The sequence below is a fragment of the Micromonospora sp. ANENR4 genome, assembly GCF_015354395.1.
GTDB lineage: Bacteria > Actinomycetota > Actinomycetes > Mycobacteriales > Micromonosporaceae > Micromonospora > Micromonospora aurantiaca.
Genome location: NZ_JADKYQ010000022.1, coordinates 1 through 56,773, shown reverse-complemented (window position 1 = coordinate 56,773; position 56,773 = coordinate 1). Strand labels below are relative to the sequence as shown.

The 56,773-nt window shown below is 73.7% G+C and carries 51 protein-coding genes and 5 tRNA genes (1 of these 56 cut by a window edge); 29 read left to right on the top strand and 27 right to left on the bottom strand.

From position 1 onward, the window contains the following. A protein-coding gene (locus IRY44_RS28670) for an ABC transporter ATP-binding protein (protein WP_194803280.1) crosses the window boundary here: on the top strand, positions 1 to 377 show its 3' portion. It extends 349 nt beyond the left edge of the window; the window shows 377 of its 726 coding nt (coding positions 350–726); its start codon lies beyond the left edge, outside the window; its stop codon occupies positions 375 to 377. A gap of 67 nt (positions 378 to 444) precedes the next feature. On the opposite strand, the gene IRY44_RS28665 is transcribed toward IRY44_RS28670, so the two are convergent. Both IRY44_RS28665 and IRY44_RS28660 read right to left on the bottom strand, forming a co-directional pair. After that, positions 445 to 897, bottom strand: coding sequence for a GNAT family N-acetyltransferase (locus tag IRY44_RS28665; protein WP_194803279.1), 453 nt, complete (start codon positions 895 to 897; stop codon positions 445 to 447). A gap of 93 nt (positions 898 to 990) precedes the next feature. Then, positions 991 to 2,139: a helix-turn-helix domain-containing protein gene (locus tag IRY44_RS28660; protein WP_194803278.1), complete on the bottom strand. Its 1,149-nt coding sequence runs from the start codon at positions 2,137 to 2,139 to the stop codon at positions 991 to 993. Between the two features lie 172 nt (positions 2,140 to 2,311). On the opposite strand from IRY44_RS28660, the gene IRY44_RS28655 reads away from it, so the two are divergent. Then, positions 2,312 to 3,586: a YncE family protein gene (locus tag IRY44_RS28655; RefSeq protein WP_194803277.1), complete on the top strand. Its 1,275-nt coding sequence runs from the start codon at positions 2,312 to 2,314 to the stop codon at positions 3,584 to 3,586. A 99-nt stretch (positions 3,587 to 3,685) separates the two neighbouring features. Here IRY44_RS28655 and IRY44_RS28650 read toward each other — a convergent pair whose 3' ends face one another. Both IRY44_RS28650 and IRY44_RS28645 read right to left on the bottom strand, forming a co-directional pair. Further along, complete coding sequence (locus IRY44_RS28650; RefSeq protein ID WP_194803276.1) at positions 3,686 to 5,290, bottom strand: alpha/beta hydrolase; 1,605 nt, start codon at positions 5,288 to 5,290, stop codon at positions 3,686 to 3,688. 19 nt (positions 5,291 to 5,309) lie between these two features. Then, positions 5,310 to 6,419, bottom strand: coding sequence for an ATP-dependent DNA ligase (locus IRY44_RS28645; RefSeq protein WP_194803275.1), 1,110 nt, complete (start codon positions 6,417 to 6,419; stop codon positions 5,310 to 5,312). Between the two features lie 136 nt (positions 6,420 to 6,555). On the opposite strand from IRY44_RS28645, the gene IRY44_RS28640 reads away from it, so the two are divergent. After that, entirely contained in the window at positions 6,556 to 6,768 is a 213-nt protein-coding gene (locus tag IRY44_RS28640) for a hypothetical protein (RefSeq protein WP_194803274.1), read from the top strand. Positions 6,769 to 6,961: 193 nt separating this feature from the next. Further along, positions 6,962 to 7,384, top strand: coding sequence for an SRPBCC family protein (locus IRY44_RS28635; protein ID WP_194803273.1), 423 nt, complete (start codon positions 6,962 to 6,964; stop codon positions 7,382 to 7,384). Here IRY44_RS28635 and IRY44_RS28630 read toward each other — a convergent pair. After that, positions 7,359 to 7,904: a GNAT family N-acetyltransferase gene (locus IRY44_RS28630; RefSeq protein WP_228533003.1), complete on the bottom strand. Its 546-nt coding sequence runs from the start codon at positions 7,902 to 7,904 to the stop codon at positions 7,359 to 7,361. The two genes, IRY44_RS28635 and IRY44_RS28630, sit on opposite strands and share 26 nt — an antisense overlap. Between IRY44_RS28630 and IRY44_RS28625 the strand changes: the two genes are divergently transcribed. Continuing rightward, positions 7,903 to 8,424 (top strand): DUF1990 family protein, encoded by a 522-nt coding sequence (locus tag IRY44_RS28625; RefSeq protein ID WP_194803271.1) that lies wholly within the window; start codon positions 7,903 to 7,905, stop codon positions 8,422 to 8,424. The genes IRY44_RS28630 and IRY44_RS28625 overlap by 2 nt on opposite strands. 4 nt (positions 8,425 to 8,428) lie before the next feature. Here IRY44_RS28625 and IRY44_RS28620 read toward each other — a convergent pair whose 3' ends face one another. From IRY44_RS28620 to IRY44_RS28575, 10 genes are all read right to left on the bottom strand, one after another. Continuing rightward, positions 8,429 to 9,343, bottom strand: a complete 915-nt coding sequence (locus IRY44_RS28620) for a DNA-3-methyladenine glycosylase (protein ID WP_194803270.1) — start codon at positions 9,341 to 9,343, stop codon at positions 8,429 to 8,431. 148 nt (positions 9,344 to 9,491) lie between these two features. Continuing rightward, entirely contained in the window at positions 9,492 to 10,145 is a 654-nt protein-coding gene (locus tag IRY44_RS28615; RefSeq protein ID WP_047893130.1) for a lipoprotein, read from the bottom strand. 203 nt (positions 10,146 to 10,348) lie between these two features. Further along, entirely contained in the window at positions 10,349 to 11,125 is a 777-nt protein-coding gene (locus tag IRY44_RS28610; protein ID WP_194803269.1) for an anti-sigma factor, read from the bottom strand. Next, entirely contained in the window at positions 11,122 to 11,820 is a 699-nt protein-coding gene (locus tag IRY44_RS28605) for a sigma-70 family RNA polymerase sigma factor (RefSeq protein WP_047893132.1), read from the bottom strand. The genes IRY44_RS28610 and IRY44_RS28605 overlap by 4 nt, the downstream gene beginning before the upstream one ends. Positions 11,821 to 11,902: 82 nt before the next feature. Continuing rightward, positions 11,903 to 12,760 (bottom strand): spermidine synthase, encoded by an 858-nt coding sequence (locus IRY44_RS28600; RefSeq protein WP_194803268.1) that lies wholly within the window; start codon positions 12,758 to 12,760, stop codon positions 11,903 to 11,905. After that, positions 12,760 to 13,731 (bottom strand): hypothetical protein, encoded by a 972-nt coding sequence (locus tag IRY44_RS28595; RefSeq protein WP_194803267.1) that lies wholly within the window; start codon positions 13,729 to 13,731, stop codon positions 12,760 to 12,762. The genes IRY44_RS28600 and IRY44_RS28595 overlap by 1 nt, the downstream gene beginning before the upstream one ends. A 25-nt stretch (positions 13,732 to 13,756) precedes the next feature. Next, entirely contained in the window at positions 13,757 to 16,231 is a 2,475-nt protein-coding gene (locus IRY44_RS28590) for an AAA family ATPase (RefSeq protein WP_194803266.1), read from the bottom strand. Further along, on the bottom strand, positions 16,231 to 17,379 hold the full coding sequence (locus IRY44_RS28585) for an exonuclease SbcCD subunit D (RefSeq protein WP_194803265.1): 1,149 nt from the start codon (positions 17,377 to 17,379) through the stop codon (positions 16,231 to 16,233). Before IRY44_RS28585 ends, IRY44_RS28590 begins: the two co-directional genes overlap by 1 nt. 11 nt (positions 17,380 to 17,390) lie before the next feature. Then, a complete protein-coding gene (locus IRY44_RS28580) occupies positions 17,391 to 19,139 on the bottom strand; it encodes an ATP-binding protein (RefSeq protein ID WP_043325613.1) in 1,749 nt (582 codons plus the stop codon). Positions 19,140 to 19,498: 359 nt separating this feature from the next. After that, positions 19,499 to 20,302, bottom strand: coding sequence for a pyrimidine reductase family protein (locus IRY44_RS28575; RefSeq protein ID WP_194803264.1), 804 nt, complete (start codon positions 20,300 to 20,302; stop codon positions 19,499 to 19,501). A 150-nt stretch (positions 20,303 to 20,452) separates the two neighbouring features. On the opposite strand from IRY44_RS28575, the gene IRY44_RS28570 reads away from it, so the two are divergent. The 6 genes from IRY44_RS28570 to IRY44_RS28545 all read left to right on the top strand — a co-directional run bounded on the left by IRY44_RS28570 (position 20,453) and on the right by IRY44_RS28545 (position 27,092). Next, on the top strand, positions 20,453 to 20,998 hold the full coding sequence (locus tag IRY44_RS28570) for a plasmid pRiA4b ORF-3 family protein (RefSeq protein ID WP_194803263.1): 546 nt from the start codon (positions 20,453 to 20,455) through the stop codon (positions 20,996 to 20,998). 210 nt (positions 20,999 to 21,208) lie between these two features. Then, positions 21,209 to 22,528: an ABC transporter substrate-binding protein gene (locus tag IRY44_RS28565; RefSeq protein ID WP_194803262.1), complete on the top strand. Its 1,320-nt coding sequence runs from the start codon at positions 21,209 to 21,211 to the stop codon at positions 22,526 to 22,528. 118 nt (positions 22,529 to 22,646) lie between these two features. After that, a complete protein-coding gene (locus IRY44_RS28560) occupies positions 22,647 to 23,627 on the top strand; it encodes a carbohydrate ABC transporter permease (RefSeq protein WP_194803261.1) in 981 nt (326 codons plus the stop codon). Positions 23,628 to 23,732: 105 nt separating this feature from the next. After that, positions 23,733 to 24,533 (top strand): carbohydrate ABC transporter permease, encoded by an 801-nt coding sequence (locus IRY44_RS28555; RefSeq protein ID WP_030274682.1) that lies wholly within the window; start codon positions 23,733 to 23,735, stop codon positions 24,531 to 24,533. Then, entirely contained in the window at positions 24,530 to 25,963 is a 1,434-nt protein-coding gene (locus tag IRY44_RS28550) for a GH1 family beta-glucosidase (RefSeq protein ID WP_194803260.1), read from the top strand. The genes IRY44_RS28555 and IRY44_RS28550 overlap by 4 nt, the downstream gene beginning before the upstream one ends. An 82-nt stretch (positions 25,964 to 26,045) precedes the next feature. Beyond that, a complete protein-coding gene (locus IRY44_RS28545) occupies positions 26,046 to 27,092 on the top strand; it encodes a LacI family DNA-binding transcriptional regulator (RefSeq protein ID WP_135238999.1) in 1,047 nt (348 codons plus the stop codon). 22 nt (positions 27,093 to 27,114) lie between these two features. Here IRY44_RS28545 and IRY44_RS28540 read toward each other — a convergent pair whose 3' ends face one another. Together IRY44_RS28540 and IRY44_RS28535 are read right to left on the bottom strand one after the other, a co-directional pair. Beyond that, positions 27,115 to 28,326, bottom strand: coding sequence for an acyl-CoA dehydrogenase family protein (locus tag IRY44_RS28540; RefSeq protein WP_194803259.1), 1,212 nt, complete (start codon positions 28,324 to 28,326; stop codon positions 27,115 to 27,117). After that, the gene (locus IRY44_RS28535) at positions 28,327 to 29,400 is read right to left on the bottom strand and encodes a phosphotransferase family protein (protein ID WP_194803258.1); all 1,074 of its coding nucleotides are present in this window, start codon (positions 29,398 to 29,400) and stop codon (positions 28,327 to 28,329) included. Positions 29,401 to 29,550: 150 nt separating this feature from the next. Here IRY44_RS28535 and IRY44_RS28530 point away from each other — a divergent pair, with 150 nt between their 5' ends. After that, positions 29,551 to 30,255 (top strand): amino acid-binding protein, encoded by a 705-nt coding sequence (locus IRY44_RS28530; protein ID WP_194803257.1) that lies wholly within the window; start codon positions 29,551 to 29,553, stop codon positions 30,253 to 30,255. Positions 30,256 to 30,335: 80 nt separating this feature from the next. Beyond that, positions 30,336 to 31,424: a GNAT family N-acetyltransferase gene (locus IRY44_RS28525; protein WP_194803256.1), complete on the top strand. Its 1,089-nt coding sequence runs from the start codon at positions 30,336 to 30,338 to the stop codon at positions 31,422 to 31,424. A 176-nt stretch (positions 31,425 to 31,600) separates the two neighbouring features. On the opposite strand, the gene IRY44_RS28520 is transcribed toward IRY44_RS28525, so the two are convergent. After that, on the bottom strand, positions 31,601 to 33,166 hold the full coding sequence (locus IRY44_RS28520) for an aldehyde dehydrogenase family protein (protein ID WP_194803255.1): 1,566 nt from the start codon (positions 33,164 to 33,166) through the stop codon (positions 31,601 to 31,603). A 430-nt stretch (positions 33,167 to 33,596) separates the two neighbouring features. Here IRY44_RS28520 and IRY44_RS28515 point away from each other — a divergent pair, with 430 nt between their 5' ends. Continuing rightward, positions 33,597 to 36,464 (top strand): glycoside hydrolase family 9 protein, encoded by a 2,868-nt coding sequence (locus IRY44_RS28515; RefSeq protein WP_194803254.1) that lies wholly within the window; start codon positions 33,597 to 33,599, stop codon positions 36,462 to 36,464. Between the two features lie 207 nt (positions 36,465 to 36,671). Continuing rightward, on the top strand, positions 36,672 to 39,110 hold the full coding sequence (locus IRY44_RS28510; protein WP_194803253.1) for a non-reducing end alpha-L-arabinofuranosidase family hydrolase: 2,439 nt from the start codon (positions 36,672 to 36,674) through the stop codon (positions 39,108 to 39,110). Between the two features lie 61 nt (positions 39,111 to 39,171). Here IRY44_RS28510 and IRY44_RS28505 read toward each other — a convergent pair whose 3' ends face one another. From IRY44_RS28505 to bioB, 3 genes are read right to left on the bottom strand one after another with little or no spacing between them, the layout of a single operon-like run. After that, the gene (locus tag IRY44_RS28505; RefSeq protein ID WP_194803252.1) at positions 39,172 to 39,678 is read right to left on the bottom strand and encodes a GNAT family N-acetyltransferase; all 507 of its coding nucleotides are present in this window, start codon (positions 39,676 to 39,678) and stop codon (positions 39,172 to 39,174) included. Positions 39,679 to 39,681: 3 nt separating this feature from the next. After that, positions 39,682 to 39,897, bottom strand: coding sequence for a hypothetical protein (locus IRY44_RS28500; protein ID WP_194803251.1), 216 nt, complete (start codon positions 39,895 to 39,897; stop codon positions 39,682 to 39,684). Between the two features lie 7 nt (positions 39,898 to 39,904). Next, positions 39,905 to 40,900, bottom strand: coding sequence for a biotin synthase BioB (gene bioB / locus IRY44_RS28495; protein WP_194803250.1), 996 nt, complete (start codon positions 40,898 to 40,900; stop codon positions 39,905 to 39,907). 160 nt (positions 40,901 to 41,060) lie between these two features. Between bioB and IRY44_RS28490 the strand changes: the two genes are divergently transcribed. From IRY44_RS28490 to IRY44_RS28475, 4 genes are read left to right on the top strand one after another with little or no spacing between them, the layout of a single operon-like run. Continuing rightward, complete coding sequence (locus IRY44_RS28490) at positions 41,061 to 42,197, top strand: 8-amino-7-oxononanoate synthase (protein ID WP_194803249.1); 1,137 nt, start codon at positions 41,061 to 41,063, stop codon at positions 42,195 to 42,197. Next, positions 42,194 to 42,925 carry a dethiobiotin synthase gene (gene bioD, locus IRY44_RS28485; protein WP_135243865.1) on the top strand — a complete coding sequence of 244 codons (732 nt, stop codon included), beginning with the start codon at positions 42,194 to 42,196 and terminating at the stop codon, positions 42,923 to 42,925. The genes IRY44_RS28490 and bioD overlap by 4 nt, the downstream gene beginning before the upstream one ends. Before the next feature lie 46 nt (positions 42,926 to 42,971). Next, complete coding sequence (locus IRY44_RS28480; protein ID WP_370585033.1) at positions 42,972 to 44,480, top strand: sensor histidine kinase; 1,509 nt, start codon at positions 42,972 to 42,974, stop codon at positions 44,478 to 44,480. Continuing rightward, positions 44,477 to 45,154, top strand: a complete 678-nt coding sequence (locus tag IRY44_RS28475; RefSeq protein WP_194803247.1) for a response regulator transcription factor — start codon at positions 44,477 to 44,479, stop codon at positions 45,152 to 45,154. Before IRY44_RS28480 ends, IRY44_RS28475 begins: the two co-directional genes overlap by 4 nt. A 16-nt stretch (positions 45,155 to 45,170) precedes the next feature. Here the strand turns inward: IRY44_RS28475 and IRY44_RS28470 are convergent, their stop codons facing one another. From IRY44_RS28470 to IRY44_RS28455, 4 genes are all read right to left on the bottom strand, one after another. Continuing rightward, positions 45,171 to 45,992, bottom strand: coding sequence for an ABC transporter permease (locus IRY44_RS28470; protein WP_194803246.1), 822 nt, complete (start codon positions 45,990 to 45,992; stop codon positions 45,171 to 45,173). Further along, positions 45,989 to 46,921, bottom strand: a complete 933-nt coding sequence (locus IRY44_RS28465; protein WP_194803245.1) for an ABC transporter ATP-binding protein — start codon at positions 46,919 to 46,921, stop codon at positions 45,989 to 45,991. The genes IRY44_RS28470 and IRY44_RS28465 overlap by 4 nt, the downstream gene beginning before the upstream one ends. 69 nt (positions 46,922 to 46,990) lie before the next feature. Further along, positions 46,991 to 48,154, bottom strand: coding sequence for a cytochrome P450 (locus IRY44_RS28460; RefSeq protein WP_194803244.1), 1,164 nt, complete (start codon positions 48,152 to 48,154; stop codon positions 46,991 to 46,993). Positions 48,155 to 48,163: 9 nt separating this feature from the next. After that, positions 48,164 to 48,832 (bottom strand): methyltransferase, encoded by a 669-nt coding sequence (locus tag IRY44_RS28455; protein ID WP_194803243.1) that lies wholly within the window; start codon positions 48,830 to 48,832, stop codon positions 48,164 to 48,166. A gap of 189 nt (positions 48,833 to 49,021) precedes the next feature. Here IRY44_RS28455 and IRY44_RS28450 point away from each other — a divergent pair, with 189 nt between their 5' ends. Beyond that, positions 49,022 to 49,855 carry a hypothetical protein gene (locus IRY44_RS28450; protein WP_194803242.1) on the top strand — a complete coding sequence of 278 codons (834 nt, stop codon included), beginning with the start codon at positions 49,022 to 49,024 and terminating at the stop codon, positions 49,853 to 49,855. 17 nt (positions 49,856 to 49,872) lie between these two features. Here IRY44_RS28450 and IRY44_RS28445 read toward each other — a convergent pair whose 3' ends face one another. Further along, positions 49,873 to 50,475 (bottom strand): TetR/AcrR family transcriptional regulator, encoded by a 603-nt coding sequence (locus IRY44_RS28445; protein ID WP_194803241.1) that lies wholly within the window; start codon positions 50,473 to 50,475, stop codon positions 49,873 to 49,875. 274 nt (positions 50,476 to 50,749) lie between these two features. Between IRY44_RS28445 and IRY44_RS28440 the strand changes: the two genes are divergently transcribed. The 6 genes from IRY44_RS28440 (at position 50,750) to IRY44_RS28415 (ending at position 54,258) form a co-directional block, all read left to right on the top strand. Next, positions 50,750 to 50,822 (top strand) — tRNA-Gly (locus IRY44_RS28440). A 34-nt stretch (positions 50,823 to 50,856) separates the two neighbouring features. Further along, positions 50,857 to 50,927: transfer RNA gene (locus IRY44_RS28435), tRNA-Cys, on the top strand. Positions 50,928 to 50,939: 12 nt separating this feature from the next. After that, positions 50,940 to 51,014 (top strand) — tRNA-Val (locus IRY44_RS28430). Positions 51,015 to 51,124: 110 nt separating this feature from the next. Continuing rightward, the gene (locus IRY44_RS28425; RefSeq protein ID WP_194803240.1) at positions 51,125 to 51,943 is read left to right on the top strand and encodes an isocitrate lyase/phosphoenolpyruvate mutase family protein; all 819 of its coding nucleotides are present in this window, start codon (positions 51,125 to 51,127) and stop codon (positions 51,941 to 51,943) included. A gap of 176 nt (positions 51,944 to 52,119) precedes the next feature. Then, positions 52,120 to 53,463, top strand: a complete 1,344-nt coding sequence (locus IRY44_RS30940) for a response regulator transcription factor (RefSeq protein ID WP_370585032.1) — start codon at positions 52,120 to 52,122, stop codon at positions 53,461 to 53,463. Positions 53,464 to 53,559: 96 nt separating this feature from the next. Beyond that, positions 53,560 to 54,258 (top strand): hypothetical protein, encoded by a 699-nt coding sequence (locus IRY44_RS28415; protein WP_194803239.1) that lies wholly within the window; start codon positions 53,560 to 53,562, stop codon positions 54,256 to 54,258. Between the two features lie 76 nt (positions 54,259 to 54,334). On the opposite strand, the gene IRY44_RS31420 is transcribed toward IRY44_RS28415, so the two are convergent. After that, on the bottom strand, positions 54,335 to 54,580 hold the full coding sequence (locus IRY44_RS31420) for a DUF6458 family protein (RefSeq protein WP_013284878.1): 246 nt from the start codon (positions 54,578 to 54,580) through the stop codon (positions 54,335 to 54,337). 159 nt (positions 54,581 to 54,739) lie between these two features. Between IRY44_RS31420 and IRY44_RS28405 the strand changes: the two genes are divergently transcribed. From IRY44_RS28405 to IRY44_RS28395, 3 genes are all read left to right on the top strand, one after another. After that, positions 54,740 to 54,812 (top strand) — tRNA-Gly (locus tag IRY44_RS28405). A gap of 11 nt (positions 54,813 to 54,823) precedes the next feature. After that, positions 54,824 to 54,895: transfer RNA gene (locus tag IRY44_RS28400), tRNA-Val, on the top strand. 167 nt (positions 54,896 to 55,062) lie between these two features. Beyond that, on the top strand, positions 55,063 to 56,712 hold the full coding sequence (locus IRY44_RS28395) for a PKD domain-containing protein (protein ID WP_194803238.1): 1,650 nt from the start codon (positions 55,063 to 55,065) through the stop codon (positions 56,710 to 56,712). The last annotated feature ends 61 nt before the right edge of the window (positions 56,713 to 56,773 follow it).

Sequence of the window (56,773 nt, the reverse complement as noted above, 5' to 3'; positions counted from 1 at the left end):
CCGCGGCGGAGAACGTCGGGGTGCCGCTGCGGCTGGCGAAGGTGCCGGCGGCCGAGCGGGAGCAGCGGGTGGCGGTGCTGCTGGAACTCGTCGGGCTGGGTGGGCACGCGGCGCAGCGCCCGTACGAGCTGTCCGGCGGCCAGCAGCAGCGGGTGGCGGTGGCCCGGGCGCTGGCGAACGAGCCGGACCTGCTGATCGCCGACGAGCCGACCGGTCAGCTCGACTCCGAGACCGGGCGGTCGATCATGGACCTGCTGCGCGCTGTGGTGCACGCCCGGGGCATGACCGCACTGGTCGCCACGCACGACCCGGCGCTGATCGAGCTGGCCGACCGTACGCTCACACTGCGCGACGGCCGGCTGATGTCGGAGGACTGATCCGGGTGCCGGGCCGCGCGCCTTCGGGCGGCGGCCCGGTGCCGGGTTGCGGCGGGTCGCGCCCGGGTCAGAGCGCCAGCTTCATGCCCTCGTGGCTGGCCACGAAGCCCAGGTCACGGTAGAACCGGTGCGCGTCGGCGCGCTGCTTGTCGGTGGTGAGCTGCACCAGCGCGCAGCCGTGCTCCCGGGCCCGGTCGATCGCCCAGCGCATCATCGTCCCGCCGAGCCCTCGGCCGCGCCGGTCGGAGCGCACCCGCACCGACTCGATCAGGCAGCGTTCGGCGCCGTGCCGGCCCAGTCCGGGGATGTACGTGAGCTGGAAACAGCCCACCAGTTCCCCGCCGTCGTCGGCCACGATCAGATGGTTTCGCGGGTCCGCGTCGAGGTCGGCGAAGGCCCGCTCGTACGCCTCGTCCACCTCGGGCAGGTCGCGGGTGCGGCCCAGCACGTCGTCGGCGAGCAGCGCGAGCACGGCGGGCAGGTCGGCGCGAACCGCCTCCCGGAAGATCACCTCGGTCACCGGGCCAGCCTGGCACATCGCCGCGCGCCGGTGCGGCCCGGGCGGCGTCCCGACGCCTCGCCCGGTCGTGCCGTCCGGTTGCGCCGTCCGTGGTCAGCGGTCGTCCAGCCAGCTGCGCAGCGCCCACCACCAGTGCACGGTCTCCGGCACCGTGCACCGCGCCCCCTCCTCGACCGGCGGCCCGCCGGTCAGCTCCCGCAGCCGCCGCAGCCGGTAGCGCACCGTGTTCGGGTGGACGTGCAGCTCGGCGGCCGTCTGGTCCAGCCGCTGGCCGTGGTGCAGCCAGGCGAGCGCGGTGCCCGCCAGCTCCCGGTGGAACTCGTCGGCCGGGTCGAGCGCGCCGAGCAGCGTGCCGCGCAGCAGCTCGGCCAGCAGCGGCTGGGCGGCGAGCGCGGTCTCCCCGGCCAGGTCGGTGACCTGACGCAGCCCGCGCAGCCGCCGGTTCGCCGCCGTGGCGAGGGCCGCCACGCAGAGCGCGTACATGTCCGGGGCCCGCGCCAGTGGCTGCGCGGGCGCCACAAGCGTCAGCAGGTCGGCCGGTACGGCGTCGGGCGGTCGCGGCAGCAGCCCGGCCAGCCGGTCCCCGACCGTGCCGAGCAGGCCGCCCCGCGCGGTGAGCTGCCGGTGCAGCGCGTACGCCCGGACCGGGTCCGGTGGCGCGGCAACCAGGCAGTGATAGCGCCCGTCCGGCCGCAGCCCGAACCGGGTCAGCTCGGCCGGGGACAGGCCCGCGGGGCCGTCGCGCAGCAACCGCCGCAGCAGGTGCGCCCGAGCCGCCGCGCCGGTACCGGCCAGCTCCCGCTCAGCGCCGCGGTGCCCGTCGACCACCGCCCGCTCCACCGCTGCGGCATACCGGCCGATGGTGAGCAGCCCTTCCAGCAGCACCTCGTCCGGGATGCCGGCGGCCCGCCCGTGCCGGACCACCAGCTCCACCGCGCGGTCCCGCCCGGCCTGCACCCCGCGCAGCAGCCCGGCCACCGAGACGCCCTGCGCGGCCCGGTCCGCGCCCAGCCGGCGGGCCTCGGCGAAGTCGCGTCCGGCCGGGTCCTCACGGCGTTCCAGCGCGCCCAGGCCGCTCGTCAGCAGCAGCACGACCTGGCGGCGTACCTCGTCGGCCGGCAGCCGGGCCACCTCGGGGGAGTCCGCGCGGGCCGCCCGCGCCACCTCGTCGACGGCGGCCGGATCGGCGGACAGGTCGCGCAGCAGCGCGCCGAACGTCGGGGCCTGTCCGATCCGGGTCATCGGCGTCCGCCGCCCTCCGGTTGTCGACGCGGCACAACCGGGCCGCGCGGGCGTTGGCGTCGGGTCCCTAGCCCGGGCGGGCGGCCGGTTGCTCTCCTGGTTGTTACCGCAAGGTAACACCGCTCGCGCCACTGAGAAACGTCGATGTCGTACCGGCTGCCAGGAGGCATCCATGACACCCGTGCCACAGCACCCGTCCCGTACCCGCCGCCGTGCCGGCCTGGCCGTGCTGGCCGCGCTCGCCCTGGTCGCGCCGACGCCGCTCGTGACCGCGCCCGCGCCGGCCGCCGCCGCCGCAGCGCTCCAGGAGGTGATGTTCGTCGGCAACAACTGGGACGGCACCGCCGACGTGATCCGGTCCCGCGGCGACTACGCCAGGCTCGGCCGGATCAACGTGATCCCGGACCGCGCCGCGCGGCTGCGCGAGATCTACCTCAACCCGATCAAGCTGGCGTTCTTCCTCGGCATCCGGCAGGGCCCGGGGGAGGGCCACGACCAGCTCATCGACGACATGTACACCACGCCGGACGGCACCGCGCTCGTGGTGTCCCGGCCCAGCTTCGCCGACGTCGTCTCGATCGACCTGGCCACCGGCGCGCTGCGCTGGCGGTTCCCGGTCTCCGGCTACCGCGCCGACCACATGGCCGTCTCGCCGGACGGCACCCGCGTCGCGGTCTCCGCCTCCACCTCCAACACGGTGCACGTGCTGGACATCCGCACCGGTGCGCAACTCGGCTCGTTCGGTGCCGGTGACAAGCCGCACGAGAACATCTACACCGACGGCGGCACCCGGCTGTGGAACATGTCCATCGGCGAGGTGAACACCGACCTGGACGCGCCGTGGCTCGACTGGACCAAGGGCGACCGGCGGATCACCGTCGCCGACACCAGCACGTACCAGGTGGTCAAGGTGATCGACATGCGGGACCGGCTGGACGCCGCCGGCCGCCGGGACCTCTCCGACGCGGTCCGTCCCGCCGTGTTCACCCCCGACGGCAGCCGGCTCTACTTCCAGGTGTCCTTCTTCAACGGCGTCGTCGAGTACGACGTGGCCACCGACCGGGTCACCCGCGTCGCCACGCTGCCGAAGAACCCGGCCACCAGCGAGGACCGCACCACCTGGGTCAACGACTCCCGCCACCACGGCCTGTCGATGAGCCCCGACGGCACCCGGATCTGCGTCGCCGGCACCGTGGACGACTACGCCACGGTGCTGGACCGGGCCACGCTGCGCGAGGGGCCGCTGGTGCCGGCGAGCAAGCCGTACTGGGCCACCGTCAGCGGGGACGGCCGGGACTGCGTGATCTCCGAATCCGGCGCGGACCAGGTCACCGCGATCAACTTCGCGACCGGCCAGAAGGTCGCGAGCGTCCCGGTCGGCGACCACCCCCAGCGGGTGCGCATCGGGCACATCCCGGAGGGCTGGACGCCCCCGGCCGCCGGCTGACCGGGCCGCCGGTCTGCGGCACCCCGGGCGCCGTCGATCGGCGGCGCCCGGCGGGCCTGGGCCGCAGCCGACATCCGGACCCCTTCGCCGGACGGACCGTCACCGGGCGGGGCAGCGCAGCCCCTCCCGGGGGACGGTGAGCGAGATCAGGTACGCGTCGACCGCCGAGGTCACGCACGACGTCTGCGGGTAGGCGGTGTGCCCCTCGCCCTCCCAGGTCAGCACCCGCCCCACACCGAGCATCGACGCGAGCGCCGGCGTCTGCTCGTACGGCGTGGCCGGGTCACCGGTGGTGCCGACGACCAGGATCGGCGGCGCGCCGTTCGCCCGGCCGGTCGGGTACGGATCCCGCTCGCCGGGCCACTCCACGCAGCCCAGCATGCCCACCGCCAGCGCGGGGCCGAACAGCGGGTACTTCTGCCGCCACTGCGACTGCAACGAGCGGACCTGCTCACGGGACGGCTTCTCGGTCTCGTCGGCGCAGTTGACAGCCAGGTTGGCGTCGAACAGGTTGGAGTAGTGCCCGTCCGGCTCGCGGCCCGCGTACGAGTCGGCCAGCTTGAACACGCCGTCCGGGTCACCGCCCTGCAGGTCGTCGATCGACCGGGCCAGCTCCTGCCAGCCCTGCTCGGTGTAGAGCGACGAGATCACCGCGTAGAAGACCCAGCCGGCGGTGGCCTTGCGGCCGTCCTGCGCGCGGACCGGGGAGACCTTCGCCTTGGCGATCGCGTCGGTGACCGCGCCCCGGGCGTCCGGGGCGATCGGGCAGCGGCCGGCGTTCGCCGCGCACCAGTCGGCGAAGTTGTCGAACGCCCGCTCGAAGCCCTTCGCCTGGCTCTCCGACCCGGCGATCAGCTTCTGCTGCGGGTCGACCGCGCCGTCGAGCACCAGGGCGCGCACCCGCTGCGGGTAGAGCTGCGCGTAGGTCGCGCCGAGCAGCGTGCCGTACGAGTAGCCGAGATAGGTCAGCTTGTCGTCACCGACCGCCGCGCGGACCGCGTCCATGTCCCGCGCGGCCTGCTCGGTGCCGTAGAGCGGGAGCTGGTCGCCGTACTTCGCGCCGCACCGCTCGCCGATGCGCCGGTTGAGCCCGACGAAGCCGTCGAACGACGACTGGCTCTCCGGGTCGGGGTCGTAGCCGAAGCTGGCGTCCAGGTCGGCGTCGGAGATGCACTTGACCGGGCTGGACCGGGCCACCCCGCGCGGGTCGAAGCCGACGATGTCGAACCGGTCGGTGATCGCCGTCGGCAGGCCGCCGAACGCCGGGCCGAAGGACAGGTAGACGGCGGTGTCGACGCCGGACGCGCCGGGACCGCCCGGGTTGATCACCAGTGAGCCGATCCGGTCGCGCTGCTTGGTCGAGCGGGCCCGGATCAGCGCGATCTCGAACGTCTCACCGGCGCCCGGCCCGGCGGTCGCGCCGGTGGTGGCCCCGGTGCCCCAGTTGCGTGGCACCGCGATCCGGGCGCAGTCGTAGCGCATGTCCGCCGCGCCCCGGCCGACCAGCTCGTCGGGCACCTCCGGGCAGGCCCGCCACTCCGGTGCGGTACCCGGCGGGGCGGCCTCGCCCTCGCTCTCGGCGCGCGGGGCGAACGCCGGCAGCGTGCAGCCGGCGGTGAGCACCACCGCCGCGACGAACGCGGCCAGGACGGGCCGGAACCGGCGGGTCCGGTCGGGTAAGCGGGTCACGTGGGCGCCCTCCATGATCGTGTCGACCGTCAGGCTACGCCCGGCCGCGGGTGTCACCGACCGTCGCCGCCGGATCGCCGCGCAGCACCTCGTCGACGTCGTAACGGATCGGGCGGTCGAGCTGGCCGTAGTCGCAGGAGCGGGGATCACGGTCGGGACGCCAGCGCAGGAACCGGGCGGTGTGCCGCAGCCGGTCGCCCTCCATCGCGTCGTACGCCACCTCGACCACCAGCGCCGGGCGTAGCGGCTCCCACTCCAGGTTCTTGCCGCCGGTCCACCGGCTCACCCCGCCCGGGATGCGCTGACCCCGCTCGTGGTCGCCGTGCACCCACGGGTGCTCGCCGCCGACGTCGCGGTAGGGCTCCAGCTCGTCGAGCAGCTCCTTGCGGCGGGCCATCGTGAACGAGGAGCTGACGCCGATGTGGTGCAGCACGCCGTCGTCGTAGAGGCCGAGCAGCAGCGAGCCGACCACCGGCCCGGACTTGTGCCAGCGGAAACCGGCCACCACCGCGTCCATCGTGCGGGCGTGCTTGACCTTGGACATGAGCCGCTTGCCCGGCTCGTACGGCAGGTCGGCCGGCTTGACGATCAGCCCGTCGAGCCCGGCGCCCTCGAACACGTCGAACCAGCGGCGGGCCGTCTCCGGGTCGGTGGTCACCTGGGTCACGTGCACCGGCGGGCGCACCCCGGACAACGCCTGCTCCAGCCGCTCCCGCCGCTGCGGATAGGGCTGGTCGATGAGCAGCTCGTCGTCGATCGCCAGCAGGTCGAACGCGACGAAGTCGGCCGGGGTGGTCTCGGCCAGCAGCTTCACCCGGGAGGCGGCCGGATGGATGCGCTGGGCCAGCAGCTCGAAGTCGAGCCGCGGCTGCCCGCCCGGGCCGTCCCGCCGGATCACGATCAGCTCGCCGTCGACCGCGCAGCGGGCCGGGAGCTGCCGGCGGGCCTGCTCGACCACCTCGGGGAAGTAGCGCGTCATCGACTTCCCGCCCCGGCTGGCCAGCTCGACCTCGTCGCCGTCACGGAACACGATGCAGCGGAAGCCGTCCCACTTCGGCTCGTAGGTCAGGCCGGCATCGGTGGGTAACTCGGCCACGCTCTTGGCGAGCATCGGCTCGACCGGAGGGTTGATCGGCAGGTCCACGGCGACCAGTCAACCAGACCCCACCGACAGTGGTGGCGCAGATCACCGCCGGTGGCCGGGCGGCGTGTCCCGTACAGGTCGCGTTCGTCACCGCCGCCCGAATGGTGAAACCGCAGGCCAGAGCTACCGTCGCGGCGTGCCGGAGTGGAGTTGCGGATGCTGTGGGCGCTGGCGGGTCAGCGTCGAGTTGATCCGCGGCCGCTACCGCTACCGGCTGGCGCACCGCTATCCGCCCGAGCACGGCGGCGGCGTGAACGTCCTCGGCGAGGTCGGCTCGGTCACCGAGCTGGAGCGCCTGCTGAAGCGCTACGCCCCGGTCACCCTGGCCGACCTCCACGAAGCCGCCTGACCCTCCGGCCGGCCGGCGAACCGCCGATCTTGGAGTTGTGGCACCTCGCAAATCCCGCCGAACGGACATCCTGGGCGCCACAACTCCAAGATCGACGCGAGCGGGCGAGCGGGGCGAGGGGCGGCGGGTGGGGCGGCGCGGGAGCGGAGCGCGGGCATAGCCTGGGGGGACCGTCCACGGGGGAGGAACGCCGATGCGGTTCACCGAGTCCGTCGAGATCGCCGCCGACGTCGAGCGGGTCTGGGCGGTGCAGAGCGACGTCGAACGTTGGCCCGAGTGGACGCCGTCGGTCACCGCCGCCCGTCGGCTGGAGCCCGGTCCGCTGCTCCTCGGCTCGACGGCCCGGCTGGAGCAGCCCCGGCTGCGCCCGGCCGTGTGGCGGGTCGTGGAGATCTATCCGCCGTACTCGTTCGCCTGGGAGTCGGCGAGCCCCGGCGTGCGCACCCGGGGTGAGCACCGGCTGATCCCGCTGGAGGACGGGCGCACCCGGGCCGAGCTGATCCTGGCGCAGACCGGTCCGCTGGCCTGGCTGATCGGACTGCTCGGCGGCTCCACCATGCGCCGCTACCTGCGGCAGGAGGCGGACGGGCTCAGGCGCCGCTGTGAGCGGGACTGACCGTCTTCTCCAGCACGGCGAGGCGGTTGCCGTTCTCGTCCGGGCGGTGCGCCACCACCCGGTAGCCGCGGCCCGCGTACAGGGACAGGTTCGCCGCGCTGTCCGCGCCGGTGAACAGCGCGAACCGGGTCACTCGGCCGGCGCACGCCTGTTCGACGGCGTCCAGCAGCCGCCCGCCGACGCCCTGGCCCTGCTGGTCGGGGGCGACCGAGAGGCGGCCCACGTGGGCGGTCTCGCCGTCGAGGCGGGCGCGTACCGAGCCGACCAGGCGGGTGCCGCGCCGGGCGGCGAGCACCACGTCCGGCCCGGCAAGCGCCGCCCGTACCTCGTCCAGCGTCTCGGTCAGCGGCGGCAGGAACACGTCGCGGTAGCGCTGCGCCTCCACCAGGTACGCGGCACGCTGCACGGTGAGGATCTCCCCGGCGTCGGCGAGGCCGGCGGCGGCGATGGTCACGTCGGTCACCGGCTCAGCACACCACAGCGCTCCCGGGCAGCCGTACGCTGGCGGGGGTGTTCCCATGAGCGTGGAGGTGACAGGCGTGCCGGAGCTGACGTACCCGGAGGTGGGCGCGACCCGCGACGGCGCCCTGCCGGCCGGTTACCACCACCTGCGCCACCGCGTCCGGCTGCCGGACGGCGGTTTCCCGCTGGCGGCGGACGCGGTGCTGGGCTGGCGGCTGCACCGCGCCGCGGGCGTGGTGATGCGCGCGGACGCGCCGCGCGCCGCCCCCGGGGTACGTGTCACGCCGGGGGTCGGTGTCGGCCCGGTGCGGCTGTGGGGCCCGACCGAGGTGGTGTGGACGGTGGACGAGCCGGACCGGGCCGGGTTCGGCTACGGCACGCTGCCCGGGCACCCGGAGGTCGGTGAGGAGGCGTTCCTGGTGACCCGGGGCGCCGACGGAGTCTGGTTCGAGGTGACCGCGTTCAGCCGCCCGGCGCAGTGGTACGTGCGGGCCGGCGGGCCGGTCGTGACGGGTTTCCAGCGGGCGTACGCCTGGTGGCTGGGGCGGACGCTGCGGCGGCTGTGCCGGCGGCGCTGAGCGGTCAGTAGCGGGCGAAGGAGCGGATCGGGGCGCGCGGGCCGTACTTCGGCGCCTGCACGCCCGCCGCCTCCAGCAGCACGCACACCCGGCCGCGGTGCCCCCGGAACGGCTCCAGCAGCGCCAGCATCCGGGCGTCGTCGCCGCGCGGCTCCCCGGCCAGCGCCCAGGCGACGGTGTTCGGCACGTGGTAGTCGCCGACGCTCACCGCGTCCGGGTCCCCGTACGCGATGCGCACCACCTCGGCGGCGGTCCACGGCCCGATGCCGGGGAGCGCGGTGAGCCGCCGGGTGGCCTCGGCGGAGTCGGCGCAGCGTTCCAGCCGGTCCGCGACGGCCGCCGCGCGGCGCAGCGTGTCGGCGCGCCGCTGCTCGACTCCGAACGGGTGGAACACCCAGTACGGCGTGGCCGTCACGGCGGCGGGCTCCGGCGGCAGCAGCAGGGGTTGCAGCGGGCCGGGGGCGGGCTCGCGGAAGTGCCGCACGGTGGCGGCGTACGCCCGGTACGCCTCCTTGCCGGTGACCTTCTGCTCGAAGACGGCCCGCAGCAACCGGGGGAAGATCTGGCCGGTGGCCGGCATCCGCAGCCCGTGGTGCGTGTGCGCGAGGCGGGCCACCAGCGGATGCGTGGCGGCGAGCGCGGCGAACCCGGTCAGGTCGTCGCACAGTCCGGCGATCCGGTCGGCCCGCTCGACCACCCAGCCGGCGCCCGGGCCGTACCCCTCGGCGGTCAGCTCCCCCGCTTCCGGGCGCAGCGCCAGCGTGGCCGGGCCGTCCGGGGTGCGGGTGGCCCACCAGAATGTGCCGGCGGCGATCCGCGCGCACGGGTCGTACGGGCTGAACGTGAGCGCCCGCACCGACGGGGCCAGGCGGTAGCCGGCCGGCGGGCGCAGCGTACGGCGGGCGTCGGGCGAGGTCACCAGGCCACTCTGCCACGCGGCCGGGCCGTGACGCCGGGCACGCCCGGCCGGGAGGCGGGCCGATGCCGGTGCGGCCCGCCTCCCGGGGTTCACGACGGTGACCGGCCGTGCCCTCCCCGGCGGCGACCGGTCACCGTGTCCTGGTGCGTCAGTACGAGTAGTCCGAGCCGCCACCGGAGGAGCTGCCGGCCGCGGGCGGCGCGACCGCCTTGGGCGTGCCGGTCGGCAGGCAGGTCAGGTTCTTCTTGCCGTTCGGGTCGACCACGAACCAGGTGCCGCCGACGCCCTGGCCCTTCCACTGGCCGGGCTTCTTGTCGCCGATGTAGCGGTAGACCGGCCAGCCGCCGATGGTGAGCTGCCGCGTGCCGTCCTGGCGGGTGATGGTGCCGACCTTGTCGTCGGAGACGCCCTGCAGCTTCGGGTTGCCGTCGGTGAGCGACGGCGGCCAGACCTCGGCGCACTTGTCCACGCAGTTGGACTGCGGCGGGTCGTCGGAGTCCTTGTCGAACCGGTACAGCACCCAGCCGTCCTGGTCGGTGACGACGCGGCCCATCCGGGGCAGCTTCTTGCCGACCAGCTCGTCCGTGATCTTCACGTTGGCCGGGGGCGCCTTGTCCGCTACCGGCTCCTCCTCGGGAGCCGCCGACGCCTCCGGTTCGGCCGCCGCGGTGGGTTCGGCCGCGGCGACGGCGACCGGCTCGGCCGCGCCCGAGTTCGCCCCGTTGTAGCCTGCTGGGGCGCAGGCCGTAAGTGCGACCATCGCGCTCGCGACGATGACGGTCGTCCGCTTGTGGTGTGCCACGTGCCCTCCTCGTTCTTGGCAGTTCGCCGAGTAGTACGGGTGCGGCACTGTCAAGGTTGAACCGGCAACGGTGGCACATTTCACAGTGGACCGATTGAACCGATGGGCGTCCCGCTGCGTGCGTCAGCACGAGGGGGTCCGTCGGCCGGGCACGACACGACGGCGCCGGGTGGCTCAGCCACCCGGCGCCGCTTCGCGTTCGATCAGATGTCGTCCACCGTCACCAGCGTGCTGGCCACCCCGTTCGCGTCGACCGACTGCACCTGGAGCTTGTCGATGTCTCGCACCGAGGTCCACGTGGACGCGCTCAGCTGTAGCGGAAGCTGGTTCTGGTTCGTTCCGTAGCCGCCGACCGGCACCGACCAGCTGGAGATCACCTCGCTGGTGGCGTCCTTGCGGACCACCACCAGCCGGCACGTGCGCGGCCCCGGCAGACGGCTGAGCTGCACCGCGATCTGCGTGCCGTACTCCTTGCGGGCCAGCCACATCGTGGTCTGCACGCCCGTCCCCGGGTCGGTCGCGTTGTGCTGGTCGCCCTCGATCGGCTCCCCGCCGACGCCCGGGTCGTTCGGGTTGCCCGGCTCGCCGCTCGGCGCGACGCTCGGCGCGGCCTGCGTCGGCACCGCCTGCGGCGGCGCGGGATCGTCGCCGAGCATCCCGGCGGCGACCCCGCTCAGGCCGCCGAACACCACCACTGCGGCCGCTGTCGCCAGCAACTGCCGCACCCGGGTACGACGCCGGTCCCGCCGTACCGCCACCAGCGTCCGGTCCAGCAGCGCCGGATCGGTATGCGTCTGCTCCAGCGCGGCCATCGCCTCGCCGTCGATGCCGGAGAGCAGCCCCACCACCGGGACCATCGTCTCCAGTTCCGCAGCGCAGGCCCAGCAGGTGGCCAGATGCTCCTCGAACCGCTCCGCGTCCTGCGCGTCCAGCACGCCGAGCGCGTACGCGGCGACGTCCATGTGATCGGCCCGGCTCATTCGGTCACCCCCCTCTCCTGCAGAGCCGTGCGCAGCGCGCGCAGCGCGTAGTAGACCCGCGACTTGGCGGTACCGAGCGGGAGCCCCAGCTCCTCGGCCGCCTCCGGCACGGTGCGCCCCCGGAAGTACGTCGCCACCAGGATCTCCCGGTGCGACTGGCTCAGCGTACGCAGCGCGTCCGCGACGGTCATCGTGCGCAGCACCCGGTCGGTGCTGTCCGACTCGGCGAACATGGTCAGATCCCGGTCGTACGTCTCGGGCGGGCGGGCCTGCTCGCTGCGGTGCTCGTCGATGGCGATCCGCCGGGCCACGGTGACCAGCCAGGGACGCAGCGAGCCCTGGCCCTGCACGCCGAGCCGGTGCGCGTTACGCCACGCCCGCAGCAGCGTCTCCTGCACGATGTCCTCGGCACGCTGCCGGTCCCCGCCGGTCAGGCGCATCACGAACATCAGCAACGGGCCGGCGTGCTCGGCGTACAGCAGGCGGATCAGCTGGTCGGAGTGGCTGGCCTCGGCGGAGGTCGCCTGGTGGCGTCCGGGAGCGGGTCGCGGCGGCACCGGGTCATTCTGGCGATCGGCGGACCGGGCGTCGACCCCCCGGCCCGAACGCGAGGCGCGCGAGTGTGGTTGTGCCCGGGCGAACATCCACTCGGGCCGCGCCACTTCGCCGTGCCAGCCGGCCGCCACCGCATGCATGCAGACCTCCGCTGTCCAATGACATCAGCCGGCCCCCCACGGGCATGGCCGCCCGGTGATACGCAGCGATCAGCCGATCGGATCAACGTTTGACGGAAAATATTCCCGGCGGCGGGGGAGTGGAGTCGACGGCGTCCGCGTCGTGCACCACCGCCGCGCCGCCGGTGAACCGGTCCAGCTCGGCACCGGCGAGCACCCGGCCGGGGAACCAGTCGCCCGCCGCCCGCCGGGTCAGCTCCGGCACCGGCGGCTCCACCCGGGACGCCACCAGCACCAGGTTGCCGTAGCGCCGGCCGCGCAGCACCGCCGCGTCACCCACCAGGCAGGCCCGGGGCAGCACGGTCCGCACCGTCGCGACCTGGGCGCGGGCGTGCCGCAGCGGCGGGCCGTCGGCCACGTTCGCCAGGTAGCTGCCGCCGGGCGCGAGCACCCGGGCCACCTCGGCGGCGTACTCCACCGAGGTCAGGTGCGCGGGGGTACGGGCGCCGGCGAACACGTCGGCCACGATCACGTCGTACGCGCCGTCCCGGCTCGACGTCAGCGTGGCCCGCGCGTCGGCCACCCGGACCTTCAGGCGCGGATCCGACGGCCAGGGCAGCTCACGGCGGACCAGCTCCACCAGCGCGCCGTCCACCTCGGACACCCGCTGCGTCGAACCGGGCCGGGTGACCTGCACGTAGCGGGGCAGTGTGAGCGCGCCGCCACCCAGGTGCAGCACCCGCAGCGGCGTCCCGGCCGGCGCCACCAGGTCCAGCGCGGCGGCGAGCCGCCGGACGTACTCGAACTCCAGGTGCGACGGGTCGGTCAGGTCCACATGCGACTGCGGCGCGCCGTCCAGCAGCAGCGTCCAGGAGCCCGCACGGTCGGCGTCCGGCACCAGCTCGGCCCGGCCCGTGTCGACGTCGGCCACCACCCGGTCGGAGTCGCGTCGCCGGCCCATCAGCGCCGCATCCCGCGCGCCGCGGCGGTGAGCACCCGGTGCAGCAGCCGCGCATCGCCGAGCATCCCGCGCAGCCGCCGTTCCAGCCCGGCGATCGGCACCAGGTTCTGCGGGGCGCGCGGATCCTTGTACGGGGTGGAGGCGAACCGGGGCAGCGTCACCAGCGACAGGTCGGCAAGCGCGATCGCCTCCGGCACGGTCAGGTCGGCCGAGCACTCCACCCGCACGATGCCCGCCCACGGTGCGCCCGCGCGTACCGGCAGCCGCAGATACCACGACCAGCCGCCCCACGCCGTGCCCAGCCGGAACACCGGGCAGCGCTCGCCCGGCGCCAGCCCGGTCACCACGGCGGTGAGCCGCCCGTCGAGGTACTGGCTGTGCTGCGTCTTGATGTACCCGAGCGTGCGCGGCAGGTTGCGCCGGCTGCGCAGCGGCCCGTCCACCACCAGCAGGTCGCCGTCGGTGCGTACCGCGTCGGAGACGGCCACCTCCAGCGCGGTCAGCGGTGCCTGCACCGCCGCGGGCAGCTTGCTCAGCTCACCGGTGCCGCTGACCCGGTGCACCGGGTAACGGACCGTCCCGGCGACCACGTCCTGCGCCGACGGGCTCGCCGTGAACAGGCCACGCCCCACCCGGGCACCGGCCATCTCGGCGGCGCCCCGGTCCAGGTCGCAGCGCACCACACCGGCCGCGTACGAGGCGGCGATGCCGGGGAACGAGCCGCCGTCCTCCTCGGCCGTCCAGACGCTGGCGTCGATCCGGCGCACCCCGTCGACCAGCAGCACCACATCCGGCGACCGCACGTTCGCGCGGGGGCCGATCGCCCGCCAGTCGGTGGCCGGCAGTTCGACGTCGGCGTCGACCTGGGCGCTGCTCGGCGCGGCCGGCCCGGACCCGCCGGCCGCCTCGAACGACGCGCCGTACGCCGGATCCCAGGCGTCGACGAAGAACGCCGGCGACGGCCCGGTCACGCGGCGCTCCGCCGGGACGCGCCGGTCACAGGCCGGTCCGTTCCACGCGGGCCGTCCGCGCGTCCTTGCGGACCTCGAACCGGACCGGGATGCGCTCGGCCAGCGCCGGCACGTGGGTGACCACGCCGACCATCCGGTCGCCCCGGGCGGCCAGGTTCTCCAGCGTCGCCGCGACCGTGTCCAGCGTCGCCGCGTCGAGCGTGCCGAAACCCTCGTCCAAAACGATCGACTCCAGGCTGGCGGCGGTGGTGGACATGCCGGCGAGCTGCTCGGACAGCGCCAGCGCGAGCGCCAGCGACGCCTGGAACGTCTCCCCGCCGGACAGCGTCCGCACCCCGCGCCGCAGCCCCGCGTCGTGGTGGTCGACCACGAAGAACTCACCCTTGTCGTGCACCAGGTCGTACTGCCCGCCGGACAGCTCCCGCAGGATCCCCGACGCGCCGTCGACGAGCAGGTCCAGCGCCTCGGTGAGCAGCCAGCGCTCGAAGTTGTTCGCCCGCAGGTGCGAGGCGAGCGCCCGCGCCACCCGCGCCTCGTGCTCGTGCCCGGCCCGCTGCTCCCGCAGCTCGGCGGCCTGCTCGCGGCGCTCGTCGAGCCGGCGCAACTCCGCCTCTGCCCGCTCCACCGCCACCGCCACGTCGCGCGGCGCGTCCTGCGGTGCGTCCAGTCCGGCGGCGGTGAACAACGCGGCGATCGCGCCGGCGACCTCGGCCGCGGCCCGCTGCGCCGCCTCCACCGAGTCGGCCAGCCCGTCGCGGTCCGCGCGCCGCGCCCGCGCCTGCTCGCCGGCCCAGCCGGCCAGCGCCGTCCACGCCGCCGCCACGTCGTCCCGGTCGGCGGCCGGTGGCCCGAAGCGGGCCAGCCCGTCGCGTACCGCGTCGAAGTCACGCCAGGCCCGGCGCAGCCGCTCCTGCGCGGCGTCGAGCGAGCCCCGCGCCCGCCGGGCCGCCTCCCGGCCGGCCCGCACCGCGCCGGCCGCCTCCTCCAGCGCGGTCCGCAGCCGCGCGTGCTCGGCCAGCGACTCGCGCAGCCGCTCCGGCGCCGGCGCGTCCGCGAGCTGCTCGTCCAGCTCGGCCAGGCGCGCGCCGAGCTGGTCGTGCTGGGTACGCGCGCGCAGCAGTACCCGGTCGGAGTCACGCGCGGCGGTGTCGCGTTCCTGCACGACCCGCTTGGCCGCCTCGCTCGCCGCCCGCGCCGCCTTGCCCGCCTCGATCGCCCGGCTCACCGCCGAACCCTTCGGCACCGCCGGCACCGTGGTGACCGTCTGCTCGCACACCGGGCACGGCGCGCCGCCGACCAGGTGCGCCCGTAGCGCGACCGCCTGGTCGGCGGCCTTCGCGTCCTCGTGCGCGCGGAACGCCGACTCCAGCTCCGTCTCGGCCCGCTGCGCGTCCGCCCGCGCCGCCGCCAGCGCCGCGACCGCCGCGTCGTGCTCGGTCCGCGCCGCGTCCACCGCCGCGCGCACAGTCGCCGCCTCCGCGGTCAGCCGGTCCCGGTCCGCGTACGCCTTCAGGTGCAGCCGCAGCGCGCTCTCGTCACCGGCGGCGGCCAGCTCCCCGCGCAGCTTCTCCTCACGCTCCTCGGCCAGCCCGACCGCGGCCGCCGCCTCGTCCGCGGCCACCCGGGCCGCCGCCACCGCCCGCGCCAGCTCGGCGGTGCCGTCCGGCGCCCGCACCCCGGCCAGCACACCCAGCTCGGCGTCGAGGGCGGCAAGCGCCGCGGCCCGCTCACCCGCCGTCGCACGGGCCTGCTCCCATTCGGGTACGGCGGCAGCGACCGCCGCGGCCAGTTCCCGCATCGCGTCCACCCGCTCCCGGGCGGCGGTCAGACTCTCGTCGTCGACGTCGGCGAGCCCGCCGAGCATCTTGTCGACGGTCTCCAGCTTCGCCTCGGCCTGCCCGGCCCGCTCGACCGCCTTCTTCTGCACCGACTCGTAGACGCCCAGCCCGAGCAGGTTCACCAGGATCTGCTGGCGGGTGGCCGGCTTGGCGTGCAGGAAGTCGGCGAACTGGCCCTGCGGCAGCACCACGCACGAGGTGAACTGCTCGTACGGCAGCCCCACCGCGTCCAGCACCGCCTGCTCCATCTCGGCCGGGGTGCCCGCCACCACCTCGCCCAGATCCTCCGGGCTGAGCCCGGTGTCGAGCTTGGTGACGTCGAACCCCGGCGGCATGAGCTGCAGACCGGCGTTGGCCGTCTTCACCGTGCCCCGGCCGTCGCGGCGGACCACCCGGGTCGCCACGTAGCGGTCCCCGGCGGATTCGAAGACCAGCCGGACCCGCGCCTCGGTGGCCGACGGTGCCAGCGCGTTCGCCAGCCCCCGGGCGCCGCCCCAGCGCGGCACCGTGCCGTAGAGCGCGAAGCAGATCGCGTCGAGCACCGTCGACTTGCCCGAACCGGTCGGCCCGACCAGCGCGAAGAAGTCCGCGTCGGTGAAGTCGACAGTCGTCTCGTCGCGGAACACCGTGAACCCGGCCATGTCCAGTCGCATCGGCCGCATCAGTGCTCCACCTCCTCGAGCAGCTCGTCGAAGAGTTCCCGGACACCCTCGTCGGCGTGCCCGCGGCTGTCCAGGTAGTCGCCGAACAACTCGCCCGGCGACCGGCCGGCCCGCTGAGCAGTCCGTGTCCCGCTGCCCGGCGCGGGCACCAGCTCCGGGTCGATCCGGATCTCCAGCGCCCGGGGCAGCAGCTCCTGCACCTCCTCGCGCAGCCCGGCCCGGGGCTGCTCCCGGACGTAGACGCGCAGCCAGCCCTCCGGCGCCTCGATCTCGGCGAGCTGCGCGAGCGTGCCGCGTACCGTGCGCAGCGGCACCGCGCCCGGCACCGGCACCTCGCGGATGCGGGCGGCCGTGGTGGCGGTCACCTCCACGATCGTCACCGAGCAGACGTTCTCCTGCTCGCCGAAGTCGACGGCGAGCGGGCTGCCGCTGTAGCGGACCGGGCACGGGCCGATGACCCGCTGCGAGCGGTGCAGGTGACCGAGCGCCACGTAGTGCGCGTTGCCCGGGAAGACCGTCGCCGGGACCGCGTATCCGAGCACCGTGTGCGCGTCCCGCTCGCCGCCGCCGGTGCTCGCGCCGACCACTGTGAGATGCGCGGTGACCAGGTGCACGCGGTCCGGCTCGGTGAAGCCCTCGGCGAGGCGGTCCAGCACCCGGCCCAGGTGATCGGCGTACGTCTGGTTGGCCTCGGCCGGGGTGAGCGTGTACATCTCCACCGCGCGCACCGCGTACCGCTGGGACAGGAACGGCAGCGCGGCGACCCGCCAGCGCTCCCCGCCGGCGGTGACCCCGTCGACGACGTGCTCGTCCGGGTTCTCCCGGACGCTGCCGCGCAGCGTGATCCCGGCCGCCTCGGCCCACGGGCGCAGCGCGTCCAGCGCCGCGCCGTTGTCGTGGTTGCCGCCGATCGCCACCACGTCGGCGCCGGTACGCCGCAGCGCGGTGAGCGCCCGGGTGACCAGGCGGGTCGCCTCCGGGGTCGGCGCGGCGGTGTCGTACAGGTCACCGGCGACGATCACCAGGTCGGGCCGTTCGCGCTGGGCGATGTCGATGACCTGGGCGAGGACCTGCTTGTGCTCCTCCGCCCGGGACTGCCCCTTGAGGACCTTGCCGACGTGCCAGTCGGAGGTGTGCAGGATCTTCATCTGGGTGCCGCCTAGAACGGGATGTCGTCGTCGGAGGAGCCGGAGCCGACCACCGCGAACGGATCGGCGGCCTGCGTGATCGACCGTAGCGTCTCCGAGGGCGCACGGCCCGCCTCCGAGACCCGGGTGGCCCACGCCGGGAACGGGAACTCCAGGCAGAGCGGCACCGGGATGTCCGGCTGGTTGACGAACATCGTGCCCGGCTTGGCCAGCAGCGCCCGCTGCCGCTGGGCGGGCGGCAGGAAGCCGTACTCCGGGCGGGACGCCTCGGCCGGGTCGAGCCGGCCCACCACCCGGATCGCCGAGTTGGTGACGATCCGCCGTTCCACCTCGCTCGCGGTCTGCTGCGCGCCGACCAGGATCACGCCCAGCGAGCGGCCCCGCTCGGCGATGTCGAGCAGCACCTCCTTGATCGGCGACGAGCCCTCCCGCGGCGCGTACTTGTTCAGCTCGTCGAGCACGACGAACAGCAGCGGCTTGGCGGTGCCGGCCTTCTCCTTGCGCTCGAACTCGCTCTTGAGCGTCACACCGACCACGAACCGCTGTGCGCGATCCGGCAGGTTGTGCAGGTCGACCACGGTGACCTGGGCGCTCTCCGCGGTGTTGATCGAGTGCGGCCGGCGGGTCGCCAGGTCACCCCGGATCAGCCGGCCCAGGTCCTTCTTGCTGCCGATCAGCCGCCGGGCGAACGCGTTCACAGTGCCCAGCCCGACCGCGCTGCCGGCCCACTCGCCGCGCGTCTCGTCGTCGTTGAGCTGCTCGACCACGTGGTCGACCAGATCCGCGTACGAGCCGAGCCGCACCCCGTCGATGCTCACCCCGCCGTCGGCCGGCTGGGCGTAGCGGGCCAGGTGCGCGGCCACCGAGTGGACCACCATCGTGTACTGCTGGCGCTCGTCGTCCGCGTCGGCGAACACGTACGGCAGCAGGCGGTCGGCGCAGAACTCGGACAGCGTCCAGTAGAAGCTGTCCACCCCGGTGAGCCGGCTGCTCACATCCGGCGTGCCGGAGGAGTCGCCGACCCGCGGCGGGGCGTACACCCGCACGTCCGGGAACGCGCCGGCATCAAGGCCCAGTTTCGCGTACGCCGCCCGGGTCGGGTCGTCGAGCCGGCTGTTCGGGTGGTCGAGGAAGAGCAGGTCCTCGCCCTTCACGTTGAAGATCAGCGCCTTGGCGTTCACGGCGTCGCCGCCCAGCACACCGGAGCGGAACACCGAGTAGAGCAGGAACGTGGCGAAGCTCGTCTTGGTGGCGACACCGGAGATGCCGGAGATCGACACGTGCGCGCCCCGGGTGCCGTCGAGGAAGTCGGCGTTGAGGTAGACCGGCACGCCGTCGCGGCCCATCCCCATCGGGATCCGCCGCTCCATCCGGTCGAAGTGCAGCGCCCGCGCCCGCGCGTCACCCTCCGCCCGGTGCACCACCGCGCCCGGCGTCGGCGGCACGTAGAACTCCGGGTCGACCCGCGTGGTGGTCACCTCGGCCGCCTCCTGCACCTGCGCCGGCAGCGTGCCGTCGGCGATGGCGAAGACGTCGGAGTCGAACTGCGCCCCCTCGTGCCGGGCGCGCACCTGGGTCACCACCCCGGCGATCGTCACCGGCTCACGGTCGGGCAGGTCGCGGCGGGTCACCACCACGTCGTCGAGTTGCAGGTAGCTGCCCGGCGCGACGGCGGTCCAGAAGGTGAGCGGGGTGGCGTCGGCGGTGCCGAGCACCCGGCCGACACCCTCGCCGGGCCCGTCGAGCTGATCGTCGGTCATCGGCGGTCTCCGGTCGGCTGGTCGTACCGTTGGCGGTGCACGTCGTGCATCCTGCCCGAGGGATGCGACAGGTTGCCACGCGACGCGGCGGACGCCACGCCACCCGTGCGCCGAACGGTAGCCCCCCGAATCCGCCCGACCACGATGCGTGCGTTTCCTCCACGTTCGCCCGCCGCCCGCCGGACGTGTCGTTCCACTCGTCGCCTGCCCGTCCACGATCCGGCGACGCCGGTACGTGCCGTCCCGAGCAGCAGGAGTGGCGTCCCGCGTGTCAGGACGACGCGAAGATCTTGGTACGAAAGGGCCCTTATAGGGGCCGTTTGCTACCAAGATCTCGCGTGGCGCGTGCCGCGTGCGGGTCAGGCGGCGGGGGCGGAACCGGCGGGCGGGGTCTCGGCGGCGTCGCGGGCGTAGCGCAGCATCAGCACGCCGTCGCCGGCGGCCAGCACGTGCCGCAGCGGCAAGTGACGCGGGATGCTGGTGTCCCCGGCGGTGATCCGGCCCGGACCGGCGCCGGCGAGCAGCGGCGCCACGGTCAGGCACAGTTCGTCGACCAGGTCGGCCGCCGTGAGCGCGCCGAACAGGTGCGGGCCGCCCTCGCAGAGCAGTTGGTCCAGCCCGCGCCGCCGCAGCTCGGCCAGCCCGGCGGCGAGATCGACCCGCCCGGGCGCGTCGGCGTGGCCGGTGCCGCAGCGGACCACGTCTGCCACGTCGGTCAGCCCGGGCGGCGGTTCGGCGCCGGGTTGGGTGAGCACGATCGGCCGGACCGGGGCGTCGGCGAAGGCGGCCTGCGCCGGGTCGAGGTCGAGCGAGCCGGAGACGACCACCAGCGTCGGGAACTCGGCCAGCCCGTGCTGGCGCCGCCAGGCCCGGCGTTCCGGGCTCAGCCGGACCGCCCGGTAGCCCTCGTGCCGCAGCGTGCCGGCGGCCACCACGAGGCCGTCGCAGAGCATCCGCAGCAGGCCGAAGACCCGCTTGTCCGGCTCGCCGGACAGCCCGGCCGAGTATCCGTCCAGAGTGACCGCGCCGTCGGCGCTGGCGACGAAGTTGACCCGCAGGTGCGGGCGGGCCGCGCGGCCGTAGAGCGCGGTGAGCTGCGGATCGGTGAGCGCACCGGTGACGGGTGCGGGCCAGATCCGTTCGATCGGGGTTCCGACGGTCATTCGCCGGCCGGACCGGTGACCGGCGGGGTGGGTTCGGGGGTACGGTGCTGGCAGTCGCACCACTTCCGGCCAGGACAGTCGTCGTGCCGCCGTTCCCGGCAGGCTCGGCAGATCATGCAGGCAGCCTATGCCCAGGAAGGACGGGACGTCGTGTCGCGTCAGATCTTCCAGCTCATGGTGTCGCTGGCCGGCGTCCGGCCGCCGGTGTGGCGGCGGGTGCTGGTGCCCGGCGGCTACACGCTGGACCGGCTGCACCGGGTGATCCAGCACGCGATGGGCTGGCGCGACTGCCACCTGCACTCGTTCGACGTCGACGGCCGGCAGTACGGCGAGCCCGACCCGGACGGCGAACTGTCGCTGCGCGACGAGCTGGACGTCCGGCTGGACGCGCTGGTGGGCAAGGGCGATCGCTTCCGCTACACGTACGACTTCGGTGACTGGTGGGAGCACGACCTGGTGGTGGAGGACTGCTGCGCCGCCGACCCGGACGAGCGCTACCCGCTCTGCCTGGACGGGGAGCGGGCCTGCCCGCCGGAGGACGTGGGCGGCCCGGGCGGATACGCGGTCCTGCTGGCCGCGCTCGCCGACCCGGCGCACCCGGAACACGTGACCATGCGCGAGTGGGCCGGCCCGGCTTTCGAACCGGCCGCGTTCGACCCCGACCGCGCCACCGTCCTGCTGCGCCGCTGCTGCTGACCTGAACCCCGAGCCACCTCCGCACCGCCGACGCGGTAACGAAATGGGAACGCTCCCAACGGTCTATTGACACCCCTGTCACCTCCCGGCAACCTCATGGGAGCGCTCCCGAGAGTGGTGCGGATCTCCCTCCTGCCCGCTCCGGCCCGCGCGACACGCACCCCCCACCACACAGCAGATATCGCCTCACCACCGAAAGAGGGGTCTCGGATGAGCGTCCCAATCCGTCGTCGGCGCTTCGCGGCCATCGCGCTCGCGTCCGTCGTCGTGCTCGGCACCACCGCCGCCTGCGGCGACGACTCGGACAGCGGCGACAGCGGCAGCGGCGGCGGCCCGGTCACGCTGGTCGTCGATGTCTTCGGCGACCAGGGCTTCGGCTACGAAGAGCTGTACAAGCAGTACGAGGCGGAGCACCCGAACGTCAAGATCCAGGAGCGGGGCAAGGGCCTCGGCCTCGGTGACTACAACACCCGCCTCACGCAGCAGATCACCGCGGGCTCGGGCGCCGGCGACGTGGTGGCCCTGGAAGAGGGCACGATCGTTCAGTTCTACGCCCAGGCCGACAAGTTCGTGAACCTCGCCGACCACGGCGCGAACGACCTCAAGGGCAACTTCCTGCCGTGGAAGTGGGAGCAGGGCACCACCCCCGACGGCAAGGTGCTGGGCCTCGGCACCGACGTCGGCTCGATGGCGCTGTGCTACCGCAGCGACCTGTTCAAGGCCGCCGGGCTGCCCACCGACCGCGAGCAGGTCGGCGCGCTCTGGCCGACCTGGGACGAGTTCATCGCCACCGGCCAGAAGTTCGCCGCCGCCGACAAGAAGCACAAGTTCGTCGACTCGGCGACCAACTTCTACAACGTGGTGCTGATGCAGGTCGCGGGCCAGGGCACCGGCTACACGTACTACGACAAGAGCAACAAGATGGTCATCGACCAGAACCCGGACGTGAAGACGGCGTACGACCTCACCACCAAGATGATCGCCGCCGGGCTGTCCAACAACCTCCAGTCGTTCTCCAACGAGTGGAACGCCGGCTTCAAGAACGGCACCTTCGCCACCATCGCCTGCCCCGCCTGGATGACCGGTGTCATCAAGGGCCAGGCCGGTGACGCGGCGGCCGGCAAGTGGGACATCGCCAAGGCGCCGGGCGCCGGTGGCAACTGGGGCGGCTCCTTCCTCGGCGTGCCGAAGTCGAGCAAGCACCAGAAGGAGGCCGCGGAGCTGGCCAAGTTCCTGACCAGCGCCAAGGGTCAGATCGGCGCGTACAAGGCGGTCGGCAACCTGCCCTCGAACCCGCAGGCGCTCACCGACCCGGCCGTGGCCGACTCGACCAACGACTACTTCAGCAAGGCCCCGGTCGGCAAGATCTTCGCCGCCGGTGCCACCGACCTGAAGCCGGTCTACCTCGGCCCGAAGAACAACGCGGTCCGCACCGCGGTGGAGAACAGCCTGCGCGCCGTGGAGCAGGGCAAGTCGGCCGGCGAGCAGTGGCAGACGGCCCTCAAGAACGGTGCGGCCGCCGGTAAGTAACCGGTTGAGCCGCCCGCGGGTGGCGTCGGCAGCCCGGCTGCCGGCGCCACCCGCGGTGCCCGCAGAGTCCGGCGTCGCCCGTGTGGCGGGTGACGCCGGCCGAGGAGAAGGACTCCCCATGAGCCTCGACCTGCACGCCGCGGCGCCGCCCGAACCCGGCCCGCCGCGCGCCGCCCGTCACTCGCGCCGCCGTGCCGCCTCACTGACGCGCCTGGACCTGAAGTACTCGCCGTACCTGTACGTCCTGCCGTTCTTCGTGATCTTCGCCGTGTTCGGCGTGTACCCGATCGCGTACACGGTCTGGATCGCGCTGACCGACCGGTCGCCGCTGAACTCGACGATCTCGTTCGTCGGGATGGACAACTTCGTCGAACTGATCACCGAGGACCCGCAGTTCTGGAACGCGGTGGTCAACACGTTCGGCATGTTCCTGCTCTCCACGGTGCCCCAGCTGCTGCTGGCGCTGATGCTCGCCAATGCGCTGAACCGGAAGCTGCGCGCGCAGACGTTCTTCCGGATGGCCATCGCGATGCCGATCATCACCTCGACCGCTGTGGTCGCGCTGATCTTCTCGATGATCTACGCGAAGGACTTCGGCCTGGTCAACTGGCTGCTCGACAGCGTCGGCCTGGACCCGATCGACTGGCGGGCGAATCGCTTCGCGTCCTGGTTCGCCATCTCCACCATGGTCGACTGGCGCTGGGTCGGCTACAACGCGCTGATCTACCTGGCCGCCATGCAGTCGATCAGCAAGGACATGTACGAGGCCGCGGCGCTGGACGGCGCCTCCCGGCGGCGCCAGTTCTGGTCCATCACGGTCCCGCAGCTGCGCCCCACGATCATCTTCACGCTGATCATCTCCACCATCGGCGGCCTCCAGCTGTTCACCGAGCCCCTGCTGTTCACCAGCGGCTCGGGCGGTCTCTCCGGTGGTTCGGAGGGCCAGTTCCAGACCATCACGATGTACCTGCTCGACGTGATGAACCAGCGCTTCCGGTGGGGCTACGCCGGGGCGGTCGCGCTCGTGCTCTTCGTGCTCATCGCGTTGATGTCGGCGATCAACTACCTGCTCGCCCGCCGCATCAGCTCCGACAAGTGAGGTGACGAGATGACGACCACCGCCGTCCGCCCGCCCACCCGGCAGAGTCCGCCGGTCAAGACCGCCCACCGCGCCGAGCGGCTCTGGAAGGCCAGCCCGCTCACCATGATCGGCCTGATCTTCGGCGTGCTGCTGTCCCTGTTCCCGTTCTACTGGATGATCGTGATCGCCAGCCGGACGAACGACGCGGCCAACTCCTGGCCGCCGCCGTTCCTGCCCGGCGGCAAGCTCGGCGAGAACATCGAGCGGGTGCTCGCCAACAGCGACGCCAACATCGTCAAGGGCCTGATGAACTCGTTCCTGGTCTCCGGGACGATCACCGTCGCGACGGTGTTCTTCGGCTCGCTGGCCGGCTTCGCGTTCGCCAAGCTCCGCTTCCGGGGCAAGAACGCGCTGCTGCTGATCATCCTCACCTCGATGATGGTGCCGATCCAGCTCGGCGTGCTGCCGCTGTACATCCTGATGGCGAAGCTCGACTGGCTGAACACCATGCCGTCGGTGACCGTTCCGTTCCTGATCGGCGGCTTCGGCATCTTCATGATGCGCCAGTACGCAGAGCAGGCGGTACCGAACGAGTTGATCGAGGCCGCCCGGGTGGACGGCTGCTCCACCTGGCGGGTGTACTGGCACGTGGTGGCGCCCGCGCTGCGTCCGGCCGCCGCGGTGCTGGGCCTGCTGACCTTCATGGAGCAGTGGAACCAGTTCTTCTGGCCGTTCGTGGTGCTGGCGGACCCGTCCAACCCGACCGTCCAGATCTCGCTGCGCAGCCTCAACACCGCCTACTTCGCCGACAACTCGCAGATCTTCGCCGGTACGTTGATCGCGACCCTGCCCCTGTTCGTCGTGTTCGTTCTGTTCGGCCGCCAGATCATCGGCGGCATCATGGAAGGCGCCGTCAAGTCGTGAGCAACCCAGCAAGCCCGCCCGCCGTCGGTCTCCTCGACGCCGGTCCGGCCCTGACCTTCCCGCCGGACTTCCTCTGGGGTGCGGCCACCGCCGCGTACCAGATCGAGGGCGGGGCGACGGAGGGCGGCCGTACCCCGTCGATCTGGGACACCTTCAGCCACACCGAGGGCCGGACGGTGGCCGGGCACACCGGCGACGTGGCGTGCGACCACTACCACCGGATGCCTGATGACGTGCGGCTGATGGCCGACCTGGGCCTGCGGTCGTACCGCTTCTCGGTGAGCTGGCCGCGGGTGCAGCCGGGCGGCACCGGCGGGGTCAACCAGGAGGGCATGGACTTCTACCGCCGGCTGGTCGACGAGCTGCTCGGCCACGGCATCGAGCCGTGGCTGACGCTCTACCACTGGGACATGCCGCAGCCGCTGGAGGACGCGGGCGGCTGGCCGGCCCGGGACACCGCAGCCCGCTTCGCCGAGTACGCCCACCTGGTCGCCGAGGCGCTCGGTGACCGGGTGAAGTACTTCACCACGCTGAACGAGCCGTGGTGCTCGGCGTTCCTCGGTTACGGCTCCGGCGTGCACGCGCCGGGCCGCTCCGACGGTGCGGACGCGGTCCGGGCCGGGCACCACCTGATGCTCGGTCACGGCCTGGCCGTGCAGGCGGTACGCGCGATCCGCCCGGACGCGCAGCTCGGCATCACCGTCAACCTGTACCCGGTGACTCCGGCGAGCGGGTCGGCGGCGGACGCCGACGCGGCCCGGCGGATCGACGCGCTGGCGAACCGGTTCTTCCTGGACCCGGTGCTGCGCGGGTCGTACCCGGCCGACCTCGTCGCGGACCTGCGTAAGGTCACCGACATGGGGCACGTGCGCGACGGTGACCTGGCGACCATCTCCACGCCGCTGGACATGGTCGGGATCAACTACTACAGCCGGCACGTGGTGGCCGCGCCGGTCGAGGGCGCGGAGCCGGAGCCCTACTGGCGGGCGCCGTCCTGCTGGCCGGGCAGCGAGGACGTCCGGTTCGTCACCCGGGGTGTCCCGGTGACCGACATGGACTGGGAGATCGACGCGCCGGGCCTGGTGGAGACGCTGGAGCGGGTCCACCGAGAGTACACCGACCTGCCGCTCTACGTCACCGAGAACGGCTCGGCGTTCGTCGACGAGCTGGTCGACGGCCGGGTGGACGACCCGGATCGGCTGGCCTACTTCTCCGCCCACCTGCGCGCGGCGCACGCCGCGATCGAGGCCGGTGTGCCGCTCAAGGGCTACTTCGCCTGGTCGCTCCTGGACAACTTCGAGTGGGCCTGGGGCTACACGAAGCGGTTCGGCATGGTCTATGTCGACTACGACAGCCAGGCCCGGATCGCGAAGTCCAGCGCCAGGTGGTACGCCGACGTGATCCGACGCAACGGACTGCCCGCACAATAAGCTGGGCCAGCCAGTAACGGGCGGCCCGGCGCCGACGCCTCAATCGGTGCCGGGTCCGCCCGACCGTCGGAGGAGCACAACGATGACAACGCAGCGCACCCGCTCGCTCGGGCGCCCGACCCTCGACGCGGTCGCGGCCCGCGCCGGCGTCGGGCGCGGCACGGTCTCCCGCGTGGTCAACGGCTCGCCGCAGGTCAGCCCGGAGGCCCGGGCCGCCGTCCAGCAGGCCATCGCCGAGCTGGGGTACGTGCCGAACCGTGCCGCCCGTGCGCTGGTCACCCAGCGGACCGACTCGGTCGCACTGGTCGTGTCCGAGTCGGGGGAGCGGGTCTTCACCGAGCCGTTCTTCGCGGCCATCGTCCGGGGCGTCAGCTCCGGGCTGGTGGAGACGCCGATGCAGCTCTGGCTGGCCATGGTGCAGTCGCCGATCGAGCGGGAACGGGTCGAGCACCACCTGACCAACCAGCACGTGGACGGCGTACTCCTGCTGTCGCTGCACGACGCCGATCCGCTGCCCACGCTGCTGGAGGAGCGCGGCCTGCCGACAGTGCTCGGCGGCCGTCCGGCGCGGATGCTGCACCCGAACGCGCAGCCGGCGTGGTTCGTCGACATGGACAACGTCGGCGGCGCGCGGCAGGCGGTCGAGCACCTGTTCCGTCAGGGCCGACGGCGGGTCGCGACCATCGCCGGCCCGCAGGACATGGGCGCCGGCCTGGCCCGGCTCTCCGGCTACCAGGAGGCCGTGCGTGCGTCCGGCAGCCGGGTCGATCCGGGCCTGATCGCGTACGGGGACTTCAGCGAGGGCAGCGGCACCGCGGCCATGCGCCGGCTGCTCGACGTCTGCCCGGAACTGGACGCGGTGTTCGTCGCCTCCGACCTGATGGCGTTCGGCGCGTTGCGCGCGTTGCGCGAGGCCGGCCGCCGGGTGCCCGAGGACGTGGCGGTGATCGGCTTCGACGACGCCCCGATCGCGCGTCAGGCCGAGCCGCCGCTGACCACCGTGTTCCAGCCGGTGGAGGAGATGGGCCGGCAGATGGCCCGGCTGCTGGTCTCCCGCATCCGGGGCGAGGAGGTCCCCTCCCCGCACGTGCTGCTGGACACCGAGCTGATCCACCGGGCCTCCGCCTGACCCACCCCGGCGGGGGAGCCGGTCAGGACCAGCGGCGCAGCTCGCGGCGGGCCAGCGAGGCGCGGTGGACCTCGTCGGGGCCGTCGGCCAGGCGGAGCGTGCGGGCCGCCGCCCACAGCTCGGCCAGCGGGGTGTCCTGGCTGACCCCGGCTCCGCCGTACGCCTGGATGGCCTTGTCGATCACCCATTCAGCCATCAGCGGGGTAGCGATCTTGATGGCCTGGATCTCGGTGTGCGCGCCCTTGTTGCCGACGGTGTCCATCAGCCACGCGGTCTTGAGCACGAGCAGGCGGGCCTGCTCGATCCGGACGCGCGATTCGGCGATCCACTCACGGACCACGCCCTGCTCGGCGAGCGGGCGGCCGAACGCGACCCGGTCGAGCACGCGCCGGCAGAGCAGCTCCAGGGCCCGCTCGGCCATGCCGACCAGGCGCATGCAGTGGTGGATCCGGCCGGGGCCGAGCCGGGCCTGGGCGATGGCGAACCCGGTGCCCTCCTCGCCGACGAGGTTGTCCACCGGCACCCGGACGTCGGAAAAGTCGATCTCGGCGTGCCCACCGTGCGGGGCGTCGCTGTAGCCGAAGACCCGCATGCCGCGGCGTACCGTCACGCCGGGGGTGTCCCGGGGGACCAGGATCATGCTCTGCTGGCGGTGCCGGTCGGCGTCCGGGTCGGTCTTGCCCATCACGATGAAGATCTCGCAGCGCGGGTCCATCGCCCCGGACGACCACCACTTGCGGCCGTTGATGACGTAGTGGTCGCCGTCGCGGACGATGCGGGTGGCGATGTTCGTCGCGTCCGAGGACGCCACCTCCGGCTCGGTCATGCAGAACGCGGACCGGATCTCACCGGCGAGCAGCGGCATGAGCCACTGCTTGCGCTGCTCCTCCGAGCCGAACTCGGCCAGCAGTTCCATGTTGCCGGTGTCCGGCGCGGCGCAGTTGAGCGCCTCCGGGGCCAGGTGCGGGCTGCGGCCGGTCAGTTCGGCCAGCGGCGCGTACTGGAGGTTCGTCAGCCCGGCGCCGTAGCGGGCGTCGGGCAGGAACAGGTTCCACAGCCCGCGCTCCCGCGCCTGCGCCTTCAGCTCCTCCATCACCGGCGGGCGGGCCCACGGGTCGCCGGCGGCGGCCACCTGCTCGTGGTGCACCGGCTCGGCCGGGTACACGCACTCGGTGAGGAACGCCTCCAGCCGCTGCCGCAGCTCGACCGTCCGGTCGTCGTACGCGAACTCCATCTAGCTCTCCCTCACCGCGTGCAGCCCGTGTGCCACGAGCGGCGCCACCATGTCGCCGATCCGGTCGAAGCCCTCGCCCAGCGTCTGCCCGAGCGTGTGCCGGTAGTGGATGCCCTCGCAGATCACCGCGAGCTTGAAACAGCCGAGCGCCACGTGCCAGTGCAGCGGGCCGACGTCGACGTCGCTGCGCCCGGCGTACCGCTCGATCAGTTCGGCGCCGGTGGGGAAGCGGGCCCGCGGCCCGATGCCGTCGGCGACCGGGTTGCCCTCGCCGTGGTCGCTGTCGCCGAGCACGTCCCAGTACGTCAGCAGCAGCCCGAGGTCGGCCAGCGGATCGCCGAGCGTGGCCATCTCCCAGTCGAGCACCGCCCGCACCGCCACCGGGTCGACGGTGGCGAGCAGGTTGTCGAGCCGGTAGTCGCCGTGCACGATCCGGCCCGCGTTCGCGCCCTCGGGCACGCTGGCGGCCAGCGCGTCGCGCAGCTCGTCGATGCCGGGCAGCGGCCGGCTGCGGGACCGGTCGAGCTGGCCGGCCCAACGGCGTACCTGCCGGGCCAGGTAGCCCTCCGGGCGGCCGAAGTCGGCCAGCCCCACCTCGGCCGGCTCGACCCGGTGCAGCGTGGCGAGCGTGTCCATCATCGCCACGGCGAGGTCGCGCCGCTGGGCGGCGGTGAGCGCGTCGGTCTGCTCCCGCCGTCGGTAGACCTCGCCGTCGACCTTCGCCATCAGGTAGAACGGCGCGCCGATGACGCTCTCGTCGGCGCAGAGCAGCAGCGCCTCCGGCACCGGTACGCCGGTCGGCGCGAGCGCCGAGATCACCCGGTGCTCGCGGGCCATGTCGTGCGCGGTGGCCAGCACGTGCCCGAGGGGCGGCCGGCGCAGCACCACCTCGCGGTCACCGGCGCGCAGCAGGTAGGTGAGGTTGGACTTGCCGCCGGCGATCAGCCGCGCCGACAGCGGCCCGCTCAGGTCCGGCCGGTGGACGGCCAGGTGGGCGGCGAGCCGGTCGAGGTCGAGCCCGCGGGGGGCCGGACCGGTCGAGGGCGCGGCGACATCGGCGGCCGGATCGGTCATCCGATTAGTTGATGGCAGCTCAGCTTTGTTGTCAAGGTCGGGTTTTCCCGGCGGGACATGCCCTTGCAACAGGGGCGAAATGGTCAACCGGCAGGCTGGGCCCCAGCCTGCCGGCCGCTCGGCCGGCCCGCCGAGCGGAGGGGATCAGACATGCTGCTGAGAGTTCGGGTGACCCTGCCGGACCGTCCGGGCACGCTCGGCCAGGTGGCCCGGACACTCGGCGTATCCGGCGCGGACATCGTGCAGGTGGTGGTGCTGGAACGGCTCGGCGGCCGGGCGGTGGACGACTTCACGGTGGTCTGGCCGGGTGCGGCGCGGGTGGAGCGGATGCTCGCCGGGCTCGCAGCGATCCCCGGCGTCCGGGTGGACGGGGTGTGGCGGGCGATCGGCGCGCCCACCACCACCGGGCAGGACGCCGAACTGCTCGCCCAGGTGGCGGCGAACCCGGTCGACGGGGTGGCGACGCTCGTCGACGCGGTGCCGGGGCTGCTCGCCGCGGACTGGGCGGTGGTCGCCGTCGTACCCCTGGACTGGGCCTCGCGCAGCGGCGAGGCCGGCGTCGCCGCCATCGGACATGCGAGCTGGCGGGCGCCGGTGCCGCCGCGGCTGCCGGAGGTGACCCCGCTGCGGGCGCGCGCCATGACCAGCCCGGACGGGCACCACTACGCGGTGGCGCCGTTCGGCCGGGCCGGGCTGGTGCTCGTGGTCGCCCGGGACCACAGCGAGCCGCTCGCCGCCGCTGGGTTCCACTCCACCGAGGTGGACCGGCTCGCCCAGCTCGTCCGCGCCAGCGCGGTGATCCTCGGCGACCGGCTGGACCTGGTCGGCACGCCGCCCGTGACCACCGTCACCTGACCGGACGGCCCGCGTCACCCCGGGGCAACGGGCCCGCAACAGGCGCACGGCATGGTCGGTGCCGAGGAAGGGAGACAACCATGGCGCTGTGGCGGATCCGAGCCACCGTGGACGACCGGCCGGGCTACCTGTCGGTGCTCACGGCGAGCCTCGCATTGCGCGGGGTCAACATCCTCAGCGTGCAGGTGCACACCACCGAGGCCGGCGCTGTCGACGACTTCCTGGTCGACGCGCCCGAGCAGGTGACCGAGGCGGAGCTGCGGGCCGCCGTGGAGCGGGGCCGGGGCCGGGACTGCTGGATCGCGCGCAGCGGGGCGCGCGGGCTGGCCGACGAGCCGACCCGGCTGCTCGGGCTCGCCGGGCGGCTGGTGCGTGACCCGGAGGCGACCGGCGAGGTGCTGCGGACCCTGCTCGGCGCCGACACGGTGACCTGGCGTCCGACGCCCGCCGCCGCGCCGGGCGGGGTGGGCGGCACCACGATGGTGCTCGCCGACCCGGCCGGCGGCGCGCACGAGCTGCACCGCCGGGAGCCGAGCTTCACCCCGGCCGAGTACGCCCGCGCGCAGGCCCTGGTCGAGTTGGCCGCGACGCTCGCCCGGCGGGACGCCGACCGGATCACGCTGGTGCTGCCGGACGGCGGTGAGGTGTCGGTGCGGGCCGCGACCGCCGAGGACGTCCCCGGCGTACGCGACCTGCACGCCGCCTGCTCGGCGCGCAGCCGGCAGCGGCGCTACCTGAGCGGTGCGGCGGACCCGTCGCCGGCCCGGCTGCGCCGGCTGCTGGAACCGGCGCGGGGCGTGACACTGCTCGCCACGGCGGGCTCCGGCGGGGCGGCGGAGCCGGTCGTGGCGATGGCGAACCTGCTCGGCGAGGGCGACGAGGCCGAGGCGGCGCTGCTGGTCCGCGACGACTGGCAGCGGCGGGGCCTCGGCTCGGCGTTGCTGCGCCGCCTGGTCGGCCACGCCGACCGGGCCGGCTACGCCGCCGTGCTGCTGCACGTGCAGTCCGAGAACACGCCGATGCTGCGGACGCTGCGCCGGCTGGACCGGCCGGTGGCGATGGAACGCGACGGCAGCGTGCTGACCGCGACGCTGCCGCTGGCCCCACGGCCGCGAGTCGAGCCCGCCGCGCGGGCCGAGGTGACGGTGCCGGCGCAGCGGTCGAGTTGAGCTGACGGCCGCCGGCCGGATCCCGGAGGTGCGCCGCAACGGCGCGGCACACCCGAGGGGTACGGCCCGGACGGCCGAAACCGGCGCGGTCACGCGCCACAGGGGCCGACCTCCGATACGGGGGACGGTGACACGGCGGGGCTCCCGATGCGGGGGCCCCGCCCGTCTGTGTGCGATCAGGTGGCCGGGTAGCTGCTGTAGTCGGGGAAGTTGCCGTAGAGCCGGCCGTCACCGCCCACAGTGACCGCCTGCACGAGCAGGTCGCCGCCGACGAACGCGCCCTTCCAGGACGCGCCCCGGCCGCCGAACGGCTCGTCCCGGTCGCCCCGGGAGCGCGGCTTGTTGATGCCCACCTTGAACGCCTGCAGGTCCACCGCCAGCTTGCCGGCGAGTTCCTCGTCGTCGCAGGCGAGCGACGCGACGAGCGCGCCGTTCGAGGCGTTCATCTGAGCCAGCAGCTCGTCGGTGGTGTCCACCACGACGATGGTGTCGACCGGGCCGAACGGCTCGGCGTGCATGAGGCGGGACCGGCCGGGCGGGGCCAGCAGCACGGCCGGTGCGACGTACGCGGACGTGTCCTGCCCGTCCAGGAACGGCGCGCCGTCCAGCTTGCCTCGATGCAGCGGCACGGCACCGCCGCGTACCGCCTCGTCGACCTTGCGCCGCAGCTCGTCGGCCTTGGCGGCGCTGATCAGCGGCCCGAAGGCCAGCTCGGGCAGCGGGTCGCCGGCCGACCAGTCGTCGCCGACGGCGAGCGGGTGCCCGAACCGGATCGAGCGGACAACCGGCAGGTACATGTCGAGGAACTCGTCGACCAGGTCGCGCTGGACCACGAACCGGGGGTACGCGGTGCAGCGCTGCTTGCCGTACTCGAAGCCCTTGCGCAGGTGGGCGGCGAGCGAGTCCCACTGGGAGAAGTTCCAGATGCCCCAGGCGTTCAGGCCCTCCTGCTCGATGAAGTGCCGCTTGTCGCAGTCGAGCAGCGCGGCGGCGACCTTGCCGCCGTTGGAGCGTCCGCCGACGAACGCCACCGCGCCGATCTCCGGCGCGCGGACGAGTACCTCGGACAGTTCCTCGCCGCTGCCGGACAGCAGCGTGGCGGGCAGCCCGGCGCGGCGCATCAGCGCGTGCGCGACGGTGAGGCAGACCGCGCCGCCCTGCGACGGCGTCTTGGCGATGACCGCGTTGCCGGCGAGCAACTGCACCAGCTCGGCGTGCACCAGCACGCTCATCGGGTAGTTCCAGGAGGCGATGTTGCTGACCGGGCCGGGCAGTGGCTCCCGCCCGTCGGCGAGCATCCGCTCGATCTCCTGCACGTACCAGCGCACGCCGTCCAGCGCGCGGTCCACGTCGGCGCAGGCCAGCCGCCACGGCTTGCCGATCTCCCAGACCAGCAGCAGGGCGAGCAGGTCGCGGTGTGCGGTGAGCGCGTCGAGGGCGTCGGTGACCCGGGCGACGCGCTCGGCCAGCGGGGTCCGCGCCCACTCCCGGTGCGCGTCGGCGGCGTGGGCGACGGCGGCGCGGGCCGTGTCGGCGTCGAGCCGGGCGAGGTTCACCAGAACGGTGTTGTCGACAGGGGTGCGTACGGCGGTGGGCGTGCCGAGCGCCCGCCAGTCGCCCTGGACGAGGTTGTGCAGCGTGGTGGTGCCGTCGGGGCCGGTGCCGAACGCCTCGGGCGTGGCGGCCACCGCCCGGGCGAGGGTGTCGGACCAGGAGGTGCCCTCGGCGAGTCGTAGAGCCATCGCGATCTCCTCAGTGTCGTCCGGGGAGCGGCGGCGTCGATGGCACCGCAGGTGAGGCGTACTGTCCCGCGGGCCGAAGCGGCCGGGCAACCGTACGCTCGTATGCCAGGACGGCCGCGCCGCCGGCGACGCTCTCGCGGGCGCATTCGCCACCGTGGCGATGCCGCTGAGCTGGGACCGAACGCGCTCGATATCGAGCTCGATCGATGGTGTGATCCAGCTCCCGATGGTTACCCGCGAGTACGCCCGGCGCCTCGGATCAGCGCGCTCTTCCCCTGTGATGAACGGCGCATTACATTGTCGATTGTCCATGTGGGAGCGCTCCCGAACCTCTCACGGACACCCCACCACCACCGCCACGCGGCAGCCGGAGCCCTGCGAGACCGTCCCCGCTCCGGCTGCCGCCCGGCGCCAGCCACAGGAGCTCGCCATGCCCCGTCCGATTCCGCCGCCCGGAGGCCGGTCCCGGCTGCGCCGGTTGCTCGCCGTCGGCGCCGCGCTGGCCGTCGGCGTGGCCACGGCCGTCGCCGCCCCGCCGCCCGCGTCCGCCGCCCCGCAGGCCGCGGCCACGTTCAACTACGCCGAGGCGCTGCAGAAGTCACTGTTCTTCTACGAGGCGCAGCAGTCGGGCCGCAAACCCTCCTGGAACCGGGTCTCCTGGCGCGGCGACTCCGCGCTCACCGACGGCGCCGACGTCGGCATCGACCTCACCGGCGGCTGGTACGACGCCGGCGACCACGTGAAGTTCGGCTTCCCGATGGCCAGCAGCGCCACCATGCTGGCCTGGGGCGCGGTCGAGTACCGCGACGGGTACGTGGCCTCCGGCCAGCTCACCCACCTGCTGAACAATCTGCGCTTCGTCAACGACTACTTCGTCAAGGCGCACCCCGCTCCGAACGTCCTCTACGGACAGGTCGGCAAGGGCGACGACGACCACAAGTGGTGGGGTCCGGCCGAGGTGATGCCGATGGTGCGGCCCGCGTACAAGATCGACGCGAGCTGCGGCGGCGCGGACCTGGCGGGGGAGACGGCGGCCGCGATGGCCGCCTCGTCGATGGTGTTCCGGCCCACCGACGCGGCCTACGCGGACAAGCTGCTCGGCCACGCCAAGCAGCTCTACACGTTCGCCGACACCGTGCGGAAGAACTACCACGAGTGCATCACCGACGCGACGAGCTTCTACAAGTCGTGGAGCGGCTACCAGGACGAACTGGTCTGGGGCGCGATCTGGCTGTACCGGGCCACCGGCGACGCCACCTACCTGGCGAAGGCCGAGAGCGAGTACGACAAGCTCGGCACCGAGCCGCAGTCCACCACCCGCTCCTACAAGTGGACCATCGCCTGGGACAACAAGCAGTTCGGCGCGTACGTGCTGCTGGCGAACCTCACCGGCAAGCAGAAGTACGCCGACGACGCCAACCGGTGGCTGGACTACTGGACCGTGGGCGTCAACGGCCAGCGGGTGCCGTACTCGCCCGGCGGGATGGCGGTGCTCGACTCCTGGGGCGCGCTGCGGTACGCCTCCAACACCGCGTTCGCCGCGCTCGTCTACAGCGACAAGACCACCGACACCACGCGCAAGGCGCGCTACCACGACTTCGCCGTCCGGCAGATCAACTACGCGCTCGGCGACAATCCGCGCAACTCCAGCTACCAGATCGGCTTCGGCGCCAACTCGCCGCGCAACCCGCACCACCGCACCGCGCACGGCTCCTGGTGGGACAGCCAGACCGTACCCACCGAGACCCGGCACGTGCTCTACGGCGCGCTCGTCGGCGGCCCGTCCTCGGCGAACGACGCGTACACCGACAGCCGGTCGGACTACGTGATGAACGAGGTGGCCACCGACTACAACGCCGGCTTCACCTCCGCGCTGGCCCGGCTCGCCAACGAGTACGGCGGCAGCCCGCGCGCTGGCTTCCCGTCCGCGGAGACGCCCGACATGGACGAGCTGACGGTGGAGACCACAGTGATGCAGGCCGAGCCGCGCGCCACCGGGCTCAAGGCGATCATCTACAACAAGTCGGCGTTCCCGGCCCGGGCGCTGACCACCGGTAAGTTCCGGTACTTCTTCCGGCCCGACGGCACCGGACCGGTCACCGTCACGCCCGGCTACACCCAGGGCTGCCCGTCGCCGTCGGCCGCGAAGCAGCTCTCCGGCGACATCTGGTACGTCGAGGTCGACTGCACCGGCTACACCATCGCGCCCGCCGGGCAGTCGCAGCACCGGATGGAGGTCCAGTTCAAGATCGGGGTGCCGGAGGGCGGCACCTGGGACCCGACGAACGACCCGTCGTACCAGGCCACCGCCGGGCCCAACCCCAAGGTGCCGCTCTACTCCGGCGGCGTGCGCGTCTGGGGCGAGGAGCCCGGACCGGCCACGCCGGACACCACCGCGCCGTCGGTGCCCGGCACGCCCGTCGCGTCCGCCGTCACGTCCAGCGGGCTCACGCTGACCTGGGCCGCGTCCACCGACACCGGCGGCAGCGGCCTGGCCGGGTACGAGGTGACCCGTACCTCGGCCGGCACCGACCCGGTCGTCACCGCCTCGACCGGGGCAACCCTGGCCGTGACCGGGCTGGCGCCGGAGCGGACGTACCAGTTCACCGTGCGGGCCCTCGACGGCGCCGGCAACCGGTCCGCGTCGTCGGCCGCGGTCAGCGTCACCACGCCGGCCGGCCCGGCACCGGACACCACCCCGCCGACCGCACCCGGTACGCCCACCGCCTCCGCGGTCGGCCCGACCGGCCTGACGCTGACCTGGGGCCCGTCCACCGACGCGGTCGGCGTCACCGGCTACCGCGTCTACCGCGGCGGGAGCGTCCTGGTCGGCTCCACCACCGGCACCACGCTGGCGGTGACCGGGCTGACCGCCTCCACCACGTACACGTTCACGGTGGTGGCGGTGGACGCGGCCGGCAACGTCTCGCCCGCGTCGCCCGGCGTCACGGTGACCACCACAGCCCCGCCCGCCGGCGGTGCCTGCGCGGTGACCTGGACGGCAAACACCTGGGACACCGGGTTCACCGCGAACGTCACGATCGCCAACACCGGCACCACGGCGATCAACGGCTGGACCCTGGCGTTCACGTTCGGCAACGCCGGGCAGAAGGTCGGGCAGGCCTGGTCGGCGAACGTGACCCAGACCGGTACGGCGGTGACCGCGTCGAACCTGTCCTACAACGGGACGCTGGCGCCGGGGGCGTCGACCAGCTTCGGCTTCAACGGCACCCACACCGGCGCCAACCCGAAGCCCGCCGCGTTCACGCTGAACGGCTCCGCCTGCACCGTGTCCTGACCGTCGAGGCGGCGTGGCGTGGCCGGTGCCGCACCGGGCGACCGGCCACGCCACGCCTCGCGAGGCGAGAACCTTTCCGAAACGTTTCCGAAACACCATTGTCCTCGTCGATGCGCGATGGAAGCATCGACGGAGCTAGATACCCAACCGAGACGTCCAGTCGTCTTCGCCCCGACGGCCTGGGTGTTGGCCAGTAAGGAGGCCAAGATGGCAATGAGCCCATCCATTCATCGCGGCGGGAGCCGGCGGCGGCGATCACCGGCCGTCCGGGCGCTGCTCGCCGGCGCGGTCAGCGCCGTGACGGTGGCCGCCGTCGCGGTCATGATGCCGTCGGCGAACGCCGCCGCGTCCACGCTGGGCGCCGCCGCCGCGCAGTCGGGCCGCTACTTCGGCACCGCCATCGCTGCGGGCCGGCTCGGCGACTCGACGTACAGCACGATCGCGGCGCGTGAGTTCAACATGATCACGGCTGAGAACGAGATGAAGCCGGACGCGACGCAGCCCCAGCGGGGCCAGTTCAACTTCAACTCGGGCGACCAGATCTACAACTGGGCGACCCAGCGTGGGCTGAAGGTCCGTGGCCACACGCTGGCCTGGCACGCGCAGCAGCCGGGTTGGATGCAGAGCCTGAACGGCAGCAACCTGCGTCAGGCGATGATCGACCACATCAACGGCGTGATGGCCCACTACCGGGGCAAGCTGGCCGCGTGGGACGTGGTGAACGAGGCGTTCAATGAGGACGGTAGCCGCCGTAGCTCGAACCTGCAGGGCACTGGTAACGACTGGATCGAGGTGGCGTTCCGTACCGCGCGGGCGGCCGACCCGTCGACGAAGCTCTGCTACAACGACTACAACATCGAGAACTGGTCGTACGGCAAGACGCAGGGTGTCTACAACATGATTCGGGACTTCAAGTCCCGTGGTGTGCCGATCGACTGCGTGGGTCTGCAGACCCACTTCACCGGCGGCAGTTCGCTGCCGAGCAACTTCCAGACCACGCTGCAGAACTTCGCTGCGCTGGGTGTGGACGTGGCGCTGACCGAGGTCGACGTGACCAACTCGTCCACCAGTCAGTACGCGGGTCTGACGCAGGCGTGCATCAACGTGCCGCGCTGCATCGGCATCACCGTCTGGGGCGTGCGTGACAGCGACTCGTGGCGCTCCAACGAGAGCCCGCTGCTGTTCGACGGCGGCGGCAACAAGAAGGCCGCGTACAACTCGGTCCTCAACGCGCTCAACGCGGCCGCCCCGACCTCCGGGCCGACCACGACCCCGACCACGGGACCGCCGCCCAGCGGTGGCGCCGGCCAGATCGTCGGCGTGCAGTCGGGCCGGTGCATCGACGTACCGAACTCCTCGCAGAGCAACGGCACGCGGGTCCAGCTCTACGACTGCAACAACCAGTCGAACCAGCGGTGGACGTACACCTCCAGCAAGCAGCTGACGGTCTACGGCACCAAGTGCCTCGACGCAAACGGCGCGGCCACCGGCAACGGCACCGGAATCATCATCTGGGACTGCAACGGCCAGTCGAACCAGCAGTGGAACATCAACTCCAACGGCACCATCAGTGGCGTGCAGTCCGGCCGCTGCCTGGACGTCTGGGGTACCGGCAACGGCCAGCAGATCCAGCTGTACGACTGCCACGGGCAGACCAACCAGCAGTGGCGGACCGACTTCGGTGGCGGCACCACGCCCCCGACCACGCCGCCGCCGACCACGACGCCCCCGCCGGGCGGCTGCTCGCTCCCGTCGACCTACCGGTGGTCGTCGACCGGCGCGCTGGCCAACCCGCAGAACGGCTGGGTCTCGCTCAAGGACTTCACCAACGTGGTCTACAACGGCAAGCACCTGGTCTACGGGTCGTACGTCAACAGCAGCGGCCAGTACAGCTCGATGAACTTCACCCCGTTCACGAACTGGTCCGACATGGCCTCGGCCGGCCAGAACGGAATGAGCCAGGGCACCGTGGCCCCCACCTTGCTGTACTTCGCGCCGAAGAACATCTGGGTGCTGGCGTACCAGTGGGGACCGACCTCGTTCAGCTACAAGACGTCGAGCGACCCGACGAACGCCAACGGGTGGTCCTCGGCGCAGACGCTGTCCACCGCCACCCTGCCGGACGCCCCGTACGGCGTCATCGACCAGACCCTGATCGGTGACGACCAGAACATGTACCTGTTCTTCGCCGGGGACAACGGCAAGATCTACCGGTCGAGCATGCCGCTCGGGAACTTCCCGGGCAGCTTCGGCTCGAGCTACACGACGATCATGACCGACTCGACGAACAACCTGTTCGAGGGCGTCGAGGTCTACAAGGTGGCGGGCCAGAACCAGTACCTCATGATCGTCGAGGCGATCGGGAGCCAGGGACGCTACTTCCGGTCGTTCACGTCCAACAGCCTGAACGGCTCGTGGACCCCGCAGGCCGCCACGGAGAGCAACCCGTTCGCCGGCAAGGCCAACAGCGGCGCCACGTGGACCAACGACATCAGCCACGGTGACCTGGTCCGCACCAACCCCGACCAGACCAAGACCATCGACCCCTGCAACCTGCAGTTCCTGTACCAGGGCAAGAACCCCGGTGCGGGCGGCGACTACAACCTGCTGCCGTGGCGGCCGGGTGTGCTGACCCTCCAGCGCTGACCGTCACACAGTTACCGGAAGGCGTGCCCGGCACCCGCGTGGTGCCGGGCACGCCGTTCGTTCAGCCGGCCAGGTCCTCGGCGAGCAGGTCCATCAGCAGCGCGTCGTGCCAGCGCCCGTCCGCCCCGCGCTCGTAGCGCCGCATGATGCCCACCGGGCGGAACCCCACCTTCGCGTACGCCCGGATCGCCGCCGTGTTCGCCGCCGCCGGGTCGATGGTGAACCGGTGGTGGCCGTACTCGTCGATCAGGTGCCGGACCAGGGTGCGGATCGCGTCGCCGCCCAGCCCCGAGCCGCGTACCGCCGGGTCGAGGAAGACGTCCAGGCTGGCGTGGCGGTAGTCGGGGTCGGTCTCGGCGTACCACTGGATCGCGCCGACCAGCCTGCCGTCGTGCTCGACGGCGTAGGTCGTCAACGCGTCGTCGGCCAGGTCGGCCCGGACCGACTCGGCCAGGTCGTCACCGCCGCGCCACCAGCGGCGCACCTCGGGGGTGGCCCGGATCGCGGCCAGGGCGGGCACGTCGGCGTCGGTCACCGGCCGCAACGTCACCGCCCGCCCCCGCAGCACGCCTCAGCCCCGCCGCTCGCCGTGCTCGACGCAGACCGCCGACCAGCCGGCCGGTACGACCTGCACCTTCATCCGCCGACGGCAGGACGCGCACCAGCGCGGCGGCTCCCACGCCCGCGCCGCCTCGCACGCCGGGTGCGGCCCGGCCGTCACCGACTCGCCGCACCTGTCGCACCAGAGCGCGGCGGGGGCGGCCGTGGCGGGGGAGGATTCGGTCACCGCTGCCTCACAGGGTCGCCGAGAGCGCCTTCACCGGCATCTTCAGGTCTTCCAGCAGCTTCAGGTCGGCGTTGGCCGGGCGACCCAGCGTGGTCAGGTAGTTGCCGACGATCACCGCGTTGATGCCGCCCAGCAGGCCGTCCCGGGTGCCCAGGTCACCGAGGGTCAGCTCGCGGCCGCCCGCGTACCGCAGGATGGTGCGCGGCATGGCCAGCCGGAACGCGGCGATGGCGCGCAGCGCGTCCTTGCCCTCCACCACCGGGCGGTCACCCAGCGGCGTGCCGGGGCGCGGGTTGAGGAAGTTCAGCGGGACCTCGTGCGGGTCCAGCTCGGCGAGCTGCGCGGCGAACTCGGCGCGCTGCTCGACCGTCTCGCCGAGGCCGAGGATGCCGCCGCAGCAGACCTCCATGCCGGACTCGCGGACCATCCGCAGCGTCTCCCAGCGCTCCTCCCACGAGTGCGTGGTGACCACGTTCGGGAAGTAGGAGCGGCACGTCTCCAGGTTGTGGTTGTAGCGGTGCACGCCCATCTCGACCAGTTCGTCGACCTGCTCCTTGGTGAGCATGCCGAGCGAGGCGGCGACCTGGATGTCGACTTCGGCGCGGATGGCGGCGACGCCCTCGCGCATCTGCTTCATCAGCCGGGCGTCCGGGCCACGCACCGCGGCCACGATGCAGAACTCGGTCGCCCCGGTCGCGGCGGTCTGCTTCGCGGCCTCGACCAGCGCCGGGATGTCCAGCCAGACCGAGCGCACCGGCGAGGTGAACAGGCCGGACTGCGAACAGAAGTGGCAGTCCTCCGGGCAGCCGCCGGTCTTCAGCGAGACGATGCCCTCGACCTCGACCTCCGGACCGCACCAGCGCATCCGGACCTCGTGGGCGAGCTGAAGCGCGGCGGGCAGGTGCTCGTCGGGAAGGTTCAGCACCGCGAGGACACCGGCCTCGTCGAGGCCGACGCCGTTGCCCAGCACCCGCTCCCGGGCCTGGTCGAGGATCTCTGGCATGGCTCGTAACCTAACAGGCCACCGTGAGCGCGGGAAACCACCGCCGCCGGCCCCCCGGCGAGCCGGGACCGCGCCACGCCGGGGCCCTCGGCGCGGGTGGTAACTTCGCCCCGCGGAAGCGCCCGGCGGGGGGCGGGAGTCGGCGGGAGGGGACGGCACGGTGGCGGACTGGCTGGCGGCCCTGGACCGCCGCGCCGAGCTGCGGGCCCGGGCGGGACTGACCCGCACGCTGCGCCCCCGCGCCGCGGACGACGCCGTTGTCGACCTGGCCGGCAACGACTACCTCGGCCTGGCCACCCACCCCGAGGTCACCGCCGCCGCAGCGCAGGCCCTGTCCGCGTACGGGCTGGGTGCCACCGGGTCGCGCCTGGTGCGTGGGTCCACCGACGCCCACCACGCGCTCGAGGACGACCTGGCCGACTGGCTCGGCGTCGACCGGGCGCTCGTCTTCTCCTCCGGCTACCTGGCCAACCTCGCCGCCGTCCGGGGACTGGCCCAGCCGCGTACGCTGCTCGTCTCCGACGCCCACAACCACGCCTCGCTGATCGACGGCTGCCGGATCTCCGGCGCCGAAACGCTCGTGACGCCGCACGCCGACGTGGCGGCGGTGGCCGCGGCGCTCGCCGCCGCGCCCGGCCGCCCGGCGGTGGTGGTGACCGAGTCGGTCTTCTCCGTCGACGGTGACCTGGCCCCGCTCGCGGAGCTGCACGCGGTGGCCCGCCGCCACGGCGCGCTGCTGCTCGTCGACGACGCGCACGCGCTCGGCGTCACCGGGCCGGCCGGAGCCGGCGGGGTCGCCGCCGCCGGGCTCGCCGGCGCGCCCGACGTGGTGGTCACCGCGACGCTCTCCAAGGCGCTCGGCGGGGCCGGCGGCGTGGTCGCCGGGCCGGCCGAGTTCGTCCGCCACCTGGTGGAGACCGGCCGCACGTTCATCTTCGACACCGCGCCGCCGCCCGCCGTGGTGGCCGGGGTCCGCGCCGCGGTACGCCTGGCCCGCGACGGCGACGCGCTGCGCGCCGAGCTGGCCGACCGGGTCGCCGCGGCGGTGCGCCGGCTCGGTGCGGCCGGGCTGTCCGTGTCCGCCCCGGACGGCGCCGTGATCTCGGTGACCGCGCCCGGACCGCAGGAGGCGACCGCCTGGGCCGCCGCCTGCCGGGACCGGGGCGTGGCGGTCGGCTGCTTCCGTCCCCCGTCCACCCCGGACAGCCGCTCCCGGCTGCGGCTCACCGTCAGCGCCGGGGTGGACCGGGCCGGCTTCGACAGCGCCCTGGACGTGATCGTGGAGTGTGCGCCATGAGCTTCGGCGACGCCTGGACCGGGCCGGTGCTGGTGACCGGCACCGACACCGAGGTCGGCAAGACGGTGGTGACCGCCGCCGTCGCCGCCGCCGCGCAGGCGGCCGGCCTGCGGGTAGCTGTGGTCAAGCCCGGCCAGACCGGTACGGCGACCGGCGAGCCCGGCGACGTCGACTCGGTGACCCGGCTGGCCGCCCCGCTCACCGGCCGGACGCTCGCCAGCTACCCCGATCCGCTGGCCCCGCTGGCCGCGGCCCGGGTGGCGGAGCTGCCGCCGCTGGAGCTGTACAACGCGGTCGACGCGATCCGCGAGGAGGCGGACAAGCACGACCTGGTGCTCGTCGAGGGCGCGGGCGGGCTGCTCGTACCGATGGGTTTGCGGCCGTCCGGCGAGCCGTGGACGGTGGCCGACCTGGCGGTGTCGCTCGGCGCACCGGCGGTGGTGGTGGCGCGGGCCGGGCTCGGCACGCTCAACCACACCGCGCTGACGCTGGAGGCGCTGGAGCGGCGGGCCGTCCCGGCCGGCGTGGTGATCGGCGCCTGGCCGACCGAGCCGGAGCTGGTGCACTGGCTCAACCTGTCCGAGCTGCTGCCGAATCTGCTCGGCGCGGTACCGGCCGGCGCGGGCGGCATGGACCCCGGTGTGTTCCGCCGGTCCGCGCCCGGCTGGCTCACCCCCGCCCTCTACGGCGTGCTCGACGACTGGCGGGCCTGGGCCGAGGAGACCTGACTTTCGTCGGTGCCCGGCCCGGCCGGGCGTGGGTAGCGTGACCGCCGTGGAACCCCGCGAACGACAGCGCCGGGCCGGTGACCTGCTGCTCTGGGCCGTGCTCGCGGCGCCCGTCGCGTACGGCCGGCTCACCCCGCCGCAGATCGGCGAGCTGCCGCCGCTGGCCGCCGCGCTGGCGCTGCTCGGCACGGCGGTGTGGATCGGGCGCCGGTGGCCGCTGGTCGCGGTGCTCGCGGTGGTGGCGGGCTCGCTCGTCGACGGCAACGTCGTGTTCGCCATCCCGGTCTTCGGCTACCTCGCCGGGCAGCGCAGCGACCGGGCCGCACCGGCCGCCGCCGTCTTCGCCGCCATCGCGGTCACCGGCTCGGTGCTCAACCTCGGGCTGCTCGGCACCGAGCCGTCCACCTGGTTCCTGCTCTCCTCGGTGCTGCTGTTCGCCGGGGTGTTCCCCTGGCTGCTGGGCCGGCTGCGGCGGCAGCACCGCGCGCTCGCCGACGCCGGGCTGCGCCACGCGCAGGCCGAGCGCCGGGCCGAGGTCGAGCGGGTACGCCTGCGCGAGCGGGCCCGCATCGCCCAGGACATGCACGACTCGCTCGGCCACGACCTGAGCCTCATCGCGCTGCGGGCGGGCGCGCTGGAACTGGCGCCGGACCTGTCCCCGGCGCACCGGGCGGCGGCCGGTGAGCTGCGGGCCAGCGTCGCCGCCGCCACCGAACGCCTGCACGACGTGATCGGCGTGCTGCGCGAGGAGCGCACGTTGCGGCCGCCGGGGGAGACGGTCGCCGACGTGGTCGACGGCGCGCGCGACGCCGGGATGACAGTCGACCTGCGCGGCGACGAGGCGGACCTGCCGCCGCTGCCCGCGCACGCGGTGCACCGGGTGGTCCGGGAGGCGCTCACCAACGCCGCCCGCTACGCCCCCGGTGCCCCGGTCACCGTCGATGTGGCCCGCGCCGAGGGCACTGTGACGGTCGCGGTGGTGAACGCGCCACCGCCGGCCGGTCCGCTGCCCGGGCCGCCGTCGCACGGCTCCGGGCTGCTGGCGCTGCGCGAGCGGGTACGCCTCGCCGGCGGCGCCCTGGACGCCGGTCCCCGCGACGGTGGCTGGGCGGTCACCGCACGCGTCCCGCTGGACCGGGCGGCCGGCCCCGGCACACCGGACGTGGGCGCCGACCCGCTCGCCGGTGCGGGCGTACCCCGGCGGGGTGAACCGGGGGATGCGGCCCGGCGGCTGCGGGAGGCCCGGCGGCGGGTGCGGCGAAGCCTGCTCGTCGCGATCGGCGCGCCCGCCGGACTCGCACTGGTGCTGGCGCTCGTCTACTACCCGCTCGCCACTGCGGGCGCGGTGCTGGACCGGTCCGGCTACGAACGGCTGCGGCTGGGTGAGCCGCGCGACGCGCTCGGGCTACCAGGGCGGCAGGCCGACCCGCCCGCGACCGGCGCCGCGCCGGGCTGCGAGTTCTACACCGACGGCAACTTCCCGTTCGCCCAGCCGACCTGGCGGCTCTGTTTCGCCGGCGGGCGGCTGGTCAGCAAGGAGCAGATCGCACGATGAGCGACGACCACGACCGCCCGCTGCGGGTGGTGCTCGCCGACGACGAGGCACTGGTCCGGGCCGGGGTCCGGGCGATCCTGGCCGCCGACCCGGGCATCGAGGTGGTCGGTGAGGCGGGCGACGGCCTCGCGGCGGTGGAACTGGTCCGCGCGCACCGGCCCCGGGTGGCACTGCTGGACATCCGGATGCCCCGCTGCGACGGGCTCAGCGCCGCCGCGCAGATCCGCCGGCTGGTGCCGGAGACGGCGGCGGTCATGCTCACCACGTTCGGCGACGACGACCTGATCGCCCGCGCGCTCGGCCACGGTGCCGCCGGGTTCCTGCTCAAGTCCGGCGACCCGCGCGAACTACTGGCCGGGGTGCGGGCGGTGGCCGACGGCGGGGCGTACCTGTCGCCGCGGGTCGCGCGCCGGGTGATCGAGCTGAGCGGGGGCCGGCTGGCCCGCGGCCCGTACGCGCGGGACCGGCTGGCCGGGCTCACCGACCGGGAACGCGACGTGCTGGCGCTGGTCGGCGCGGGACTGTCCAACGCCGAGATCGCCCGCCGGCTGCACCTCGTCGAGGGCACCGTGAAGAGCTACCTGACCAGCATCTTCACCCGGCTGGACGTGCGCAACCGGGTGCAGGCGGCGATCCTCGCGTACGAGGCGGGGCTGGTCCCGCCCACCGGCTGACCAGCCCCGCCCCCGTTCACGCGTCGCGCCGTGCCAGCGCCCATCGGCCCAGCGCCAGCGCGGCGGCGGCCCAGGCGGCGAGCACCAGCAGCCCCACCGCCGCCGGGTACGGCTCGGTGTCCCCGGCCAGGAAGTGGTTGCCCGCCACCCCGGGGAACGCGTCGGCGATCCGGGTGAGCACCGTGATGTCCGGTTCCTGCAACGACAGCGGCACGATCATCAGCAGCGCGAACAGGACGGTCAGGGCCAGTACCGCGCCCCGCAGCGCCGCCGCCAGGCCGAGCGCCAGCACGCCGATCAGCGCCAGGTACGCCGCGGCGGCCACCACGTCGGCCACCGTCGCGCCCAGCGGGGCGCGGCCCCACTCGCCCAGCACCGGCCGGGCCGTCGCCGCGCCGACGGTGCCGAGCAGCAGCCCGACGCCGAACGTCACCGTGCCCACCACCACTGCCTTGGCCGCGAGCACCCGCCCCCGCGACGGGGTGCACCGCAGCGTGGTGCGGATCGTGCCGGTGGTGAACTCGCTGGTGATCGCGAACAGGCCGAGCGCCAGCACCACGTACTGGGTCAGCTCCAGCGACCCGGCCACGATCTCGCCGACGCTCACCACGCCCGGATTGTCGGCCGGGTCGTCGTCGGTGTTGGCGTTCTGGGCGTAGATGGCGAGCTGGGCGCTGGTGGCCGTCATGGTCAGCACCGCCGCGAGCAGCGTCCACCAGGTGGAGCGCACCGACCAGAGCTTCGTCCACTCGGCGGCCACCGCCCCCGCGAGCGGATGCCCGGCCGTGGCGGGCCGGGCGGACTGCCGGGCCGGGTCGAGCGTGGACCGTTCGGTCATCGGGTGCCACCTCCGGTCGGGCCGGCGGCGTACTCCACGCTGTCGGCGGTCAGTTCCAGGAACGCCTCCTCCAGGGAGGCGGCGACGGGGGTCAGCTCGTGCAGGCGTACCCCCATCTCGTGCGCCAGGTCGCCGATCCGGCCGGCGGTGCTGCCCGCGACGGACATCCCGTCCCCCTCGGCGGTGACAGTCGCGCCCTCGGCGGCCAGCCGGTCGCCGAGGGCGGCGAGCGCGGCCGGCTCGGGACCGCGTACGCGGACCGACGCGGCGGGCCGGGCGGCGATCAGCTCGGCCAGCGGCGCGTCGGCCACCAGCCGGCCACGCCCCAGCACCACGACCCGGTCGGCGGTCTGCTGCATCTCGCTCATCAGGTGGCTGGACACGAGGACGGTGCGCCCCTCGTCGGCGAGACGGCGGGTGAAGCCCCGGATCCACCGCACCCCGTCCGGGTCGAGCCCGTTCACCGGCTCGTCGAGCAGCAGCACCGGCGGGTCACCGAGCAGCGCGCCCGCGATGCCGAGCCGCTGACCCATGCCCAGCGACAGCGCCCGGCCCGGCTTGCCGGCGGCGCGGGCGTCCAGGCCCACCAGGTCGAGCACCTCGCTCACCCGGCGGGCCGGTACGCCGTTGCTGCGTGCCATCGCCCGCAGGTGCGCCATACCGGAGCGGGCCGGGTGCACACCTGTCGCGTCGAGCAGCGCGCCGACCTCGTGCAGCGGGTGCCGCAGCGTGCGGTAGTCCCGGCCGTTGACCAGCGCCTGGCCGGCGGTGGGCCGGTCCAGGCCGAGCACCATCCGCATCGTGGTGGACTTGCCCGCGCCGTTCGGGCCGAGGAACCCGGTGACCTGCCCGGGGCGGATCTCGACGGTCAGGTCGTCGACGGCTGTCACGTCGCCGAACCGTTTCGTCAACGCACGAAGTGTGATCATGCGGCGACGCTATTCAGCCGGGATGCCCCCGCACCGCCGTCGAACGGCAGCCACCCACCCCGACTTTCGTCAGGTGCGGCGGACCACGAACGCGTCCGGCATCCGGAAGGTGAGGTTGTCCGGGCACCACGGCGGACGCACCACCGTCACCCCGTCGAGCAGCGCGGCCGCCTCCGCGACCACCACTGCGGCCTCCATCCGGGCGAGCTGCGCGCCGACGCAGCGGTGCGGCCCGGCGCCGAACGCCAGGTGCCGCCGCGAGCCGGGTTGCCCGGGGCGGAACTCGCCCGGCGCGTCGACCACGGCCGGGTCGCGGCCGGCGCGGGCCAGCCAGGCCACGATGCTGGTGCCCGCCGCCACCGGCACCTCGCCGAGCGCGGTGTCGACTGCTGCCACCCGCCGCCAGGTGACGATCGGCGGCTCCAGCCGCAGCCCCTCCTCGATTACGTCGTCCACGCCGATCTCACCGGCGCGCAGCCCGGCCCGTACCGCCGGTTCGCCGGACAGCCGGTGCAGCAGCAGGGTGAGGAACTGCGAGGTGGTCTCCTGGCCGGCGACCAGCAGGAAGAACAGCGCCCCGACGACCACGTCGGGGGAGTGCCCGGCGTCGCGCAGCCGCGCGGCGAGCCCGCCCCCGGTGGCGGCGAACTCCCGCAGCACGGTGTGGAACCGGCCCACCTCGGCGGCGAGCGCCAGTTGCCGGGACTCCTCCAGCGGCGCCCAGAACAGCTCCAGCGCGGCCCGGGCGAAGTTCTTCACCGCGCCGACCGGGGCGGCCGGCAGCTCGACCAGGCGGGCCAGCACCAGCAGCGGCAGGTCGGCGGCGAGGCCCGCGTACAGGTCGACCGGGCGGCCCGCGTCCAGCTCGGCGGCGAGTCCGGCCACCCGCTCCCGAACCAGCCCGGTCAGCCACCGGCGCTGGGCGTCCACCCGGTGCGGGTGCAGCGCGTCGGCGACGATGCCGCGGATCTCCGGGTGACTCGCGCCGCCGTTGTTCGCCAGCGTCGGCGGCAGCCGGAACCGGTGCCCGGCGAGGATCCGCAGCGCGGCCACCGGGACCGGGGTGACGGCGTCGAGCGCGTTGTCCGGCCGGAACGTCACCGGATCGGTGAGCAGCTTGCGGACGAGCGCGTGCCGGGTCACCACCAGGTGCGGCACGCCGACGTGGTCGACCACGGTGGCCGCGTCGGGCCACTGTTCGTCGACGGACTCCCCCCAGCCCCGGAACAGCACGCGGTAACGCTAGCGGCGGGCACCCGGCGGGTTCGGGTCCAGCTCCCACACGGTGGTGTGCTTCACCCGTACGCTCTCCAGCGCCTCGGACACCGGCACCTCGTACACGGCCAGCTCGTGGAAGCGCTCGCGCGGAAGGAACGCCCGGCCCGGGTCGCCCACCAGGACGCGGGCGCCGGAACGGGCGGCCTTGAGCAGGAAGCGCAGCATCCGGCGGGCCATCGCCTCGCTGTAGAAGACGTCCCCGGCCAGCACCACCTCCGCGTCGCCCGCGTCGGAGTCGAGGATGTCGCCGAGTTCGGCGTCGACGCGTACCCCGTTGGCCTCGGCGTTGAGCGCGACGGCGGCCACGGCCCGCTCGTCCACCTCGACCGCCCGGACGGCGGCGGCGCCGGCGCGGGCGGCGGCGATGGCGACCAGGCCGGAGCCGGAGGCCAGGTCGAGCACCCGGCGGCCGGCGACCGTGTCGGGGTGGTCGGTGACGTAGCGGGCCAGGCCCTGCCCGCCGGCCCAGGCGAACGCCCAGAACGGCGGCGGCTGGGAGCTGCGGAACTCGCCCTCGGTCAGCTCCCACAGACCGATCGGCTCGTCTGCCTGGTGCAGCCGCACCTCGGGTACGAACGCCACGGGGGCGAGGCGGGCGTGCAGCCGGACGAACGCGGCGGACAGCTCGGACATCGGAAGATTGTGTCCCACAGGGGTTCCGGAACCGATCCCGGGCGTGTCGCGGCGAGGTCGTGACCGGTTCACCACGCTCGGTGAAATCGCCCCCGTGTTGTGGCGTTGGATGCGAACACGCCCGTCTACCGGCGTGCCCGGCGCGCTCCTAGCGTTGCCTGTGGACACGACCGAGGGTGAGGAGGCGTGGTGAGCGGGTGGCGGCACGCGCTGCGGATCGGACTGGTACTGACCTTCGTGGCCGGGACCGGGTACGGCGGTGCCCTGCCGGCGCGGGCGGCGGCGGCCTTCTCCACGGAGTTGAGCGGCCTGCCGGACGAGTTCACCGCCGGGAACCGGGTGGAGACGTTGTCCGCCGTGGTGTCCCGCTCCGACGGGGGCGGCTGTGTCAAGGTGCGCTGGTCGATGCTGGTGCGGGTGCAGGGCCTGCGGCTGGACCAGCTCAAGGTGGACCGGGTGGAGGACAGCGGATCGTTCCCGCTGGAGATCCGCACCGAGGGAGACACCGCCCGGCTCACCGACCGGCAGCTGGACCCGGGTGTGCTCTGTCCCGGCCGTACCGTGACCGCGCGCTACCGGGTGGCGTTCGCCGAGGACGTCGGGCGCGGGCGGGTGAGCTTCGCCGCCGAGGCATACGACCCGCAGTTGCGGCTGCTGGCCCGGCGGACCGCCTCCCGCGAGGTGGTGGGGGAGGAGGCGGCTTTGCCGACTCCCTCGCCGAGCAGCGCGGAGCCCACACCGAGCGACGAGCCGTCTTCCGAGGCGCCCGACGAGGAACCCACCGACGAGCCGACCGACGCCGCGGTGGTGGAGCCGCCCGCGCCCGGTGGCGTGGCCGGGCGGCCGGTGGCGGACAGCGGCGGATTCGGCCTGGTGCAGGCCGCGTTCCTGCTCGGCGGTCTGCTGCTGTTCCTGGGCGCCGGTCTGCTGCTGCGGATGCGCCGCCTGCTGCGCCCGTCCGCGCAGCCCGAGCCGGAGACGCTCCCGCCCCCCTTCGAACGCCCTCGCCCCCGCTGGCACTGACCCGCCGCGGGCAGGGGTCAGTCGAGCTGGCTGGGCTCCAGGCCCAGCTCCCGGGCTGCCACCAGGCGGATCCACTCGGCGATCTGCCGGCGGGTGATCACCCGCTCGTGCACCGCGAGCTGGACCGCCAGCCCGTCCATCACCGCGCTGATCCGCCAGGCCGCGCCGGCCGGGTCGGGGCAGTCGAACGTGCCCTCGGTGACCCCGGCGCTGATCACCGCGGCCAGATCCTGCCGCCACCGCAGGTCGAGGCGGCGGGAGAGCTTCTCCAGCTCCGGCGTACGCAGCGACTCCGCCCAGCCGTCGATCCACATCGACCAGGAGGTGGCACGGCCGGTCGGCGCGTAGAGGCGCAGCATCCGGCGCAGCTTCGCCAGCGGCGGGGCGGAGGAACGCAGCACCGCGTCGAGGCGGGCGAGGTCCTGCTCGACCGCGTACGCGAAGGCCTGCGCGAGCAGCCGGTCCTTCGTCGCGAAGTGGTAGAAGACGAGTGCCTGGCTGACCCCGGCGGCCTCGGCCACGTCAGCGGTGCGGGTGTTGGCGAGCCCTCGCTCCGCGATCACCTCGCAGGCCGTACGCAGCAGCGCGTCCAGGCGGATCTCGGCGGCTCGTCTCGTCACGGCGTTACGGTAACCCATCCGTATGACCACAGGGAGTTACCGAAGCGGCCGGTCGGCGGCGGGACAGTCGGATGCCGGACACTCGACTCGCCGAGCGGATTCCGCAGGTCGCGGCCCTGCCCACCGGCCTCCGACGGCAACCACCCAGGCTCCTAGGACGCCTGCGCCACGGGACGTCGGCCACATCCGGACGCGCCGGAAGGGGCCCCGATTTGGCAACCGTTCCCGGGCTCGGCTAAAGTTCTCATCCGTCACCGGATAACACCGGGGGCGTGCGGACGTAGCGCAGCTGGTAGCGCATCACCTTGCCAAGGTGAGGGTCGCGGGTTCGAATCCCGTCGTCCGCTCGGAGATGCCGCCACGCAGTTCGGGGGCAACCTCGGTGGAGTGGCCGAGAGGCGAGGCAACGGCCTGCAAAGCCGTGTACACGGGTTCAAATCCCGTCTCCACCTCGCAGTAGACGAGGGCGATTGGCGCAGTGGGAGCGCGCTTCCTTGACACGGAAGAGGTCACTGGTTCAAACCCAGTATCGCCCACCAGCGGAAAGGCCGTGCCGATGAGATCGGCACGGCCTTTCTCGTCGTCGATCAGTCCAGTACCGCGCCGCCGGCCATTGCCGCGCCCGGACCGCTCCACCCAGACTGGACCGGTGGACGATCAGCAGACCCGAGCCCAGCGGTTCCGCGCCCTGCACCAGCCCGGTGACCCACTGATCCTCGTCAACGCCTGGGACGCGCTGAGCGCCCGGATCGTCGCCGCGGCCGGCGCCCGCGCCGTGGCCACCACGAGCGCCGCCGTCGCGTGGAGCCGCGGCGCCCCGGACGGCGACGTGCTCGCCCGGGACACCGCCGTCGACGTGATCCGCCGGGTGGCGGACGCGGTTCGCGTACCGGTCACCGCCGACATCGAATCCGGGTACGGCGACAGTCCCGCCGAGGTCGCCGAGACGATCATCGCGGTGCTCGCCGCCGGGGCCGTCGGCGTCAACGTGGAGGACTCCCGGCACGACGGCGGCGGGCCGCTGCGCCCTGTCAACGAGCAGGTCGCCCGGCTCGCCGCCGTCCGGGCCGCCGCCGACCGCGCCGGCATCCCGCTGTACGTCAACGCGCGGGTGGACACCTGTCTGCGCCGGACCGGCGGCGTACCCGAGACTGTCGCGCGCGCCGAGGCGTACCTGGCGGCCGGCGCGGACGGGATCTTCGTTCCCGGAACCGTGGAACCGGAGACGGTGGCCGCGCTGGCGGCGGCGATCCCGGCGCCGCTGAACGTGCTGGCCGGGCCGGGCGCACCGCCGATCGCCGAACTGGCCGGGCTCGGCGTGGCCCGGGTCAGCATCGGACCGGCGGTGGCCGAGGCCGCGTACGCGGTGGCCCAGCGGGCGGCGGCGGAGGTGCTCGGCGCCGGGACGTACGACGCGCTCGCCGATGGGCTCGACTTCGACGCGCTGAACGAGCTGATGCGGGGCTGACCCGGCGGCGCGGCATCGACCGCGGGACGGGGTACCGGGTTGAATGTGGCGGTGGCCGCGCATCCGATCCGCAGAGCCGCCGCCCGGCGGGGGCGCCGCCGGTGACCGCCTCCGTCCGCCCGGTGCCCGCGTTGCTGGGCCCGCCCGTGGTCACGGGGGCCGCGGCGGGGACGTGTGTGGCAGCGCTGGCCGCCCTCGGGGCGGCGGGTCACGGCGGCTTCGCTACCGATCCGGCCGGTGCCCTCGCCCTGGCCGGGGGCGCCGTGGCCGCGGCGGTCGCCGCATCCCGTCTCGCCCGCTCGGGCCACCGCGCCGCCGGCCGGCTGGCGACCGGGCTCGCCGCGTCGCTGCTGGCGTACCTCGGGCTCGCCGTGCTGGCCGTCGCCACCGTCGCGGCCGGCCACCGGTGGGCCGGGCCGGCCGTCGCGGCGTGGAACTCGGCGTGGATCCCGCCGCTCGCACTGTTGCAACTGACCGCCTCGGCCGCCGTCCGCACCGGCGCGGCCACCCCGAGAACCCATCGGTACGTGGCTCTCGCCCTGGGTGCGGCCACGCTCGTCAACGCGCTGCTGACGACGGCGAGCGAACCGTTCGACGGGGTGCCGACGATCGCCGGGGAGTCGTGGCGTACCACGCTCGCGCCGGTCGGTGCCGCCGTCACCCTGCTCGGCGTCGCGGCGCTGCTCCTGCTGCCGGTGACGCTCTGGCGGGCCGCCCTCGGCTCGCACCACACCGTGCGGGCACGGCTCGGCGTGGCCGCCGCGGCCACCACCGCGGCGCCGCTGACTGTCGTCTTCTGCCTGCTCCTCGCGGTCGCCCGCGCGCCGGGTGACGTCGAACCGGCGCTGGGCTCGGTCGCGTTCCTGGTGACCCTGTCCGGCGCCGCCGTGTTCGCCGCCGCCTGCGCGGTCACCGCCGCCCGGGGCGCCACCGAGGCCCGGCGGGTCGGCATCGTGGTGCGCGCCACCGGCCTGGCCGCCGCGGCCCTGCTGGTGGTCGGCGCCGGCACGCTCGTGGCCGCTCCCGGCTCGTCCCTCGGCCCGACCTCGGTCGCCCTGGTCGTGTCGGCGCTGACAGTCGTCGGCGGCGGCGGGGCGTGGGCCGGCACCGGCCGGCTGGCGGCGCTGCTCACCGCCGCGCCCACAGCGCCGCCGGTGACGCCGCACGACGGAGCAGAGGGTACGGAGGCAGGCAGCGCCGCGGGCACGGCGGACGTCGCCGAGCCGGCGGACCCGGCCGGTGGGGCAGCCTCGCCGGAGGTGTCCGCCACAGGGGTGTCCGCCGGGGTGGGGCCGGCCTCGGTCGGCGGCCTGACGGCGCGCGAACGCGAGGTGCTCGCCGCACTCGCCGAAGGCGCCAGCAACGCGGGGATCGCGGCGCAGCTCGTGGTGTCGGAACGGACCGTGGACGCCCATCTGCGCGCCATCTTCGTCAAGCTCGGCCTGACCCCCGGCGGCGACACGAACCGGCGGGTAAGAGCGGCGCGGATCTGGCTGGAGCACGCGGGACAGCCGCGCTGAGCAGGGGTTTCCCGAAGATAGGTGCTGAGGCCGATGCCCGGGCCGGTGGTACCTCGGCACGGTGGGGCGACACCTGAATCGACGGAGGCTCCCACAGTGCCCGTACCGAAGTTGCGCCGCGCCGCGCTCGTCGCCCTTTTCGTCCTGCTCCTGGTGGCCTTGGCCGGCCGTACCCTGTTCATGTTGTGGGAGCCGCCGTTCGACGGCGCGATCCACTACGACGACGTCCGTGAGCTGGGGTCCGCGTACTGGCCGATGAACCTCTACCTGGGCGGGCCCGCGTACGCCGTCTCCTGGATCGCCGCGGCGGTCTTCATCGTCGGGCTGGCCCGGGGCCGCGCGGGCGTGCTGAACCTCGTGGGGGCGTTCCTGGCCGGCCTCGGCGGGGTGGTGTTCGCGCTGGCGATCACCGCTGAGGTGCTGCCGTTCGCCTACGCCGCCGACCCGGGCGTCCTGCCGGAGCAGCAGGGACGCGCGTTGTTCGACGCTTTCAACGATCAGTTGGACGGGCTGCTCCCGGCCATCCTCGGCAGTCAGGTGGCGATCGTCCTCGGCATGGTCCTGGCGCTCGTCGGCATCCTGATCGGCCGGACCATGCCGCGCCCGCTGATCGTCGCCGGGCTCGTCTACGTCGTGGCGTTCGTCCTGGTGCCGCAGGACGCCGGTCGGGCGGTGGTCGTCGCGAGCTACCTGGTGCAGGTGGCGCTGGTGGCAGCGATCGGCTGGTACGGGCTGCGCGCCGCCACCGACCTCGCCGCTGTCGACCTCGCCGTGACCGACGGCGAGCGGCCGTAGCAGAGCGGGCCGGCCGGATCGGGTGATCCGGCCGGCCCGATCCGGGACCGATCAGCTCCGTCGGCCCCGGTCACTGTCACATCGGCGGGGCGACGTCCCGGCGCTCCTCGACGCGGCGGTACTCCACCGGCTGCTCGGCGGTGGTCGTGACCACCTGGCGACGGCGGCCCCACACCAGCGTGGTCATGATGAGGCCGAGGACGCCGGCCGCCATCAGGATCCAGCCGACGACGTCGAGGTCGACCCCGCCGACGCTGGCGTTGAGCGCGAACGTGAGGATCGCGCCGACCGCGATCAGGAAAATGCTCGTACCGATACCCACGACAGCCTCCTTCGGGGGGATGGTTGTGCTGTCACCGGCCTCAGTACCCCGGCGGCGAGCAGCGCAACCACACGGCCACCCGGTGCGGCGGGGGTCTGCCGCAGGGCGATCTTGGCATCGGGTAGAGTTCACCCCGTCGCCGGCGCGAACCGGCGGCACGCGGACGTAGCGCAGCTGGTAGCGCATCACCTTGCCAAGGTGAGGGTCGCGGGTTCGAATCCCGTCGTCCGCTCGCGATTGCCCGGGCGATTGGCGCAGTGGGAGCGCGCTTCCTTGACACGGAAGAGGTCACTGGTTCAAACCCAGTATCGCCCACCGAGAGTCACCCTCCCCGCCCGCCGGCGCCGCCGGTCGATCGGCGGACGTATCCCACCGGACGGTTCGTACCGGCCACATCGGTCACCCGGCTCCACCGTGCGGGTTATTCAGCCGCTGCCACCACGCGTGTCACTGTGATGCCCGATACGCAGGGAGGCGGTCACATGGCAACGATCGAGCGGGGACGGTGGCGGCGGACAGCCGCCCGATTAGGGGTGGCGACTGTCGTCGCGGCGGCCGGGGTGACGGTCTCGGCCGCGCCCGCGCAGGCCACCGCGACGCGGACGGTGGCGTTCTACAGCATGGACGAACCGGCGTCGTCGTCGACGGTGCTGACCGACTACAGCGGCAACGGCCGCCACGGCACGATCGGCGGTGAGGTGGTCACCGGCGCGCTCTACGCCGGGGCGACCGGCCACCGCTTCGCCACCCACCTGCCCACCGACAAGGAGTACGTCCCGGGCCACGTCGACCTGGTGCCGCACACCACCGACTTCAACCCGGACGCCGGGGACTTCTCGCTGACCATCCGCTACCGGACCACGTACTCCTTCGGGAACATCCTCCAGAAGGGACAGGGCAACACGGCGGGCGGCTACTGGAAGTTCGAGGCGCCGAACGGCAAGCCGAAGTGCCTGTTCCGGGGCGCGGACGGCGCCTCCCGTACCGGCTACACGGACGTGCCGATCTCCGACGGCCAGTGGCACACGGTCACCTGCAACCGCACCTCCGCGTACGTGGAGATGTACGTCGACGGCGTGCGGACGAGCCGCCTCAACGGGCCGACCGGCACCATCGCCAACACCTGGCCGCTGTCCGTCGGCGGCAAGAGCCAGTGCGACGGTACGAAGGTCACCTGCGACTACTTCGCCGGCGACATCGACTACGTGAAGATCCTGAAGGGATCGGGCGGCCCGGCCAACCAGGCGCCGCTGGCGGCGCTGACGCCCACCTGCTCCGGACTGGTGTGCACGTTCTCCGGCGCGGCCTCCACCGACGTCGACGGCGCGATCCAGGACCACAGCTGGTCGTTCGGCGACGGAGACACCACCGGCACCGCATCCGTACCGGCCACGTCGCACACGTACGCGGCCGCCGGCACCTACCCGGTCACGCTCACCGTCACCGACGACCGGGGCGCCACCGGCACCGCGACAGTCGACGTGACCGTCGCGCCCGTACCGGAGCGGATCTCGTTCGTCGGCCAGGCCACCGCGAACGCCAACTGGACCAGCCACACGGTCACCGTCCCGGCGGGCGTGCAGGCCGGTGACACGCTGCTGCTCGTGCTCAGCCAGAACACGCACACCGGTACCGGCGAGCCGACCGGGGTGACCGGCTGGACCCGGCTCGACCGCCTCGACGGCGGCTTCGCCACCACCACCGCCTGGTGGAAGACCGCGAGCGCCGGTGATGCCGGCAGTGCGGTCCGGGTGACGCTGGACAGTCAGGCGAAGGGCAACCTGGTGCTGGCCGCGTACCGGGGGGTCGCACCGGGCGCGCCCGTCTTCACCAGGGCCACCGACCCGGCGAGCACCGCTACCCGGATCACCCCGTACGCGCCGGTGAGCACGGCGCAGAGCTGGGCCGTGTCGTACTGGCTGCACGGCGACAGCACCTCCACCGCACTCACCCCGCCGTCCGGCGTGGCGGTGCGCAGCAACTCCTCGCAGACCGGCGGCGGCCGGGCGACCGGCCTGCTCGCCGACTCGGCGAGCAGCGTGCCGACCGGCAGCTACGGCGGCCTCACCGCCACCGGCGCCGCGGCCAGCACGACCACCACCACGTGGACGTTCGTGCTGCCCCCGGCCTGACCCATCGGGTAAGCGTGAAGGCCGGCACCCCGTCTTGGGGTGCCGGCCTTCAGTTCTTGGG

Bases quoted from the DNA above. Each gene is read 5' to 3' on its own strand.
- IRY44_RS28585 (WP_194803265.1), bottom strand. From the start codon at position 17,379: ATGAAGATCCTGCACACCTCCGACTGGCACGTCGGCAAGGTCCTCAAG.
- IRY44_RS28650 (WP_194803276.1), bottom strand. From the start codon at position 5,290: ATGGAGGGCGCCCACGTGACCCGCTTACCCGACCGGACCCGCCGGTTC.
- IRY44_RS28540 (WP_194803259.1), bottom strand. From the start codon at position 28,326: ATGGAGTTCGCGTACGACGACCGGACGGTCGAGCTGCGGCAGCGGCTG.
- IRY44_RS28635 (WP_194803273.1), top strand. From the start codon at position 6,962: ATGCGGTTCACCGAGTCCGTCGAGATCGCCGCCGACGTCGAGCGGGTC.
- IRY44_RS28600 (WP_194803268.1), bottom strand. From the start codon at position 12,760: ATGGGCCGGCGACGCGACTCCGACCGGGTGGTGGCCGACGTCGACACG.
- IRY44_RS28525 (WP_194803256.1), top strand. From the start codon at position 30,336: ATGGCGCTGTGGCGGATCCGAGCCACCGTGGACGACCGGCCGGGCTAC.
- IRY44_RS28605 (WP_047893132.1), bottom strand. From the start codon at position 11,820: ATGCATGCGGTGGCGGCCGGCTGGCACGGCGAAGTGGCGCGGCCCGAG.
- IRY44_RS28470 (WP_194803246.1), bottom strand. From the start codon at position 45,992: ATGACCGAACGGTCCACGCTCGACCCGGCCCGGCAGTCCGCCCGGCCC.
- IRY44_RS28535 (WP_194803258.1), bottom strand. From the start codon at position 29,400: ATGACCGATCCGGCCGCCGATGTCGCCGCGCCCTCGACCGGTCCGGCC.
- IRY44_RS28655 (WP_194803277.1), top strand. From the start codon at position 2,312: ATGACACCCGTGCCACAGCACCCGTCCCGTACCCGCCGCCGTGCCGGC.
- IRY44_RS28515 (WP_194803254.1), top strand. From the start codon at position 33,597: ATGCCCCGTCCGATTCCGCCGCCCGGAGGCCGGTCCCGGCTGCGCCGG.
- IRY44_RS28590 (WP_194803266.1), bottom strand. From the start codon at position 16,231: ATGCGGCCGATGCGACTGGACATGGCCGGGTTCACGGTGTTCCGCGAC.
- IRY44_RS28560 (WP_194803261.1), top strand. From the start codon at position 22,647: ATGAGCCTCGACCTGCACGCCGCGGCGCCGCCCGAACCCGGCCCGCCG.
- IRY44_RS28475 (WP_194803247.1), top strand. From the start codon at position 44,477: ATGAGCGACGACCACGACCGCCCGCTGCGGGTGGTGCTCGCCGACGAC.
- IRY44_RS28555 (WP_030274682.1), top strand. From the start codon at position 23,733: ATGATCGGCCTGATCTTCGGCGTGCTGCTGTCCCTGTTCCCGTTCTAC.
- IRY44_RS28395 (WP_194803238.1), top strand. From the start codon at position 55,063: ATGGCAACGATCGAGCGGGGACGGTGGCGGCGGACAGCCGCCCGATTA.
- IRY44_RS28610 (WP_194803269.1), bottom strand. From the start codon at position 11,125: ATGAGCCGGGCCGATCACATGGACGTCGCCGCGTACGCGCTCGGCGTG.
- IRY44_RS28455 (WP_194803243.1), bottom strand. From the start codon at position 48,832: ATGTCCGAGCTGTCCGCCGCGTTCGTCCGGCTGCACGCCCGCCTCGCC.
- IRY44_RS28625 (WP_194803271.1), top strand. From the start codon at position 7,903: ATGAGCGTGGAGGTGACAGGCGTGCCGGAGCTGACGTACCCGGAGGTG.
- IRY44_RS28545 (WP_135238999.1), top strand. From the start codon at position 26,046: ATGACAACGCAGCGCACCCGCTCGCTCGGGCGCCCGACCCTCGACGCG.
- IRY44_RS28520 (WP_194803255.1), bottom strand. From the start codon at position 33,166: ATGGCTCTACGACTCGCCGAGGGCACCTCCTGGTCCGACACCCTCGCC.
- IRY44_RS28465 (WP_194803245.1), bottom strand. From the start codon at position 46,921: ATGATCACACTTCGTGCGTTGACGAAACGGTTCGGCGACGTGACAGCC.
- IRY44_RS28565 (WP_194803262.1), top strand. From the start codon at position 21,209: ATGAGCGTCCCAATCCGTCGTCGGCGCTTCGCGGCCATCGCGCTCGCG.
- IRY44_RS28575 (WP_194803264.1), bottom strand. From the start codon at position 20,302: ATGACCGTCGGAACCCCGATCGAACGGATCTGGCCCGCACCCGTCACC.
- IRY44_RS28510 (WP_194803253.1), top strand. From the start codon at position 36,672: ATGGCAATGAGCCCATCCATTCATCGCGGCGGGAGCCGGCGGCGGCGA.
- IRY44_RS28660 (WP_194803278.1), bottom strand. From the start codon at position 2,139: ATGACCCGGATCGGACAGGCCCCGACGTTCGGCGCGCTGCTGCGCGAC.
- IRY44_RS28630 (WP_228533003.1), bottom strand. From the start codon at position 7,904: ATGGGAACACCCCCGCCAGCGTACGGCTGCCCGGGAGCGCTGTGGTGT.
- IRY44_RS28530 (WP_194803257.1), top strand. From the start codon at position 29,551: ATGCTGCTGAGAGTTCGGGTGACCCTGCCGGACCGTCCGGGCACGCTC.
- bioD (WP_135243865.1), top strand. From the start codon at position 42,194: ATGAGCTTCGGCGACGCCTGGACCGGGCCGGTGCTGGTGACCGGCACC.
- bioB (WP_194803250.1), bottom strand. From the start codon at position 40,900: ATGCCAGAGATCCTCGACCAGGCCCGGGAGCGGGTGCTGGGCAACGGC.
- IRY44_RS28580 (WP_043325613.1), bottom strand. From the start codon at position 19,139: ATGACCGACGATCAGCTCGACGGGCCCGGCGAGGGTGTCGGCCGGGTG.